Source organism: Nocardia sp. NBC_01327 (assembly GCF_035958815.1).
Lineage (GTDB): Bacteria > Actinomycetota > Actinomycetes > Mycobacteriales > Mycobacteriaceae > Nocardia.
The window spans coordinates 2,131,832-2,189,502 of sequence record NZ_CP108383.1; the positions used below are offsets into that span (position 1 = coordinate 2,131,832).

The window sequence follows — 57,671 nt, forward strand, 5'->3', positions numbered from 1 at the left end:
CGCGATCCAGCTGGCCTGGTTCGATCGGTGGCTCAAGAACGATCACAACGGCATCGACGAGACCAGGACGCCGCTGCACGCGATCGACCTGAACGGCAATGTCATCGAGAGTGCGACCTATCCGGTGCGTGAAGTGCCCACGCAGAACCTGTATCTCGGCGCGGACGGGCAATTGGTGTCCGACAGGCCGCAGGACGCCGACGGTTCGGATCGGCTGAACTTCAGCCCGTTCAATACCGGCACGATCTGCAATGCGTCGTTCTCGCGCAATTTCTCCGGCGTGTACCAGTTGCTGACCAGTCTGTTCGGCGCCGACGACCCCTGTGCGAAGTTCGCGCCGCAGGGGAGTCTGCCTCCGGTACTGGTGAATCCGTCGTACACGAGTGCTGCGTTCACCGAACCCACGGTGCTGGCGGGCCCGATCGGCGCGACCCTGTACGCCGTCTCCAATAAGCCCGCCGCGGCTTTCGAAGTCACCGTGCAGGACCTCGCTCCCGACGGCAGCGCCACCGCGCTGACCGACGGCGAACTGACCGGAGACTTCCGCGCACTCGACGAGGCGCGGACCTGGCGGGCCCCGGATGGGAGCGTGCAGGGGGCGTTCCATCCGGGCACCCGTGAGTCGATGCTGCCGGTGGTCCCCGGCCAGGTGACCGAATACAACGTCAAGGTGCGCCCCGCTTTTCACGTCTTCGAGCCCGGCCACCGGTTGCAGGTGACACTCGGCACCGGCGACTTCCCCACCCACATCTTCAATCCGAAGCAGTATCCGGATCTGCTCGGCGGTGTGTACGACGTGCAGCGCAACGGCGGGGCGGCATCGTTCCTGACGGTGCCGCTGGCGGGGGTCTCGCAGAGGAAGGGCTGAGTACGGGTTCAGCTTGCTGCCGTATTCTCGGCGGAAGCTCGCCACGCCGGGGTTGTCCTCCACCCGGCGTGGCGAATACCCGTGATCGTCACAGTCGAAATAGGTGCCTTGTCGAATCGTTGGACGGATCCGGTGCGCACGACCGTTGATGAAGCGCGGGTCGGCGTGCACGCGCGCATTCAGAAGTACCTGAACTCCGATTACGGCTCGGGGCCGGTGCCGCCCTCGCTCGAGCCGGGCCACGGACTGTGGCAGTCGGTGGCCGACGAGGTGCGGTGGTCGTTCACGGGCTCGCGGCACTGGCTCGAAGGTCTGGCCGCCAATATCGTGCTGTCGCTGCTGTATCTGCTGATTTCGCCACTGGCGGGCAGCACCACGCACCGGCACGGGATGGTTATTCTGGTCGGCACCTACTTCGCCACATTCATCCTGGCCGATGTCACCACGACCAATGTGCTCGGCGTCGATGCGCATCGAGTGCGGGTGAGCACCGAGCAGGGCACACCGCTGCGCCGGATTCTGCTGATCAAGAATCTGGCGCTGCTGGCCATCGTGGGCCTGCCGACCCTGGCCCTGACCGCGATCTTCACCATTGCCGACCAGCGGCCGAAATCGCTGGCGGTGACGCTGCCGGAGGTGGCGCTGCCGATTCTGGCGTGGCTCGGCATCGGCAATATCGTCTCGGTCCTGCTGGCGGTGCCGCCGCTGACCCTGGCGCAGCGCTGGCGGGAACGGTTCTCCTGGCGCACGGCCGGCTGGATTCTGCACCTGGCCCTGCCGTACGGCCTGTACTACCTGGTGGCCCCGATCGACGGGACCCAGCGCGAGGTGCTGTTCCACCTCGGGCATCACGTGAGTCCGTGGTTGCGCGCCGATCTGCACGCCCTGGTCGGGCTCGCGGTCTGGGTGCTCGGCACCGTGATCGCGCTGTACATCGTGCGCCGCCGCGGGTTGCGGGTGTACTGATTCCGATGCCGGCGGGCGGAGCTTCGGCCGCCCGCCGCACGGAATCAATGAGAGTTAGGTGTTGCGGCCTAGCCCGGTACCGGGGTGGTGGCCGGAGTCGACGGATTGGTGCGCGTGCGGGCCGCGGCGATATGGGTGGCGGTAATGGTGTCGCCGGAGACCTGCCCCTCGATCATGACCTGATCGCCGACCGCGAACTGCTGCTGGGTCTCGGGCTTCATCTTGTTGCCGAATACCGTTGTGGGGGTGATGGTGACGGTCTCGGTGCCCCCGTCGCGTTTGGTCACCGTCCAGGTGCTCGCGTTCTCGGTGGCGATGGCGCCGGCGATGCCGTCGCCGCGATGCGCGCCCGGCGTCTTGGTCGAGCTGGAGGACGAAGACGAGGACGGAGCGGGTGCGGCGCTATTGCTGCCGGACGAGCCGCAGGCGGTCAGGGTCACCGCGCCGATGAGCGCCAGGCCGACGCCGCCGGCGATGAGGGTCTTGCGGCGACCGGTACGCGGCTGGTTGACCGGTTCGGCCGGGCTCCCCGAGGGGGTCGAATTTGTCATGAGCGCAACGCTATCCAGCGCCGGTGGGAGGTTGCTGAACGCCGACTGCCAGCTTGCTCCGCACTCACCGTGAGAACCCTGGCAGGGTGCGTCCTACAACTCGTCCGTACTGATCAGTCCGTCACGAATGGCACGGGCGACCAGCGCGGCCTTCGTCGGCGCGGACCGCCCCACCGCGGCGTACTTGGCGCGAATGCGTTCGAGATAGGTGTTGACCGTCCCGGGGGTAATGAAAAGCTGTTGGGCGACAAGGGCTTTGGATTCGGTCTGGAACCAGGCCAGCAGTACTTCGCGTTCCCGCTGCGAGAGCCTGGGGCGGTCGTCGCCGTCGGTGCTCATGGCGCGGGCCATGGTCGGGCTCAGATACGGCCGCACCTCGGCGGCGGCGTGCAGGGCCGTGATGAGGTGTTCGCGCCCTTCGGTTTTCGACAGATAGGTGACGGCGCCCAGATCGAGGCAGTCCCGGACCAGATGCGGTTCGGTGTGCTGGGAGTAGACCACGACCCGGTGGCCGCGTTCGCAGATCGCCCCCAGCGCGCCGAGATCCGGTGCGCGCTGGTCGAATTGGAGATCGAGGACGACGGCGTCCAGATCGCCGCGATCGGGTCCGGTGGCCGCCAGAAAGGCCGCGGGCTGCGGATAATCGTCGGCCACGGCGATCGGCGGCTGCGCCGCGGCGCACCAGCCCCGCACGCCGTCGCAGATCAGCGGATGGTCGTCGATAATGGCGATCCGGATCACCGGGCGGCTCCTTCGGTGTCGAAACGGTGGTGCATTCGCGCCCAGAGCAATTCACCGGTGGTGACCAGCTGGGTGTCCACCGCGGTCGCGGACATGCCGCTGAGGCGGTGCAGTGTTTCCGGAGGGCAGTCGCCCAGCGTACTGACGGTGCAGCCGGCGGCATCGGCGGTCACCACCACCCGCGCGCGGGATCGGCTGGCATCCAGCATCATTCGGGTCGCGGCCACCAGGTGACCGCGGACCTCGTCGGGCAGCTCCCGATCTGCGGTCGCGGATTCGACGGTCACCGCCACTCCGCGCCGCTCGGCATCGTCGATACCGGACCGCAGATCCGCGAGCAGCGGATGACCGACACCGTCGCCCTGGGTGAACAATCGGCGCAGCCGGGCGTATTCGGTGCGGGCGGCGGCGCGCACGGCCGGATCGTCCGGCGCCAGCGTGCCGTCCGCGAGGCCGCGCAGCAGCGGTGTCAGCTCACTGAGCAACTGCTCGTAGCGGCGGCGGCATTCCAGTTCGGTCATGCGCGCGACCGCCTCGACACTGCGATCGCGCAGCCGCTCCCGATGCAGCCCGGCCGCCGATCGCGCCACCCGATCCAGGGTTGCGGCGAACCAGGCCACAAAAATCTGCAGAAAGAAGATGGCGGCGGTGTGATAGCCCAGCACGGTGGCGGTGCTCCACCCGGGAAGTCGCGCCAGCACCAGCCCGCACACCAGCACCCACCAGATGCTCAGCGCCGACAGTGAAATCAGCGGCCGCAACCGGAAGCCGAGCGCGACCACCGCCCAGCCGGAGGCGCCGATGGACCAGTTGGCGCCGGCCAGCACATCGCCCGCGGGCAGCAGCGCGGTAAGTGTCAGCGAACCCGCGACCGCGGCGGCCATGAGCGCCAGGGTGGTGCGCTCACGTCGCCGCGGCGAAAGGGCGGCCAGCGCGCACGCGACATTCACGGTGACCAGCAGGGCGTTGATCGCGGTGGGAGGGGTCCGCGCTGCCTCGGTCAGCACCGATTGCAGCAGCGTATCGGCGACGGCGATGCCGACGATGCCGTAGCCGAAGCTCCTGCCGAGCCGGTCGACACCCGCTGAGGCGGCCGGCTCGTCGAACGAATCATCCGCGGTATCACCGGGTTCGGTGCCGGGCCAGCTGAGCCTGATTTCGGTGCCCCGCCCGACCGCGCTGGTGACCTCGGCGTCGCCGCCCGTGGCGCGCAGTCGCGCGACGATCGAATTGCGGATGCCGTAGTGCTCGTTCCCGGGCCGATGGTCGAATCCGATGCCGTCGTCGGTGATGACGATGTGCCCCGGTTCCGCTGTGATGACAACGGCTTTCGCCCGGGCGTGCCGGTCGATATTGGTGAGCGCCTCCCGCGCGGCGGCGGTGACGGTCCAGGCCACGGTGCTCCCGGTAGGCAGGGGGCCGCTACATCGGAGCGTGACCGGTGTGGCGCATTCGGCGGTCAGCTTCCGCAGCAGTTCGGCGAGATCGACGCTGGAATCATCACCGGGCGTGGGTATTCCGGCCTCCAGGACGGTGAGGTCGCGCGCCGCCTGCCGCGCGATGCGCTCCGGATCGGCGGCCGCGCCCTGGCCGACCATCAGCAGGGTGGCGGCGGCGGTGTCGTGCATGACCGCCCACTGTTCGCGTTCGTAGCTGCGGCGGGCCGCGGCGACATCACTCGCGATGCGCGAATCGGCTGCGGCGGTGACGGTCTGGTCGTGCACGGTGGCGGCATGCAGCATCAGCCGGCGCTGCCCGATCGCGAGCAGCCACTCCACCAGCAGATAGGCGACCGCCAGATCGGTGAGGAAGCCGATCGGCGTCAGGCCGGGTGTGAAACGGTTGGCGTGGTAGAGCAGCAGCAGGATCAGCGCGGTCACCGCCGCCGATACCCGCACCCGCTCCGCCATGCCGACCGAGATCACCGTTGCTGCCACAACTTTCACGTCGATGAGGTTGTCGGTGGCCACACCGGAAGCCGCGACGCTGACCGTGCCGAGCAGATAGATCGACACCACCGCGACATCGGCCGCGGTCCACCAGGGTCCGATCCGACGGCCCCACAGTCGCGTCGCGGACCACACCGCCAGCAGCACCGTCACCGCGGTGCCCGGCGGCGTGCTCGGTGCTCCGCTCGCCAGGTGCACCACCGTGAGAAGCAGACAGCAGACGTGCCGGAACCGGATGGCGAGCCACATGGCCTCCTGCGCGACGCCTGCGCGGGTCGGATCGGCGTCGCGTAACACCCGGTCAAGGTACCGGACCGTCCGGGAACCAGCATGGCACGGCCGCTCGCCCGCCGCTGTCCGTCGAACGTCCGACAGACACGCCGCACCCGATGCGGAATCGTTCATGGTGCAGGAGGGTGCCGGTCCGGCCGGCACGCACACCGCAATCGCGGCCGTTGGCGGGCGGGGAGCCAACGGCCGCAGACATCCCCGGGACGTCAACAACGTAGGTCTACACTCGTTCGAGTCGGAGATTCCGATGGGGAACGGAGGACCTTCCGCATGGCTGACCGCGATAGTTCACGATCCGCTCGCGGCGAAAGTCCGATCACCCGCGCCGTGGTGCTGGCCGCCGCGCTCGAGATCGTCGATCGCGACGGGGTCGACGGCCTGTCCATGCGCCGGTTGGCCGAGGCGGTGGGCCGGGATCCGATGGTGATCTATCGGCATGTGCCGAACAAGGCCGCGGTGCTGGACGGTGTTGCCGAAATCGTATTCGCAGAGCTGACCGTCGATGCCACCGACGCCGACTGGGCCGCTCGACTACGCGTGGTCGCCCGCGACTTCCGCCAACTGGCGCTGGCTCATCCGCGGGTGGTTCCGGTGCTGGTGACCCGGCCGCTGGCCACGCCGCTGGGATTGCGGCCCAAGGCCGTGGTGCGCCCGCTCGAAGACATTCTGGAGTTGCTCACCAATGCCGGATTCTCCGGCGCGGAGGCGCTGCACATCTACCGTGCGCTCTTCGGCTTCCTCTACGGGCATGTGCTCAATGAATTGCAGGAGGTCGTGGAGCGCCCGGAGGAGACGGACGAGGTATTGCGGCTCGGCCTCTACCGGCTGCCGATCGAGGAGTTCCCGCTGGTGCGCGAACTGGCCCCGGTGCTGGCGGCATACGACGGTGAGGCCGAGCTCGAGCGCGGTCTCGATATCCTGCTGACCGGACTCAGCGCGACGCTGTCCGGTCCGAAGCGCTGAGCCCTGCGTCAGACGTGCCCAGCCCTGCGTCAGACGTGCTGGGCCGTGGGTCAGACGTGCTGGGCCGCGCGACGGCTCCGCCTTCGGAGTCCCAGCGGTGCTGTGCCGCAACGGTTTCGGCGTCGAGTGCGGGTCGCAGCGGGTGAGCTTGCGCTGCTTGGCGATTCGCCCTGGTGATCGGGTCCTGTGCCATGATCGATGCTCCTTCCTCGGATACTGACATGGTGGTGGTGAGGCCGGCGAGCAGAATGTCGAGCCCGCGTTCGAGCTCGGTCGCGCCGTCGTAGTTCGCCAGCTCCGAGGCGAGGCCGCGCAGGAGCGGGAACTCGCCGATGGGCAAGCGCTGCAGGCCCAATCGCAACAGGTCGGTGGTCTCCTCGGGGTGTTCCACGATTTCCTGGAGTTCGGTGAGGATGTGGCCGTGCAGGAAGCCGAACAGGGCGCGGTAGATGTGCAGGGCGTCCGCACTGCTGAAATCGGCGCCGGTGAGCAGTTCGAGGATGTGTTCCACCGGTCGCAGGGTGCCCAGCGGCCGTAGCGCGAACGGGGTCGCGAGGGGGTGGGTCACCAAGAGCGGCACCGTATTCGGGTGGGCGACGGCGAGCTTGCGGAAATCTCGTGCGATCCTGCGCAATTGGTGACGCCAGTCCGGATCGGTGGTGTCGACCGTCAGCTGTTCGAGTACGAGTTCGACGACCCCGTCCAGCAGTGCCGCCTTGTTCGCGGCGTGCCGGTAGAGCACCATCGGGTCCCGGTCGAGGGCCTGGCCGAGGCGTCGCATGGAGAGGCGGTCGATGCTGTCGCGGTCGATGATCTCCAGCGCGGCCGTCAGCATGACGATCCGGGTCAGCGGTGTGATCCCGGCCTTCTCGTGATCGGGGCGATCTGCCGCGGGGTCCGGGGGACCGGGCGGTCCGGCTCTGATCCGGTTCATCGTGAGCGCCCTCCCGGTCGGAGAAAAACTTCTGCCTACGGCGTAACTCTACGCTGTAGACACGCATTGTAGATTAGGGTTACGCTGGGGTGACGCTGGCATCGCCGCCGGATTGTCGATCCGTCCGAGGCGAGCTCAGGAATTCGAGGACATGACGAATGGCAATCACGCAGGTCGCTGTTTACGCGCATTTGAGCCCGGAGGATGTCGAGGCATTCGGGTTGGAGCTCGATGCGATTCGTCGTGATATCGAGGAGCGGCGCGGTACGAAAGACGCCGCCTACATCCGGCGCACGATCGGCTTTCAGCGCATTCTCGATGTGACGGCCCGTCTGGTCATCGCCTGCAGCAGCACCAAGCGCGGCTGGCTGCTGGGGACGACCGCCCTGGCGGCGGCCAAGAGCATCGAGAACATGGAGATCGGCCACAATGTGTGCCACGGCCAATGGGATTGGATGAACGATCCCGAAATACATTCCAGCACTTGGGAATGGGATATGGCCGGCGTCTCCGCGCAGTGGCGCTATTCGCACAACTATCGCCATCACGTGTTCACCAATGTCATCGGCATCGACGACGATATCGGTTTCGGCGTCATCCGGATCACCCGCGATCAGCAGTGGCATCCGCGGTCGCTGCTGCAACCGCTGCAAAACCTTTTGCTGGCAGCCACATTCGAGTGGGGCATCGCCCTGCACGGTCTGTACTCCGAACACGAGCGCGCGGCCGACGACATCGAGAAGTCCGCTCAGACAAAGGCTTTCCTCGGCAAGATCGTGCGGCAGGCCGGTAAGGACTATCTGCTCTTCCCGGTGCTGAGCGGCCGGCACTGGCGGCGCACCCTCACCGCCGATATCTCCGCCAATGTGCTGCGCAACCTGTGGGCCTATGTGGTCATCTTCTGCGGCCACTTCCCCGACGGCGCGGAGAAATTCACGCCCGAGGCGATCGAGGACGAGACCAAACCGGAGTGGTATCTGCGGCAGATGCTCGGCACCGCGAACTTCGACGCGGGCCCGGTGCTCGGCTTCATGAGCGGGCACCTTTCGCACCAGATCGAACACCACCTGTTCCCCGACCTGCCCAGCAATCGGTACCCCGAGATCGCCGTCCGGGTGCGAGCGCTGTGCGATAAATACGACCTCCCGTACACCACCGGCTCCCTGCCCCGGCAGTACCTGCTGACCCTCCGCACCATCCACAAGTTGGCACTGCCCGACTCCATGCTGCTCGCCACCTCCGACGACGCCCCCGAGACCTCCTCCGAACGCAAATTCGGCCCGCACCCCGCAACCGCCGTCGATGCGCCCACCGGCCGCCGCGGCCTGCGCACCGCGCTCGCCGAACGCGCCGGGCACCGGCGGATTCGCCGCGCGCGAGCAGCACAGGCGTAAACAGGCAATTCGCCTGGATCGGCCCTTCTGAACGCCCTTTCCGGCCTGACCGTCGAGCCTGGTCAAGGGGCGTAGCAGTGCGTCGCCGTGATCATCGGCTGGGTGCTGTCGTGACCGAGAACCGCCGGGCTAGCGCTCGAGCTTGGCGGCGAGGCGGGTTTTCACCGCGGGCCAGTCGGTGGCGGTGATGCTGAACAGGACCGAGTCGCGGATCCAGCCGTCGCGCATGACCATGTGGCTGCGGAGGATTCCCTCCTGGGTGGCTCCCAGGCGGGCGATTGCGGCCCGGGACGTGGTGTTGCGGAAGTCGGTGAGGAATTCGACGCGGTTGAGGGCTTCCGCTTCGAAGGCGCGGGTGAGCATCAGGAGCTTGGCTTCGGTGTTGACGGGTGTGCGCTGAAAGGATTCGGCGATGAAGGTGGCGCCGATTTCTGTGCGCCGGTGGGGGAGAACGATATTCATGAAACGGGTGGTTCCGGCGATCTTGCCGGAGGCGAGGTCGATGGTCGCGAATGGCAGCTGGGTTCCGGCTTCCCTTGCGGCCAGGGCATCTTCGATGAAACGGCCGACACCCTCGGGCTCCGGAACCAGCGTCACCGCCAGTTCCCACAGCCTGCCGTCGCTGAACGCCGCACACAGGCCGTCATGGTGTTCGGGGCCCAGCGGCTCGAGGCGGACGTGCGTGCCCTCCAGCACTGCCGGGCGCAGGCGGGCGGGGCTGTCGGTGGACGGTTCGCGGGTCGGCTGATGCTGCGGCATGGTCGTCATCATGCCGAGTCCGGGACCGTGCCACCCAAGGTGGGCGTGGTTCCGGTCGAGACCTGTTGGGCTGCTTGGGAGATGATGGATGCGTGTTGAGCATCTTCGATGAGGAATTCGCGCGGGACCCGTGGCCGGTGCTGCAGTCGCTGCGGGAGGGCGGCGGTGTGCATCGAGTGGCGACACCGGACGGGCCGCCCGCATGGCTGGTGACGCGCTACGCGGATGTGCGGGACGGATTGCTCGACGACCGGCTGTCCACGAATATGCGATACAGCCGGGGCGAGGACTATCGCGGGTTCGCGGTTCCGCCGCCGCTGGATGTCTTCCAGCGCAGCGAGCCGGAGGAATGGGGGCGACTGCGCAGCCGGGTGGTCGGTGAGCTGCGACTGGCCGGGGAATGGACCGAAAGGGCCGCACTGCTGGTCGGGAAGACCCTGGCCGAACTCGACGGTGTGACCGAATTCGATTTTGTCGAGCGCGTCGCGCTGCCGCTGCCCGCCGTGATTGTCGCGGAACTACTGGGGTTGCCCGATACCGAGCGGGATGCGTTGGCGGCGTGGGCGAATGCCACACTGCGCCCGGATTCCCTGCCGCGGGCCCGGGATACGCTGGCGGCAATGCAGCAGATCATCACCGCTGTCATCGCGCGCGGCCTGCGGGACGGCGAGGAGACGATGCTCGGCCGACTGGTGCGCGCCGAGATCGGCAGTGGGGGAGGGGATTCCGGGGATCTCGCCGGATTGCTGTTCTATCTGCTGTTCGTCTTCTACGAGGTGCTGATGGATGTGCTCGCCGGGGCGGTGCTCGTCCTCTCCGGCAGGCCCGGCCAGCTCGCGGAGATGATGTCGGCCCCCGATCGGTCCGGTCCGGTCGATGAATTGCTGCGCTTCCTGTCGCCGCAGGTGCTGGCGGGGCCGCGGTTCGCGGTCACCGATCTGCAGATCGGCGGTCAGCCGATCGAGGCGGGGCAGACGGTGCTGCTGTGCCTGGCGTCGGCGAATCACGATCCGGAGCGGTTCTCCGACCCGGCGGAATTGGAGGTGTGGCGCGCTCCCAATCCGCATGTGGCACTGGGTCATGGCGCGCACGCGTGTGTCGGCGCCGGATTGCTGCGGCCGGTGCTCGCGTCCGTGCTCGTGCAGATCTACACCCGGTGGCCGAAATTGCATGCGACCATTGATGATCGGGACGTGCCCTGGCGATCGGGCTTCCGCCATCGCGGGCCGCTCACACTGCCGGTGCGAGCGGAGGTGAGCTGATGAATGGGGCGAGCAGCTTTGGTCGCCCCATCCTGGACTTCGCACCTGAACGCTCTCGGATACCGCTGCCCTCCCCTTCGGAGGCAGCGATATCGGCGATCGATAACGAAGTAGGCACGAGTATATGATCGAGCTCACCTCGACTGTCAACTGCAGGAGACAAGATTAGAATGGTTGCCGCACAAGAGCATCCGTTCACCAGTGCTCTCAACAGTCTGATCGGCGGTATGCATCCGCCCGTGACCAGGGACGGCCGTGACGTGGAGATCACGCACCGGGCACTGGCCGAGGATATTCACAGCAGCACGGGCGTCGGTCTCTCGGCGAACTATCTGTGGAAGCTGCGGACCGGGCAGACGGTGAACCCATCGTTCGAAACGCTGGAGGCGCTGCGCCTGTACTTCGGCCTGGACAGTCTCGATCCGCTCACCAATCCCGAGCTCGCCGTGGCGCGCGGCCGCGAGTTGGCATTGGTCAACGCGCTCAAGGGAAAAGCCGAAGGCGCGGCGCTCGAACTGGTGCTGCGCGACGGGCTGGCCCACGGTACGGTGCGGGCCGACACCATCGCGGCCATGCTCGATGTGCTGCGGCGCATCGAGTCGGAGAACTACGGGGAAGACTTGTGAGCCATGCGGATCGCGGTCTGGGAGGGCTCGGAGAATGAGCATCCGATGATGGATCATCGCCGGCTGCGGCGTGAGCTGCGCGGGCTCGGACTGCCCGGCCGATTCACGGTGACCGAATTGGCGGAGACCCTGGCCCGGCGGCGCGGGCGGCCCCTGCGGCTGCGCCCGGAACCGTTCCCGGTGGCCGGACTCTCCGGAGGTCTGCTGGTGACGCGGGATATCGATTTCCTTGCCTACCAGAGCAATACCAGTGAACTGCACCAGGATCACATCGTCTGCCACGAGTTCGGGCATCTGCTGGCCGGGCACGAGCCGGTCACGGTGACCGGTCAGGATGCCCTGCGGCTGCTCGCGCCGAATATCGATCCCGCCGTGGTGCGCCGCATGCTGGGCCGCACCTGCTCCTCCGAGCGCGAGGAGCAGGAGGCCGAGCGCATCGCCGATCTGCTGATGGCACACCACATCACGCGCTGGACGCCGCGCGCGGAATGGGTACTGCCCGATAACGCGCCCGCCGATATTCGCAGTCTGCTCGATACCTTCGGTCCCGGAATCGACTGACGGCCGTGCAATTCGCCCTCGTCTACGGAAGTGTCGGAGCGCTGGCCGCCGGGGTTTGCCTCTGGCGGCTCATACTGGCCGCCCGCAATCCGCAAGCCACGGCCCGCTGGGCCGTTGTTGTCGCCATCGCCTGTACGGCAGTAGGTTTCGAGGCTGCGGTGCCGCAAACCTACGAGTGGATCGGGCGGGTCAGCGGAATACCCAATCTGGCGACGCTGATCGTCTACTCGGCCATCACCACCGCGGTCATGGCGCAGATCGTCTGGACGACGTATCTGATCGTGCCCGAAGCATCCGCCGACACCAGCCCACATATCAACAGCCGCAACGTGATACTGGTGAATCTGGCAGTGGTCGCGACGATGGCCGTGCTGTTCTTCGCGGCGCCGGTTCACGGCGAAAGCCACGCGACGGACTTCGACTATCACTATGCGACCACACCGATGGTCGATGCGTTCCTCTGCCTCTACCTGTGCGCGTACACCCTCGCGCTGCTGCGCATCATCATGCTGTGCCGCAGCTGGCTACCTGATGTGCGGGAGCAGCCATGGCTGCGCCGGGGACTGCGCCTGCTGGCCGTGGGCTCCGTCATCGCGGTCGGGTACAGCATCGGCAAAACCCTCGCGCTGGTGGCCGCATGGGCGGGAATCTCGGCCCGCCGCTTGAATATCGACATCGCCCCCGCCTTCGCCAGTATCGGCGCGGCCATCATGCTGTTCGGCTACCTGTGCCCGTCGCTGCTACCGCAGGCGATGGCCGGCATCCAGCGCACCCGCGCCTATCCCCGGCTGTATCCGCTCTGGTCGGCACTGTGCGCGGCCGCTCCCGAAGTCACGCGCGTGGTGCCGAATACCCGTGGAATCTCCCGCGATCGGCTGTACCGCCGGGTCATCGAGATCCGCGATGCCCTCCTGCTCCTGCAGCCGTATCTGAGCCCCGAAATCACCGCTCGGGCAGAGCAAGTCGCCGACGAGCTGAATATCCCCGCCGGCGAGCGAGCGGCGGCAGTAGAGGCCGCCCGCATCGCGCATGCCCTGCGCGCCTATCTGAGCGAGTCAGCTCCGATAGACGCCGGCGAGACCTTCCGCCGCCCCGACCGCCCCACCTTCATGGGCGAAATCGCCTGGCTGGTAGCAGTTTCCACCGCATATCACCGCTCACCGATCGTGGTCGCGATCCGAACCAGCGAAACCAGCACCTGACGGAATCGCCCTTTGCCGCTATCCTTTCCGATGCGGGCGTGGTGTTCGATATCCCCTTCATCGAACACCACGCCCGTCCAAACGCATTGACCTGCTGCGGATTCCGTGTAATTAGCGGGGCAGCACTCGGTAGTCAGAGGGGCAGTGCGGTCTCGCGCAATGTCCATGCGCCGCCGCGCTGGTGCAGGGTGGTGGCGCTCAGTGGCGGGATATCGATGCGCCAGAAGGATGTTGCGGGCGCGGACAGTGCGATCAGGATCGTGGCACGTATGACAGCGGGGTGCGTGACCGCGAGAATGCGCTGTGGGTCTTGGGCGAGGGTGTCCATCCACGTGCGGACGCGCTCGATGAGGGCGGTGATCGATTCGCCGTCGTGTGAGCGGTGATCCGGATCGGTCAGCCAGCCCATCAGCTGTTCGGGGGCGATATCGCCCATGCCGGAACCGGTCCAGGCGCCGCAATCCAGGTCGCGCAGTGCGGGTTCGGGGCCGGCGGTCAGGCCCAGCTGTGCGGCGGTCTGGGCCGTGCGGGCCTCCGGGCCGGCCTGGATCAGGTCGGCCCGGAGGGTGCTGTGATCAGCTTTCTGCACGGAGCGCAGGCCCAGCTCGCTGAGGGGTTCGTCAGCGGCGAATCGCGCCGCTGCCATGGCCTCGGTCATGGCGTGCGAGATCAGCGTGAGCCGGGTGACCGCGCTCATGCCGGGGAAGCCGCCGCGACGATCGGTGCGGGACTGGTCTGGCGGCCGAACAGGCGCGGCGCCAGGGTGGCGAATCCGACTCCGATGACCGTCCACAGAATCAGCTGGGCGGCAAAGGAATAGAACCGGAACAGGAACAGGTCGTCGGCCGGGAATCCGGGGTAGACGATCTTGCCGGACGGATCGGTCAGCGGCTGCGGCGTCTCGGTTGTGAAATCACCGAACTCGGACTTGTTGGCCGAGAGATGACCCAGCGACGGCAGCAGTGCGATCACGATGCCGACCACCACCGCGAAGGCCACGCCGGCCACGATCGTCGCGTTCCAGTTGCCCAGTCGCGCTTGCAGTCTGCGACCCAGCCAGATCGCGCCCAGCAGCAGAATGCCGGTGATCACGATCATTGCCACGTACAGACCCGTGCGCTCCTTGATGGTGTCCGGATGCCCGATCGACGGCGGATTGGCCGGGTACTTCAGGAACGGGACACCGTAGAACACCAGGAACATGCCACCGGCCACCACCAGCGCGAGATTGCGCGGGGTGAGCTTGCCGACCCGGCCGACGCATACGCAGTACGCGGTCGCGAACAGCGCGCCCATGGCGATGCCGAACAGGATCATGCCGAAGCCGATACCGACATTGGACTGGATGCCCCGGCTGAAGATCTCCGGGCCCATATCGGCCATCGGTTTGCCCGCGGCCTTGTCCAAGGCCATCTGGGCGTCGTCGCGGCCGGACTCGTAATCGATGGCGCGGCTGATGACCGGTTCAGCCAGGATGCGGGCGAACAGGAACGCCAGAAGACCTCCGAGCGCCCCTACGAGCAGGCCCCGGAAGATGATTCGCTTTTCCATTGTGTCGACTCTCTTCCCTGATTAATGGCAGGGGAAGCCGAGGAAATGCCGAGCGTCGTGCACGAACTCGTGCACATGCATATCGCTGCCGAAGATCGAGACAGCGCCCTGATCGATGCCGATGAAGTAGTAGGCGAGCAGCGCCAGCAAAGTGGTGCCCGCCAGCCACATGGCCGTCGTGGGGAGCGAAAGTGTTTCCACCCCGGATTGGGGGACGTAAGACGTAGCCATGAAACTCTCCTGAACCTTGCGGGGATGTACGCGTCCCCGGTCGTTGGTATTGCACGGCTCTTCGAGTGTCTGACTCGCACGTCCGGAAAGGGAAGTGCTCACAGTGGCGCGACCGTCCTGGGTTTGCACCAGGTTCCTCGAATCATCGCTCACATCACCATACGAAACCCCTGATGCGCTGGTCAATCGGGGTGCCAACAGATGAGATCGCGCCATCGCGCGGCGGCCGCGGGATCAGCCCGCCGCGGTGGGCACGTACGGGATGTTGAGGGAACTGTTGTCGTCCACCCGAATCGGTCGGCCCAGCTGCGGGAATGCCCGCTGTGCGCAGTCGGTGCGCTCGCAGACCTTGCAGCCCGCACCGATCGGCACCGCGCTGCGCGGGTCGTCGATCGGCAGGCTGTGCGAGTAGACGAGCTTGTGCGCGTATGCCAGATCGCAACCGAGTCCGATGGCGAAGTCGCGCTTCGGCGAGAGGAAGCCGGGCGTGTTCTCGTCGGTGGTGCGGGCCAGCCACAGGTAGTTGCGGCCGTCGGGCATGCGGGCGATCTGCCTGCGAATGCGCCCCGGCGTGGAGAACGCCTCGTGCACCACCCACAGCGGGCAGCTGCCGCCGACCCGGGAGAAGTGGAAAGCGGTGGCGGACTGCCGTTTCGAGATATTCCCGGCCCGATCGGTGCGGACGAAGAAGAACGGCACCCCGCGCTTCCCGGGTCGCTGCAGGCTCGAGAGCCGATGACACACCGTTTCGAAGCCGACCTCGAACTTGGCGGCCAGCAGTTCGATGTCGTAGCGCAAAGTCTCTGCCGCATCCCAGAATTGGGTGTACGGAAGGATGAGCGCACCGGCGAAGTAATTGGCCAGGCCGATGCGCAGCAGGCTGCGGGAGCGATCCGGCATGGTCTCGGCCTCGTCGATGAGATCGGCAATGGCCGGGCCCTGTGTGAGAAAGGCCAGCTGGGTGGCCAATTGGAAGGCGCGCTGACCCGGCGTGAGCCGGCGGGCCAGGGTCAGGACGCGGGCCTGCGGATCGTAGAGGCGCTTCGGGCCCGGATGGTCCGGGTCGTCGGTACGGATCACCACCGCGATGCCGTGCTGCTCGCGCAGCAGCAGGGTCAATTGCAGATCGAGTCCGCCGAGGGTGAGCCCGCTGCGGGAGAACAGTTCTTCGGCGGCGGCATCGAGCGCGGGCACATGATTGCGGCGATCGTAGAAGTAGTCGCGCACATCTTCGTAGGGCATGGCGACGGTGGGATCGCCTGGGACACCGTCGATTCCGGCCGATACCCGTTCGAGTTGCTCCGTCGCGCCGCGCAGCCGCCGATGCAGTCCCACCAGCATGCGCCCAGCAGCCGGGATGCGCGCCACCAGATCGTCGATCTCGGCGGTGGTGATTCCGGCGCCCTCGGCGTCTTCGGCGAAGACGTCCTGTAGGTCCGCGATCAGCCGGGCATCGGTATCGGCGGCGAAGAAACCCATATCGAGATCGAAACTTGAATTGAGCCGCAGCAGCACCGGCACCGTCAGCGGTCGCTGGTCGTGCTCGAGCTGATTGATGTAACTGACCGAAAGCCCGAGCAGCTTGGCCATCGCCGATTGCGAGAGCCCCCGCTGTTCCCGCAGCGTGCGCAACCTCCCGCCCGCGTACATCTTCTGCATGGTCGAAATCTAGCACTTCATACTTTTACAACTTTTACAAATTCACCGATTGCCTTCCACAAAAATAGGCATTTGCGGGGTATATCCCTCAATTCTCATGCTGTGTAGCGTGCGAAAAGTACCCGGTGAAATCGATGTCTGGAGGTCCTCGGCAGTGAAGAATCATCTCGTTCGCACGCACCGTTCCGCGGAGCAGTTCCCCCGCGAAGAACATCTCGCCTGGCGTATCGCGGAGGTTGCCGCGGATCCGGTGGCGGTCGCCGCGGAAACGCAGGAGATGATCATCAACCGGATCATCGACAATGCGGCCGTCGCCGCCGCCTCGGTGACCCGGCGGCCGGTGGCCAATGCTCGCGCCCAGGCGCTTTCGCATCCGTACCTGCCCGGCTCGACCGTCTTCGGCGCCGGCGGCTCGTACTCACCGGAGTGGGCCGCGTGGGCCAATGGAGTCGCGGTGCGCGAGTTGGACTTCCACGACACCTTCCTGGCCGCGGAGTACTCGCATCCCGGCGACAATATTCCGCCGATCCTGGCCGTCGCCCAGCACGCCGGCCGCACCGGCGCGGATCTGATTCGCGGCCTTGCCACCGGTTACGAGATCCAGATCGATCTGGTGCGCGCAATCTGCCTGCACGAGCACAAGATCGACCACGTCGCCCACCTCGGCCCCTCGGCCGCCGCGGGCATCGGCACCCTGCTCGGCCTCGAGACCGAGACCATCTATCAGGCCGTCGGCCAGGCGCTGCACACCACCACCGCGACCCGGCAGTCCCGCAAGGGCGAGATCTCCAGCTGGAAGGCGTACGCCCCCGCCTTCGCCGGGAAGATGGCCGTCGAAGCCGTGGACCGCGCGCTGCGCGGCGAGGGTGCGCCGTCGCCGATCTGGGAGGGCGAGGACGGCGTCATCGCCTGGCTGCTCGGCGGACCGAAGGCGGAGTACTCGGTGCCGCTGCCCGGACCGGGTGAGGCCAAGCGCGGCATTCTGGACTCCTACACCAAGGAGCATTCGGCCGAGTACCAGAGCCAGGCGCCCATCGACCTGGCCCGCCGCATGCGCGATCGGATCGGCGACCTCGACCAGATCGCCTCGATCGTGCTGCACACCAGCCATCACACCCACTATGTGATCGGCACCGGTTCGGGCGATCCGCAGAAGTTCGATCCCCAGGCCTCGCGCGAAACTCTGGACCACTCGGTCATGTACATCTTCGCGGTCGCCCTGCAGGACGGCGCCTGGCACCACGAGCGCTCGTACGCGCCGGAGCGGGCCCAGCGCCCCGACACGATCGAGCTGTGGAACAAGATCTCCACCGCCGAGGACCCGGAGTGGACCCGGCGCTACCACTCCACCGACCCGAACGAGAAGGCCTTCGGCGCGCGCGCCGAGATCACGCTCAAGAGCGGTGAGGTCATCACCGACGAGCTGGCCGTCGCGGATGCGCATCCGCTGGGCGCGCGGCCGTTCGCCCGCGAGCAGTACATCGCGAAATTCCGCACGCTCGCCGAGGGCGTGATCGAGCCTGCCGAGCAGGACCGCTTCCTCGAGGTAGCGCAGCGCACCGCCGAACTCTCCGCCGCCGAACTGTCCGGACTGACCTTCACGGTCTCCGAAGACGTGCTCGCCCGCGCCCCGAAGCTGCCGAAGGGACTCTTCTGATGACAGGTCTGCTCGCGGCGGCCACCTCGGCCGCGGACAAGCGCGCGGCGTTCCGCGCGGGACTCGCCTCCGATCGGATCCAGCGTTACCCGGGTGCGTTCAATCCGTTGGTGGCCAAGCTGATTCAGGAGATCGGCTTCGAAGGCGTGTACGTCTCCGGTGCGGTGCTCTCCGCTGAATTGGGGCTGCCCGATATCGGACTCACCACGCTGACCGAGGTGGCGGGGCGCGGTCAGCAGATCGCTCGTATCACCGATCTCCCGGTGCTCATCGATGCCGATACCGGCTTCGGCGAACCCATGAGCGCGGCGCGCACCGTGACCGTCCTGGAGGACGCCGGCATTGCCGGATGCCACCTGGAGGACCAGGTCAACCCGAAGCGCTGCGGACATCTCGACGGCAAAGCCGTTGTCCCGACCGCGGAAATGGTGCGACGGCTGCGTGCGGCGGTCTCCGCCCGGCGCGATCCGAACTTCATCGTCTGCGCCCGCACCGATGCCGCCGGAATCGAGGGCATCGACGCGGCCATCGAGCGGGCCAGGGCATACGCCGACGCGGGTGCGGACCTGATCTTCACCGAGGCGCTCACCGAGGCCGCCGACTTCGAGAAGTTCCGGGCCGCGGTCTCAACTCCGTTGCTGGCCAATATGACCGAGTTCGGCAAGTCCGAACTGCTGTCGGCGAGCACGCTGGAGTCGATCGGTTACAACGCGGTGATCTACCCGGTCTCCACACTGCGACTGGCCATGTACGCCGCCGAGACCGGGTTGCGCGAAATCTTCCAGACCGGCACGCAGGCCAAGCTTCTCGATCGTATGCAGCATCGCAGCCGGCTGTACGAGCTGCTGGAGTACGAGCGCTACAACGAATTCGATTCCGACATATTCAATTTCGCTCTCGAAAGGGATCAGTGATGACGGATACCGCGGTACCGGCCATCTACAAGGGGCTCGCGGGTGTGGTCGTGGATACCACCGCCATCTCGAAGGTGGTGCCCGAGACCAACTCTCTGACCTATCGCGGTTATGCGGTGCAGGATCTGGCCGCCAACTGCACCTTCGAGCAGGTGGCATTCCTGCTCTGGTCCGGAGAACTGCCCTCCGTCGCCGAGCTGGAGCGTTTCACCCAGCAGGAGCGGGCGCTGCGGCGCGCCGACCGGTCGCTGCTGTCGCTGGTGACCAAGCTGCCCGAGAACTGCCATCCCATGGATGTGGTCCGGACGGCGATCAGCTACCTCGGTGCGGAGGATCCGCAGGAGGACGACAACTCCCCGAAGGCTAACCGCGCCAAGGCCCTTCGCATGCTGGCCGTGCTGCCGACCATCGTGGCCGCCGACCATCGCCGTCGCCACGGCCTGGACCCGATCGCCCCGCATTCGCACCTCGGATACGCGGAGAACTTCCTGAATATGTGCTTCGGGAAGGTCCCCGCTCCGGAGCTGGTCAAGGCGTTCGAGGTCTCGCTGATCCTCTACGCCGAGCACAGCTTCAATGCCTCGACCTTCGCCGCGCGGGTGGTCACCTCCACGCTGTCGGATATCTACAGCGCGGTCACCGCGGCGATAGGCGCGCTCAAGGGCGCGCTGCACGGCGGCGCCAATGAGGCCGTCATGCACGACATGCTCGAGATCGACGATCCCGCGCTGGCCGAGCAGTGGCTGCGAAACAAGCTGGCGCACAGGGAAAAGGTGATGGGCTTCGGCCACCGGGTCTACAAGAACGGTGACTCGCGAGTGCCCACCATGAAGAAGGCTTTCGTGGATATCGCCGCCGCCACCGAGGGACAGAAGTGGGTGCGCATGTACGAGAACCTCGAGCGCACCATGAACGAGGCCACCGGGATCAAACCCAATCTCGACTTCCCGACCGGCCCCGCGTACTACCTGCTCGGCTTCGATATCGAGATGTTCACCCCGATCTTCGTCATGAGCCGCATCACCGGCTGGACCGCCCACATCATCGAGCAGGGTGAATCCAATGCCCTGATCCGGCCGCTGAGCGAATACGTCGGCGTGCCACAGCGTTCCATCGTCGCCTGACCGCCCCCCATCCGAATACGACGAGGTTGACCGACGAATGTTCTCCAAGATCCTGGTAGCCAATCGCGGCGAGATCGCCATCCGTGCCTTCCGGGCCGCCTTCGAGCTCGGTGCGGGCACCGTCGCGGTCTTCCCGCACGAGGACCGCAATTCCCCGCATCGGCTCAAGGCGGATGAGTCCTATCAGATCGGCGAGGTCGGCCATCCCGTTCGCGCCTACCTGTCGGTCGGCGAAATCATTGCCGCCGCACAGCGTTCCGGTGCGGATGCGGTGTATCCGGGATACGGGTTCCTGTCGGAGAATCCGGAGCTGGCGGCGGCCTGTGCCGCAGCCGGAATCACCTTCGTCGGTCCTTCCGCTCAGGTGCTGGAGCTGACCGGTAACAAGGCGAGTGCCATTGCCGCGGCAAGAGCGGCGGGGTTGCCGGTATTGGCCTCCAGCGCACCGTCTTCGGATGTAGAGGAACTGCTGACGGCAGCCGAGAGCATGCATTTTCCGGTGTTCGTGAAGGCTGTGGCCGGTGGTGGCGGGCGCGGTATGCGCCGGGTCGCGGACAAGGCGCAGTTGCGTGAGGCCATCGAAGCCGCTGCGCGGGAGGCGGAGTCGGCGTTCGGTGATGCGACGGTGTTCCTGGAGCAGGCGGTGATCAATCCTCGTCATATCGAGGTGCAGATTCTTGCTGATCAGCGGGGCAATGTGATTCATCTGTTCGAGCGGGATTGTTCGTTGCAGCGGCGGCATCAGAAGGTGATCGAGATGGCGCCCGCGCCGAATCTGGATCCTGCACTGCGGGAGCGGATTTGCGCGGATGCGGTGGCATTCGCGAAGGAGATCAACTATTCCTGCGCGGGGACGGTGGAGTTCCTGCTGGATGAGCGTGGCAATCACGTATTCATCGAGATGAATCCGCGTATTCAGGTGGAGCACACGGTGACCGAGGAGATCACCGATGTGGATCTGGTGCAGTCGCAGATGCGGATCGCGGCGGGGGAGACGCTGGAAGATCTTGGGTTGAGCCAGGATTCGATCGTCATCCGTGGTGCGGCGTTGCAGTGCCGTATCACCACCGAGGATCCGGCCAACGGCTTCCGCCCGGACACCGGTCGTATCACCGGTTACCGCAGTCCCGGCGGCGCGGGTGTGCGCCTCGACGGCGGTACCAATGTTGGTGCCGAGGTCGGTGCGTACTTCGATTCTATGCTGGTGAAGCTCACCTGCCGCGGCCGCGACTTCCAGACCGCCATGGCCCGCGCCCGGCGGTCGGTGGCCGAATTCCGCATTCGCGGTTTGGCCACCAATATCGGTTTCCTGCAAGCGGTTCTCGATGATCCGGACTTCCGGGCCGGACGCGTCACCACCTCGTTCATCGATGAGCGGCCCGGGTTGCTCACCCAGCGGACGTCGGCCGATCGCGCTTCCAAGATTCTCGAATTCCTGGCCGATGTGACCGTGAACAAGCCGCACGGCGTGCGGCCGACCAAGGTCTATCCGCACGACAAACTGCCCGCCATCGACACCACCGTGCCGCCGCCGGCCGGATCGCGGCAGCGACTGCTCGAACTCGGTCCCGAAGGTTTCGCCCGGGCGCTGCGGGCGCAGCCCGGTGTGGCGGTCACCGACACCACCTTCCGTGACGCGCACCAGTCCCTGCTGGCCACCCGCGTGCGGACGAGCGGACTTCTCGCCGTGGCGGGGCATGTCGCGCGTTTGACGCCGGAGCTGCTGTCTATCGAATGCTGGGGTGGCGCAACCTATGACGTGGCGTTGCGGTTCCTGTACGAGGATCCGTGGGAGCGGTTGGCCGTACTGCGTGAAGCCGTGCCGAACATCAACTTGCAGATGCTGCTGCGCGGTCGTAATACCGTCGGCTATACGCCCTACCCCGAAAAGGTCACGCGCGCTTTCGTTTCGGAGGCAACAGCGACCGGCATCGATATCTTCCGAATCTTCGACGCTCTCAACAATGTCGATCAGATGCGTCCCGCTATCGACGCTGTCCGCGAAACCGGCACGGCTGTAGCGGAAGTCGCTCTCAGCTATACCGGAGACCTGTCGGATCCCGGCGAAGACCTCTACACCCTCGACTACTACCTCGAGCTCGCCGAGCAGATCGTCGAGGCCGGAGCGCACATCATCGGCATCAAGGACATGGCGGGCCTGCTGCGCGCGCCCGCCGCTGCCACACTGGTCACGGCGCTGCGGCGGGAGTTCGACCTGCCGGTGCATGTGCACACCCACGACACCCCGGGCGGGCAGCTCGCCACCTACCTCGCCGCCTGGCAGGCCGGTGCCGACGCTGTCGACGGTGCGAGTGCGCCGATGGCCGGTACCACCAGTCAGCCCGCGCTGTCGGCAATTGTTGCCGCAGCGGCGAATTCACCGCACGATACCGGGCTGAGCCTGCAGAACGTGTGTGACCTGGAGCCGTACTGGGAGTCGCTGCGCAAGGTGTACAGGCCGTTCGAATCCGGGCTGCCGGGACCGACGGGACGCGTGTACACCCATGAGATTCCCGGTGGGCAGTTGTCGAATCTGCGGCAGCAGGCGATTGCGCTGGGTCTGGGTGATCAGTTCGAGGAGGTCGAGGCCAAATATGCTGCGGCCGATCGTCTTCTGGGTCGTCTGGTCAAGGTGACCCCGTCCTCGAAGGTCGTCGGCGACCTGGCCCTGGCGCTCGTCGGCTCCGGTGTTGATGTCGAGGATTTCGCTTCCGATCCGGGTCGTTACGACATTCCGGATTCGGTGATCGGTTTCCTGCGTGGTGAACTCGGCACTCCGGCCGGTGGCTGGCCCGAACCGTTCCGCACCCGTGCGCTTGCCGGTCGTGGTCCGGCCAAGCCGGAAACCCAGCTCACCGCCACCGACGAAGTAGGCCTCTCGGGCAGTTCAGCACAGCGCCGATCCACGCTGAACCGCCTGCTGTTCCCCGGCCCCACCACGGAATTCCTCTCGCACCGCGAGAAATTCGGCGATATCTCGGCCCTCTCGGCGAACCAGTTCTTCTACGGCCTCCGCTACGACGAGGAACACCGTGTGCAGTTGGAGCCCGGTGTAGTGCTGCTGATCGAGCTCGAAGCCATTTCCGAACCGGACGAGCGCGGTATGCGCACGGTCGTCTGCCTGCTCAACGGTCAGCTGCGGCAGGTCTCGGTCCGCGATCGCTCCATTGCCGGCGCGGTCCCGGCCGCCGAGAAGGCCGATAAGACCGATCCCGCCCATATCGCGGCTCCCTTCGCGGGAGTGGTCACTCTGGCTGTCTCCGAGGGCGACTCGGTCCGCGCGGGCGACACCGTCGGCACTATCGAGGCCATGAAAATGGAGGCCGCCATCACCGCTCCCCGCGGCGGTGTCGTCGTGCGGGTCGCGATCGGTGCGGTCCAGCAGGTCGACGGCAGCGACCTACTGGTGGTGGTCGCCGCGGGATGAGAACTGGACAAGAAATCTGCTCGCCGCACGGACATACTGTGGCGTGGGAATTTTCAAGCCCAGGTGCCCGGTAGGGGAGCTGGAGCGGCTCTGGGTCGAAGAGATGATGAGCTGGTGTGCAGCTCAATTCGGCCCTAGAACACTGCGAACGCCGGTAATCCTGCCGACGCCCGACTTCTTCCCCGGCTCCTACACCGGGACCGAGCAGGAGATCCGCTCGCTGGTCGGCAATGTGAGCCGATATATGGGCGTGGGCCGGGATCGCATTGTGGTGGAGCTGCATTCGGACGCCGATGTCCTGCCGGACAACCTCGCGTTTCTGGCGGGGTCCACACACGGCGAGGCCGGCCACTACCGCCTGGAACACGGCCGCGCGGTGGTATCCATCGATATGGCGCATATGCGCTCACCGGTCACACTCGTGGCCACCGTCGCACATGAACTGGCCCACGAACGCCTACTCGGCGAGCGCCGCATCGACCGCTCCCGCCACGACAACGAGCAGCTCACCGACCTGGCAACGGTCTACCTGGGCCTCGGCGTATTCAATGCCAACGCGGCCTTCCAATTCTCCCAGACCCGCCGCGGCTGGCACTCCCAGCGCCTCGGCTACCTCTCCCAGCCCATGTTCGGCTACGCCCTGGCCTGCTGGACCACCATGCGCGGCGACCCGAAACCCCGCTGGGCCAACCACCTGGACCTCAACCCCCGCGTCTACATGAAACAGAGCCTCAAATACCTGAAGGCAAACCCCGAAGCCCTGCCCGACCGTCCCGTGCCCAGTTCCGAATCCTGAGCTGCGGCCGCATCGATCACCTGGAAAACACTGACGGCGTAGCGAAATCGCTACGCCGTCAGCTATCAGGCTGGGGTCAGAGGCTGACGCCGAAATCGGTGGCGATGCCGGCCAGGCCGGAGGCGTAGCCCTGACCGGTGGCGCGGAACTTCCACTCGGCGCCATTGCGGTAGAGCTCGCCGAAGACCATGGCGGTTTCGGTGGAGGCGTCCTCGGACAGGTCGTAGCGGGCCAGTTCGGTGCCGTTGGCGCGGTCGACCACGCGGATGTAGGCATTGCGGACCTGGCCGAAACTCTGTGCGCGGGTGTCGGCCTCGTAGATCGACACCGGGAACACGATGCTGTCGATGGTCGGCGGGGTGTTGGCGAGATCGACATTGATGACCTCGTCATCGCCTTCGCCCTCACCGGTCTTGTTGTCGCCGGTGTGCTCGATGGTGCCCTCCGGCGACTTCAGGTTGTTGAAGAAGACGAAGTGCCCGTTCGAGACGACCTTCTTCTCCGGGTTCAGCGCGATGGCGCTGGCATCCAGATCGAAGTCGGTCCCGGTGGTGGTCCGCAGATCCCAGCCCAGGCCGACGGCCACCGCGGTGAGGTTCGGGGCCTGCTTCGTCAGCGATACGTTGCCGCCCTTGGTCAGACTGACACCCATTGTGCTTCTCCCATCGATTATTACGGCGACCTGCCTCCGAGTCGCCATTGCACGGAGTTCGACCCCGCACCGCGTTCAACGTCGTTGTGCACGGGATGGTTCCGGCTCGGGTGCGCCGGGCGCGGCTCGCAGTGACCGGGGGTCGTGTTCCGTATCACTTCGGAATAGCCTGGCTATGGTCCAACGTTAGCTTGGTTGCCGCATCAACCAATGGTGCGTGATGGCGTCAGCACTGACACTCGGCCTATTCGAAGGAGTTTCGATGTCCACTGAAATCAAGACCCTGACCCCCGGCACCTGGGTGATCGATCCCGCCCACTCGACCCTGGGCTTTTCGGTACGACACCTCATGGTCAGCAAGGTCCGCGGCCGCTTCACCGATTTCTCCGGCAAGCTCGTCGTGAACGAGGACGGGACCGCGTCGGCCGAGGCCGAGATTCGCGTCGACTCCGTGACCACCGATAACGACCAGCGGGATGCGCACCTGCGCACCGCGGACTTCTTCCATGCCGAGCAGTACCCGGTGGCGACCTTCAAGTCCACGGGTTTCCGGGTCGACGGTGACGACTTCGTGGTCGACGGTGATTTCACGATCCGCGGCACTACCAAGCCGGTGTCGCTGAAGGTCGAATTCCTCGGTGTGAACCCGGGTATGGGCCACGGCCCGGTCGCCGGCTTCGAGGCCGAGACGGTCGTGAGCCGCCGCGACTTCGGCATCGACATCGATATGCCGCTGCCCGACGGCGGCGGTGTGGTGGTCGGCGACAAGATCACCCTGAGCCTGGAGGTCGAGGTCGGCCTGCAGTCCTGAGGTACATGCTGTTACGCGGCGGAAACCGGAGCGCCACAGCGGAGCTCGAATATCTTTCGAATGATCGAAAATATTTCCGATGTCACTCCGGTCACCGCTGATCTGGTCCTCGTCTGCATCGATGTGCAGCAGGACTTCGCACCGGCGCGGGGCGGGGATGGTGGTGAGGCGCCGGAGATCACCGCCCTCCGAGCGCTGATCGACACCGCCCGCGCGTACCGCGTCCCGGTCGTCTTCATCCGCGAGCTGCACCATCCCAGCCACACCGACCTCGGCCGCGAAGTGGACGGGGTGGAAGACCTGCACACCGTCGAGGGCACGCCCGGCGCCGACTACGTCCCCGGATTCGGCCCGCTCCCCGCCGAATACGAGGTCCGCAAACGCCGCTACTCGGCATTCTTCGGCACCGACCTCGACATCATCCTGCGCGGATACCAGGCCCGCACCCTCATCCTGACCGGCGGCCTCACCGACGTCTGCGTGCACTACACGGCAGTCGACGCCCACCAGCACGACTATCACTTCCGAGTGGTTCAGGACGCGGTCTACGGCTCTTCCGCCCCGGCTCACGCAGCCGCGCTCGAGGCCATGGCCTACCTGCAGCGCGATGGAGTCATCACCGCCGGCGAGGCGGCGGGGCTCCTCGAAAAGGGTGCGCTTCGGAGCTAAGCCACGGGCTTCAGTCCAGTGGGGACTATCAGTCCCAGTTCTGCTGCGCGCGCACCGATCTGGAACCGGGTGGTGACATCGAGGCGCTGCATGATGTCCGCGACGTGGCGGCGGTAGGTGCGGAGCGAGACCGCGAGCTGTCGTGCCGCCACCTCGTCGGTGAGGCCGTCGTTGAGGGCGCCCAGCACTGCCAGGGCGGTGTCGTCGAAATGCTGGCGGTCGGGGCAGTAGTAGCTCAGCATCGCGGCCGATTCCCAGGTGAGCAGGGTGAACTGGTGGATCGCACGGATTACGTTCGGCTCCCGGATCAAGAATATGTAAGGGCTTGTGGCGCCGGCGCCGCTCCACAGCACCGCGATCTCACGGTCGACGATGAGCGCGTTGTGGAAGGTACTGTTCGTCACCCTGGCCGTGGCTCCGATCGTGACGTCTGCGGGCACCTCGCCTCGCGTCGCCAGGAACTCTGGCGAATAGAGCAGTCGCACTTGTCTTCCGGTCGCGACAAGGTCGTGCATGACAACCTGTGCGGGCAGATAGTCCGACTGCGGATTGATCGGGTTCGACACCGCGAGCAGTACCTCCGTGCGGACCCGCTGCAGCAGCCGCGGCATCGCGTCGTTGCTCCAGTTCTCACCGGGAACGAGGCGGACTATACCGCCGGTCGGCGTCCTGAATTCAGCTGACTCGGGGACGCTGAGAGCTGACAATTGTTGTGATTCCTGCTTGTTCATGGCACGGCCTCGGTATTGTTCTGAGGTGCTGGAATGAACCAAGGCTGCTCTGGCTTGCTAATCACCCGCCCAAGCGATGTTACTGGCAGTTCCTGCGGGTCGCAAATCTTCTCCGGTGAACTCCTGTTCGCGCAGTTGAAGGTGCAACGTACGGGTGCGCCCGCACGCGTGCCACAGTCGGCCGGTTCGGTCAAGCGCTGCGATCTGTTTGGCAAAAGGCTGCCAACAGGGGCTTTGGCGAGGTCAGCGCGTTGGTAGTTTCTCGTTGTCACTGAATCGGTGCCCAAAAGATTGCTATTTCTGCACACAAGGCATCGAAATCCAACCTCCGTACATCGACGCATGAGGCCTCGGCGCATGCCGATGCAGGAAAGCGGAATGAGGTTCGCAATGAATACCAACGACAATTACACATCGACAATCGAACTACCGGATTCTTCGAATGTCGTGGTCAATATATTTCCTTCCAAGAATGCGGCCGGTGCGCCCGTTATCGTGGTCTGGCCCGGGATCGCCGCTCGGGGGACTTCGTATTTCACACTCGCGACGGAACTGAGCCGCCGCGGCTTCACCGTGGTGGTCGGTGAACTGCACGGTCAGGGCGAATCATCTCCGCCGCCCGAAAGGTCCAGCCGTTACGGCATGCACGATCAGATCATCTACGACTACCACCTCGTCACCGAATACGCGCGGGGTCTCGATCCCGCTGCGCCCGTGTACGTGCTGGCGCACAGCTTCGGTGGTCAATTGGCGGCCTGCCACGTGGCACGTGATCCGCGTATCAACGGACTGATTCTCGTCGCGTCCGGTCTCGCACCCGTGGACGAGTTGCGTGCCTCGACGTGGCGGTGGTTGCTGGCCCGGGCGATGGTGGGTTTCGTGGCGCGCACCGGATTGGTGCCGCCCACCAAAATGCTCGGCCGGCCGACGCGCGGCATGGCAAAGGATATCGCCCGCGTGGTGAGGACCGGGAAGTTCGAGCTGCACGGTGCCGAGTTCGACTACGAAGCGGCGATGGGGCACAGCGAGGTCCCGGTGCTCGCCGTCAACTTCTCCGGTGATCGCCGGATTTCCGGCCGGCAGACCGACCTGCTGGTGAACAAGTTCGGACGTGCCCCGGTGCGGCGCATCGTCATCGATGAGGGACTGGGGCACACGTCCTGGCTGAAGGCGCCGGAACCGATTGCGGCAGTGGCCTCCGCCTTCATCGCCGAATCGGCTGGCAGTCCAGAAGCGTCCGTAGAGGCCGTGGCATGAGCGGCCGAGAACTCGACAATTCGATCGCTGTGCGGAGTGAGGCGGCAATGACCGACGTGAATACCTGCCCGGTGGACCACACACAGTTTGCGGCTCTGGCCGGGGCCGGCGAATCGGCCCCCATCCCCGGAACCCACGATCGCTACGGCGTGGCCACGGCTGTGAATACCAAGAGGAACGGGTTGCTCCATGTCGTAGAGCAATTGTGGCGAGAACACGGGGATATTTCCGAGCTGCAGGTCGGTTCGCGTCGGATCGTCGTGCTCGCGCATCCCGACCACGTGCGGATGGTGACACTCGAGCAGATGGACAAGTACACCAAGGGTGCGAGTTATGATCCGGTGCGCAAATACTGGATGGGTGACGGCGTCGCGACAAGCGTTGGTGCGCAATGGAAATCGCAGCGACAGGTACTGGCGCCCTTCTTCACGCCGAAGTCGGTGCGCGAATACGTACCGCTGTTCTTCGACGATGTGAGGTGGTTCAGCGCTCGGTGGACCCCGGATTCGATGGGCAGTGAACCGGTCGACATGGTGCCGGAGATGGCGACGCTGACCGCCTCCATTCTGCTCAAGACGCTCTTCAGCACGGCGGGCCGGGACGTGATCGCCCAGCTGAAAGGCGCTGTGGAGACCATGATCCGGTACACCTCCGGGCGCAATACCGATCGATTCAAAGCGCCCGAGTGGTTCCCGACAGCGGGCCGCCGGGACTACGACGAGGCGCGCAAGCGCGTGGATGACTTCATTCTTGGAGTCATCGCCGAGCGTCGGCGGATGCCGGTGGAGGAACGGCCCGCCGACCTGCTCACCAAGATGATCGTCAACGAGGACAAACTTGGCCCGGCGGATCAGGTCGACCAGCTGTTGCGTGATCAGTGTGTGACGATGTTTATCGCCGGATACGAAACAACCGCGCGCACACTGGCTTTCGTGTGGTATCTGCTGGCCAACAACCCCGAGGTCGCCGTCAAACTCCGCGCCGAGGTGGACGCTCTGCCGGAGGACTTCACGGTGGAGGATCTCGATCGCGCGCCGTATTCGCTCGGCGTGATCAAGGAGAGTTTGCGCCTGCACCCGCCGGCGCCGATCTACCTGCGTGATGTCGTGGAGCCGGTTCGGATCGGCCCGCATGTCGCGCCCGCGGGCTCCATCGTCGTGCTTGCGCCGTATCTGACGCACCGGCATCCCGAATTCTGGACGGACCCTGACAAATTCGATCCGGAGCGCTGGGCCGGTGGTGCCGAGCGCGGCATGCATCCCTTCGCATTCCATCCCTTCTCGGCCGGCCCTCGGGTATGTATCGGCAGGAGTTTCGCCTACCTCGAATCGCAGATCCTGCTGGTGACCCTGGCGCGGTTGTTCGCCCCGGAGCGGGTCCCCGGATATGCGCCGAAATGGCGGATGCGCGGAGTGCTCGGGCCGGAGGGCGGCATGCCGATGATTATCAGGCGGCGGGCGAAGTGACCGAAATCGACTATGGGAGCACCGCATTCATGAAGGGCGATGCCGCCGCGGAAAAGTTCGTCGTCTCGGTTCCCCAGGAGCAGCTCGACGACCTCAGGGCCCGGCTCGTCGCGACCCGCTGGCCGACAGATATCGAGGAGGGTGAGTCCTACTACGGCACCAGTGTCGAGTACATGAAGGAGCTGGTCGGCTACTGGATCGACGAGTTCGATTGGCGCGCAGCCGAAGCCGGCATCAATGCGTTCGAGAACTATCGGGTGGACGTAGCCGGAGTTCCGATCCACTACATCCGGGAGGCGGGGAGGGGCCCGGCCCCGATCCCGCTGATCCTGTCACACGGGTGGCCATGGAGCTTCCGTGAATGGACCAGGGTCATCAAACCGCTGGCCGACCCGGCCTCCTACGGGGGCGATCCCGGCGACGCGTTCGACGTGATCGTGCCCTCGCTGCCCGGCTTCGGTTTCTCGACGCCGATCGGCCGGCCGGATATGAACTTCTGGCAGATGGCCGAACTCTGGCACACGCTGATGACCGAGCATTTCGGTTTTCGGAAGTATGCGGCCGGTGGTGCGGACTACGGGGCACTGGTGACCGCGCAGCTCGGCCACGCGCGTGCTTCGGAGTTGCACGGAATCTGGCTCGGACATCCGGTGCACCTGGATGTCTTCCAGGGTGAACGGCCGTGGGACGGAACCGGTGGTTTCATGGTTCCGCCGGGTGCGCCGGACGAGATACGGGACGGCATCCTGGCGTTTCAGGATCGCTACGCCTCGCACGTCGCCGTTCATATGCTGGATGGGCAGAACCTCTCCTATGGTTTGGCGGACTCCCCGGTCGGCATGCTGGCCTGGATCCTGCGGCGCTGGACCAAGTGGAGCGATTCCGGTGGTGATGTCGAGAGCGTCTTCCCTCGGGACCATTTGCTCGCCAACGCCACCATGTGGTGGGTGAGCAATACGATCACCACCTCGATCCGTTCCTACGCGAACGCCAACCGCTACCCCTGGACGCCATCCCACGACCGCACGCCGATCATCGAGGCCCCAACGGGTTTCACGTTTCTCGGTTTCGAGAACCCGCCGGGCGTCACCACCGAGAACCGCGTCCGAAGCTTCCTCGACGACTCGCGTCACAAGGGCTGGTACAACCCGGTCTATCTGAACGCCCACGACCGGGGCGGCCACTTCACTCCCTGGGAAAACCCCGGCGCCGTAATCGAGGACATTCGAGCTACGTTCCGCGCACTGCGATAAATGGGTCAGCGTCGACCCACGCCGTATGGCGAACGCCGACCGGCGGTGGCAAGCGCTACCGCCGGTCGTGTCGTGCCGGGGGAGGGAACTGCAGGAATCAGAGGTGAAGTGGCGCAACGCAAGAGGTGTTGCCCGAAGGATGCTGGGTGTTCGAGGGAGGTTCGAACACGATCTCGCGGGCCGGGGTGACAGGGGTGACGCGAAATCGTGTTCGTGTGGTGCGCGAGGCGGGACTTGAACCCGCACGTCCGTGGACACCAGAACCTAAATCTGGCGCGTATGCCAATTTCGCCACTCGCGCTAACGGTACGACCGTCCAAACTTTACCGGGCGAAACGAGGATCGCGAAGCATCGGGTGGGTGTGGCGTACTGGTCGGTAACCCTACCTGGGATTATAACGATTCGATAAAGGGCAATATGAGGAAGCCTCACATTTCCTACACCGATGTAACCACCCTCACCAGCGACTTCAAACATGAGGGAGGTTCATGTTTCCAGTCGTTCTGGTACGGGCGTGCAGAAATACTCGAGGGTAGGTGCTTTGGCGGTAACCAAACATGAGGAGATCCTCATGATTTTGTGAAATCCTCGCCATCTACCAGGGCCAGTTGGCCGGAGGAACACCTGCGCACCGTGAGCGCGGCCCAGTCCTGTGGGGACGGGGACGCCAGGAGAAGGAAGTCGAAGTCTTGACGATCAACGAGAGCACCGGAACCGGGTCGAAGGCCGAACTGGCGAAGAAGAACCGGGATAGTGGAGTCAGGTCGTCGCTGCTGGACCGGTTGCTGGGGGGTGCGCCCTATGCGCTGGCGTTCGGCGGGCAGGGTGCCCAGTGGCTCACCGAGCTCGAGGAGATCGGCCGGGACAGTGCGCTCGAGCCCGAACTGACCGCGCTGGTCAATGAGGCCGCGGACAAGCTCGCGCCGGTTGCCGCGCAGCTGCTCGTGGTGCGCCCGGTCGGGTTCGACCCCATCGGCTGGATGCTCGAGGAAGAACTCGCCGACCCGGAAGAGGGGGAGGTGTCGGCGGCGCCCTCCGCGCAGGTGTTGCGTTCCGCCGCGGTCTCCATGCCGGGTGTGTTCCTCACTCAGGTGGCCGCGCTGCGGGCGCTGCGCCTGCAGGGCCTGGATATCGTCGAGCACGCTCCGGCCGCCGTCGTCGGACACTCGCAGGGGCGTATTGCCGCCACGGCCGCCGAAGCCCACGGGCAGCGCGATGCCGAGTTGCTGGCCATCGCCCAGTTGATCGGCGCCGCAGCCGGACTGGTGGCGCGTCGTCGCGGGCTGATGCCGCTCGGTGAGCGCTCGCCCATGGTCGCGGTCTCGAATGTCGATCCCGAGCAGTTGCAGGCCGTCGTCGACGAGGTCTCGCGCGGCGTGGACGCCGACAAGGCCGCGGTGCTCTCCATTCGCAACGGCCGCCGGCGCGCGGTGCTCAGCGGCCCGGTGGCGCAGCTGGATCGGGTGCGGCAGCGCAGCACCGAGATCCACGAGGAGCAGTCGAAGGAGCGCGACGCCAAGAGGCGTGGCGGTTCGGTCTTCGCGCCCGTGTTCGAGGACATTCCGGTCGAGGTCGCCTTCCACCACCCGGCGCTCGCCGACACCGTGGAAATGGTGCGCGGCTGGGCCGCGCAGTGTGGTCTCGACGCCGAGCTCGCCGCCGCACTCGCTCAGGAAGTACTGGTCGATCCGATCGACTGGGTCGCCATCATCGACAACACCGTTTCTGTTGGCGCGCAGTGGATTCTGGACCTCGGCCCCGGTGATCTGCTCACCCGCCTCACCTCCGGCTCGCTGAAGGGCACCGGCGTCGGCGTCCTGGCCGCCTCCACCCGTCCGGGCCAGCGCAGTCTCTTCACTCCCGGCGCGGCCCCCGAGGTCGCCCCGGCGTGGGCGGAGTTCGCACCCAAGCCGGTGCGCCTGCCCAACGGCCGCGTGGTGGTCGAGACCGCCTTCACCAAGCTCACCGGTCGCTCGCCGATCCTGCTCGCCGGTATGACCCCCACCACCGTCGACGCGAAAATCGTTGCGGCCGCGGCCAATGCGGGCCACTGGGCCGAGCTGGCCGGTGGCGGTCAGGTCACCGAGCAGATCTTCGCCGACCGCGTGCAGGAGCTCGAGACGCTGCTGCATCCGGGTCGCACCGTGCAGTTCAACTCGCTGTTCCTGGACCCGTACCTGTGGAAGCTGCAGCTGGGCGGTAAGCGCCTGGTGCAGAAGGCCCGCACCGCCGGCGCCCCGTTCGACGGCGTCATCGTCACCGCCGGCATTCCGGAGCTGGACGAGGCCGTCGCCCTCATCGAGGAGCTGACCGAGGTCGGCATCACCCATGTGGCCTTCAAGCCCGGCACCGTCGCTCAGATCCGCGCCGTGCTCCGAATCGCGGATGCCGCACCGGATTACGCGGTCATCATGCATATCGAGGGCGGCCGCGCCGGTGGCCACCACTCCTGGGAAGACCTCGACGACCTGCTGCTCGAGACCTACGCCGAACTGCGCACCCGCGCGAATGTGATCGTCTGCGTCGGCGGCGGCATCGGCACCCCCGAGCGCGCCACCGAATACCTCACCGGCACTTGGTCGCAGGGTTACGGCTACCCGGTCATGCCGCTGGACGGCGTCCTGGTCGGCACCGCAGCCATGGCGACCCTCGAGGCCACCACCACCCCCGAGGTCAAGCAGCTGCTCGTCGACACCCCCGGCACCCCGGACTGGGTCGCCGCGGGCACCGCGACCGGCGGAATGGCTTCCGGCCGCAGCCAATTGGGCGCGGACATCCACGAGATCGACAATGCCGCCTCGCGCACCGGCCGCCTGCTCGACGAGGTCGCCGGCGATGCCGATGCGGTCGCCGAGCGCCGCGCCGAGATCATCGAGGCCCTCAACGGCACCGCCAAGCCTTACTTCGGCGATATCGCCGCCATGACCTACCTGGAGTGGCTCGAGCGCTACGTCGAGCTGGCCGTCGGCCTGGATCGCCGTAAGGATTTCGACTGCGGCGGCGACTTCGCCTCCGCCATCGCCGATGCCACCGCCTCGGTCTGGCTGGACATCACCTGGCGCAGCCGGTTCGCGGAGATGGTGCGCCGCACCGAATCCCGCCTCAACCCGGCCGACCGCGGTGAGATCGAAACCCTCTTCGCCGACGATGCCGATTTCGAGACCCCGGTCAAGGCCATCTGCACGCTGAAGGAGCAGTACCCGGCCGCCGCCGCGACCGTGCTGCACCCGGCCGACGTCCCGTTCTTCATCTCGCTCTGCAAGACCCCCGGCAAGCCGGTCAATTTCGTGCCCGTCGTGGACGGCGATGTGCGCCGCTGGTGGCGCTCGGATTCGCTGTGGCAGGCGCATGATCCGCGCTACACCGCCGATCAGGTGTGCGTCATTCCGGGCACCGTCGCCGTCGCCGGTATCACCCGCGTGGACGAGCCGGTCGGTGAACTGCTGGACCGTTTCGAGCAGGACACCGCGTACTCCCTGGTGCGCGAGGGTGTCGTCCCGGTCGCGGTCGACGGCCGCCGCCGCGCCGATGTCACCGCCGGCGCCATCGATATCGTGCTCGCCGCACCGGATGTGCAGTGGTCCGGCCGCACCACCGTCAACCCGATCCACCGCCTCGGCGATCTGCACGAGTGGGCCGTCGACGAGCAGGGCGCGAGCCATGCGCCGACCGGCGCCACGCTGCGTCCCGCCACCGGACCCGAATCCGATAGCGCCTACGTGGAATTGACGGTCCCGCTGCTCGGCCGCGATGCTGTGAACATCCGCATCTCCGTGCCGGTCACCGTGTACAACGGTGGCGCGCCGGTCATTACCGAGGACGATGCCCAGACCGCCATGTCGGCGCTGCTGGCAGTCGCCGCCGGGCAGGCCCTGCCCGAGGTCAAGACCGTCGAGGGCACCAAGGTCGCGCACTTCAATGTGGCGTGGAGCCCGGACCTGATCGCCGATCACGCCGGGGTCACCGGCTCCGGTATGCCGGAGAGCCTCAGCACCCTCGGCCGCACCGTTCCCGATGTGCTCGTGGGCGCCTGCTGGCCCGCCGTCTTCGCGGTGCTCGGCGCGACCCGCACCGCCGATGACAAGAGCGTTATCGAGGGCATGCTCGACCTGGTCCACCTGGACCACCAGATTCAGCTCAACGGCCAGTTGCCTTCCGCCGCAAGCGTGCTCGCGGTGCGGGCCGAGGCCGGCGAGACCGTCGACACCGATATGGGCCGCGTCGTCGAGGTGCGCGTGCGCATCTCGGGCATGCTCGACAAGCCGGAGACCGGCATGTCCATGCCGACCGTCGCCACCCTGACCGAGCGCTTCGCCATTCGCGGCCGCATCGGCGGCAACGAGCTGACCGATCCGCCGCGCGCCGGTGGCGTGCTGTCCGGCCAGGCGAGCGAAACCCCGCGTCGCCGCCGCCGCGATGTCACCCTCACCGCCCCGCGCGCCATGGCCGCCTTCGCGCAGGTCTCCGGCGATCACAACCCGATCCACACCAGCGAGGCCGCCGCCAAGCTGGCCGGACTGGGCAGCCCGATCGTGCACGGCATGTGGCTCTCGGCCGCTGCGCAGCACGCGGTTTCGGCCATCGACCTCAGCGATAAGGTGCCGCCGCGCACCCTCACCTCCTGGACCACCCGCTTCCTCGGCATGGTGCGCCCCGGCGCGCAGATCGATGTGCGCGTGGAGCGGATCGCCGTGGATCAGGGCAGCGAGATCATCGAGGTCTCCTGCCGCATCGAGGGCGATCTGGTCATGACCGCCACCGGTAAGGTCGCCGCGCCCAAGACCGTGTACGCCTTCCCTGGGCAGGGAATCCAGACCAAGGGCATGGGTCTGGACGCGCGCACTCGCTCCAAGGCCGCCAAGGAGATCTGGGACGCCGCCGACAAGCACACCCGCGACGCGCTCGGCTTCTCGATTCTCGCTGTGGTGCGCGACAATCCGACCTACCTCAAGGCTCGGGGCGTCGAATACCGGCACCCGCAGGGCGTGCTGCACCTGACCCAGTTCACCCAGGTCGCCATGGCCACCCTCGGCGTCGCGCAGGTCGCGGAGCTGCGCGAGGCGGGCGCCTTCATCGAGGGCGCCATGATGGTCGGGCACTCGGTCGGTGAGTACAACGCGCTCTCGGCCGTCGCCGGAGTGCTGCCGCTGCACGCCGTCCTCGAGGTGGTGTTCCAGCGCGGTTCGGCCATGCACGAGTTGGTCCCGCGTAATGCGCAGGGGCTCAGCGACTATCGTCTCGCCGCCATCCGCCCGTCGCAGATCGGTGTGGCCGATCACGAGGTCGTCGACTTCGTGAACCGCATCGGCACGGCCTCGGGTGAATTCCTGGAGGTGGTGAACCTCAACCTGCGCGGTTCGCAGTACGCCATCGCGGGCACCGTCGCCGGACTCGACGCCCTCGAGGTCGAAATCGAGCGTCTGCGTGCGGAAACCGGTGGCAAGCGCGCGTTCGTCGTCATCCCGGGCATCGATGTGCCGTTCCACTCCACCGTGCTGCGCGCCGGTGTGCCGGAGTTCCGGATCAAGCTGGAGGGCCTGCTGCCCGCCGACCTGCACCCGGAACTCCTTGTCGGACGCTACATTCCGAACCTGGTGCCGCGGCCGTTCAACCTGGAGCGCGAATTCATCCAGGAGATCGCCGATTACGTGCCGTCCGAGCCGCTGGCGGAGGTGCTCGCCGATTGGGACGAGTGGGCCGCCAAGCCGGTCGAGCTGTGCCGCGTGGTGCTCGTGGAGCTGCTGGCCTGGCAGTTCGCCAGCCCGGTGCGCTGGATCGAGACCCAGGATCTGCTGTTCACCGATACCGAGCACGGTGGCCTGGGTGTGGAGCGGTTCGTCGAGGTCGGCCTGGCCGCCACGCCGACCGTCGCCAACCTGGCCTCCAATACGCTGAAGCTGCCCGCCTTCTCGAACGCCACGGTCGAGGTGCTCAATATCGAGCGTGAAGCCGCGATCGTGTACGCCACCGATACCGATCCGGCGCATGTGGACGAGCCGGAGGAGACCCCGGTCGAAACCGCCGCTGCCACAGCGGCTCCGGCCGCGGCTCCGGTCTCCACCGGTGGCCCGCGCCCCGACGACATCGCGTTCGTCGCGGCCGACGCCACCCGCGTGCTCATCGCGCTGTGGACCAAGCTGCGCCTGGACCAGATCGGCCCGGTGGACACCATCGAGGGCCTGTGCGACGGCGTCTCCTCGCGGCGTAATCAGCTGCTCGTCGACCTCGGTGCGGAGCTGTCGCTCGGCGCCATCGACGGTGCGGCCGATGCCGATATGGGCGCGCTGTCGAACACCGTCGACCGCCTGGCCCGCACCTACAAGCCGTTCGGCTCGGTGCTGTCCGATGCCATCGGCGATCACCTGCGCAAGGTCTTCGGCCCGTCCGGTAAGCGGCCCGCCGCGATCGCCGAACGCGTCAAGAAGGTCTGGGAGCTCGGCGACGGCTGGGCCAGCCATGTCACCGCCGAGGTGTCCCTCGGCACCCGCGAAGGCGCCAGTGTGCGCGGCGGGGATATGGGCGGACTCGTCACCGGTGGCCTGAACGACGGTGCCGCCGTGGACAATGCCATCGATACCGCCGTGCAGGCCGTGGCCGCACGCCGCGGCATCGCGGTCTCCATGCCGTCCGCCGGTGGCGGCGGGGGAGCGACCGTCGATGCCGCCGCCCTGGGCGAATTCACCGAGCAGATCACCGGCCGCGACGGCGTACTCGCCACCGCCGCCCGCGTGGTTCTCGAGCAGCTCGGCCTGGCCGAGCAGCTGTCCGCGCCGGAAGCCTCCGACGACACCCTCGTCGATCTGGTCTCCGCGGAACTGGGCACGGACTGGCCGCGTCTGGTCGCGCCCGCGTTCGACGCCCGCAAGGCGCTGCTCATCGACGACCGGTGGGCAAGTGCCCGTGAGGATCTGGCCCGCCTGTGGCTGGGCGACGATACGCACGCCGCCGAGCTCGCCGTCACCGGTTTCGCCGGCGCCGGGGAAGCCGTTGCGGTGCAGGCGAATTGGTGGCGCGACCGCGCCAAGAGCGAAGCCCGCTCGGTGCTGGCCGGTGTGTACGGCCGTATTGCCGAGGCCGCGCTGGCCGAGGCGGATCCGGGTGTCTGGTCCGATGACATCGCCGTAATCACCGGTGCGAGCAAGGGTTCCATCGCGGCGGCCGCCGCCGGACGCCTACTGGGCGGTGGCGCGACGGTCATCGTCACCACCTCCAAGCTGGACGACAACCGGATCGGCTTCTACAAGAAGCTCTACCGCGAGAACGCCCGCAATGGCGCCGCCCTGTGGGTGGTCCCGGCGAATATGGCCTCCTACACCGATATCGACGCCCTGATGGACTGGGTCGGCAACGAGCAGGTCGACAATGCCGGTGGCGCGAAGATTCTCGTCAAGGAGGCGATGACTCCGACGCTGCTGCTGCCGTTCGCCGCCCCGCGCGTGGCCGGTGACCTGGCCGATGCCGGCGCCCGCGCCGAAATGGAGATGCGGGTTCTGCTCTGGTCGGTGGAGCGCCTCATCGGCGGTCTGTCCCAGCTGGGCGCGGACCACAATGTGGACGCGAAACTGCATGTGGTGCTGCCGGGTTCGCCCAACCGCGGCCTGTTCGGCGGAGACGGCGCGTACGGCGAGTCCAAGGCCGCCCTCGACGCCGTGGTCGCCAAGTGGCGCGCCGAGAAGTCCTGGGCCGACCGGGTCACCCTGGTGCACGCGCTCATCGGCTGGGTGCGCGGCACCGGGCTCATGGGCCATAACGATCCGCTGGTCGCCGCCGTCGAGAAGGCCGGGGTGCACACCTGGTCCACCGAGCAGATGGCCGATGAGCTGCTCAAGTGGTGCACGTCGCGGGCTCGCGTCGTCACCGCCGGCGGCCCGCAGCAGATCGATCTGACCGGTGGCCTGGCGCGCGCCAAGCTGGATCTGTCCGCGCTGGCCAAGGAGAGCTTGGAAGGCGCTGCGGCGGAAGAGGATATCGAGGAAGGCCCGGTCACCATCGCGGCACTCCCGGCCCCGCCCACCCTGAGCTCCAAGCTGCCGGTCCCCGAATGGGGTTCGGTGACAGCCGATCTCGACGATATGGTCGTCATCGTCGGCGCGGGCGAGCTCGGCCCCTACGGTTCGGCGCGCACCCGCTTCGAGATGGAGGTCTCCGACCAGCTCTCCGCCGCGGGCGTACTGGAGCTGGCGTGGACCACCGGTCTGGTCACCTGGGAGAACGAGCCCAAGGCCGGCTGGTACGACACCGAATCCGGTGACTACGTCGACGAATCCGAGCTGGCCGAGCGCTACCACGACACCGTGGTCGAGCGCTGCGGCGTCCGCCGGTACGCCGACGACGGCGCCATGGTCGACAACACCGCACCGCTGCTCACCTCGGTCTTCCTGGACAAGGACCTGTCCTTCGTGGTGAACAGCGAGGCCGAGGCCCGCAGTTTCTACGCCGCCAACCCGGAGCAGACCGTCATCACGCCGGTCGAGGGCACCGGCGACTGGCAGGTGACACGCAAGGCGGGCACCGAGATTCGGGTGCCGCGCAAGGCGAAGCTGTCCCGGGTGGTCGGTGGACAGATCCCCACCGGCTGGGACCCCACCCGGTTCGGCATCTCCGCCGATATGGCCGGTTCGGTCGACCGGGTCGCGCTGTGGAACATCGTCTGCACCGTGGACGCGTTCCTCGGCTCGGGTTTCAGCCCGGCCGAGCTCATGCAGTGGGTGCACCCGTCGCTGGTGGCGAACACCCAGGGCACCGGTATGGGCGGCATGTCGTCCATGCGGTCGCTGTACATCGACAATCTGCTCGGTGAGTCGCGGGCCAACGACATCCTGCAGGAGGCGCTGCCGAACGTCGCTCTGGCGCACGTGGTTCAGAGCTATGTGGGCAGCTACGGCGGCATGATCCACCCGGTCGCCGCCTGCGCCACCGCCGCGGTCTCCGTCGAGGAGGGCGTGGACAAGATCAAGCTCGGCAAGGCCGATCTGGTCGTCGCCGGCGGTTACGACGATCTCGGCATCGAAGGCATTGTCGGCTTCGGTGATATGTCCGCCACCGCCGATTCGGCCGTCATGTCCGCCAAGGGCATCAGCGACCGCTACTTCTCCCGGGCCAACGATCGCCGCCGCGGCGGCTTCGTCGAATCCATGGGCGGCGGAACGGTGCTGCTGGCTCGCGGCAGCGTCGCGCTGGAAATGGGCCTGCCGGTGCTCGGTGTGGTCGCGTACGCCCAGTCCTTCGCGGACGGCGTGCACACCTCCATCCCGGCCCCCGGCCTGGGTGCGCTCGGTGCGGGTCGCGGCGGCGCGGAGTCCAAGCTGGCCAAGGAACTTCGCAAGCTGGGTGTGGCGGCGGACGAGGTCGCGGTGATCTCCAAGCACGACACCTCCACGGCCGCAAACGATCCCAATGAGTCCGAGCTGCACGAGCGGCTGGCGACTGCCATCGGCCGCTCGGAAGGCGCACCGCTGTTCGTGATTTCGCAGAAGACCCTCACCGGTCATGCGAAGGGCGGCGCGGCGGCCTTCCAGATGATCGGCCTGTGCCAGGTGCTGGAGCAGGGCGTCATCCCGCCCAACCGCAGCCTCGACTGCGTGGACGAGAAGATGCAGGCGTACCCGCACCTGGTATGGGTCCGCGAGGCCATGGACCTGGGCGAGCGCTTCCCGCTCAAGGCCGGTCTGGTCACCTCGCTCGGCTTCGGGCACGTCTCCGGCCTGGTGGCGATCGTGCACCCGCAGGCGTTCATCGCGGCCCTGGATCCGGACAAGCGCGAGGCGTACCAGCGTCGGGCCGAGGAGCGTCAGCTCAACGGCCGGCAGCGCCTCACCGAGGCCATGTGCGGCGGCGCCCCGCTGTACGAGCGCCCGGCGGATCGCCGCCTCGGCGGCGACGGCACCCCCGCCAAGAAGTCGCGCCAGCTGGAAGCCGACATGCTGCTCTCGGCCCAGGCCCGACTGGGTACGGACGCAACGTATGTCGCGGTTCCGCCCGGACCGGCGTGCCGGTAACAATCGACAGATTTGCGCCGCACCACCTGCGGCGCAACTGAACTCATGACCGGTGGAGCCTGTGAATGCGTAGGCTCCACCGCAGTTGATTGGGCGCTCATGACTGTCTCCCATCAATTGATCGTTGTGAGGTCGGGAAGTGCGTTGGAATGGTCCGGACAATTCGGATTGTGTGAAAACCACTGTTTCGGAACGGATTTCGTCTTCCAATCGACAAATTGTAGTGATAGCGTTCGAATATGCGTTCGAATGCACAGGCTCGCGCCGCCGTCGTCACCGAACGCGTGGTGGCACGGCAATTCGCGTTCACCACTCGCGCATATATGGCGGTCGATGAGGTGAGTGGGGAATCGGTCGGGCTCGACGAGGTCGACACACGAACCGGTTGGCTGCTGAGCCTGATCGCCTGTGCGGGAGCCGAACTGGTGGCCCGGCTGTGGCAGCCGGGGACCTTCGATGTGCTTGCCGCCGGTCGTGACCTACAAGGTCGCAAGTTGCCTGCGCAAGGGCATGTGGCCGCGGCCCGATTGGGGTGGACGCCCTGTTACCCGGACGGGATATATGTGCCGTCGCGGGTGACCCGGGTGGTGACCGCACAGGTCACCAGTACCCTGCGGACCCTCGCCTACCGCGACACTGCGATCGGCGTGCTCTGTTCCCGATTCGACTCGGACACAGGCCGGTTGGCGCCAGCCACCGGCTCCGAGGTCTGTGTGCCGTCGGGCTTCGCGCGGGGAGTGTGCCGTCAGCTCGCCGCCCGCTCCCGCCGCAGCGAAGGTACGCAAGCAACGTGGTTGCGGATCACCGACCTGCAGGGTCCACCACAGATCGCTGCATTGGCCCGACTTTCCGCTGCTGATCGGCAGCTCGCTCAGCTCACTGTGGCAGGCGGCGAGTTGGTGTTGACGGTGAAGTTGCCGACCTGCCCAGCCCCGGCCGGGCGGGCGCAGTGGCGGTGGGTGCGGTTGACCGCCGCGATCCCGGAGCACCTGCATGGGCGGCCGGTCACCGATTGGCATCTGCCGAGCCTGGTCTTGGACCGTGGGGGTGTGCTGTGGCGGTGTGCGGGGACCGAAATGGTGCCCGCAGCCGACCCGGCCGCGGGGACTGTCGCGGTAGGAGTCGATTGGTCCCCGTCCGCCCTCGGTGTCGCCGCCCTCGTGGCCGAAGGGCCAAACGGGTTGTCCTCGGACTTCCATGGTTGGACATACGATGACCGGGGGCTTGGGGTGAAACTGGCGCGCCTGCAAACCGAAGGCCAAATGCTGCATCGCAAGTCAGCGCGACTGAGGCAGCTCGCCCTCTCGGCTTCGCCCGAGGTCTGTGACAGGCTCGAGTCGAAGATCGCGGTGCTCGAGGCGCACCGCGGTGCGGTGGGTGCCAAAAGGCGGAAAATCAACCGGGAGTTGGCGTTCCACTTCGCCTCCCAAGTCACCGCTTATTCCGTCGCGGCGGGCGCGCAACTCATTGCGGTGGAGGACCTCACTACCCTCGAAACCCGTTCACATGGGCGGGTCAACAACAACCGAGCCGCGCAGTCCGCCCGCCGCCAAGCTGTCGTTGCCCTCGCGCACACCGCCGCCGGGGTTGGCATTGCAGTGGTTTCCGTGCCTGCGAGGGGATCGTCCGCGTGGTGTCCGGGCTGCGACGAACCGCTCTCGCGCCCGGGCGGTTACCACAGTGCCTGGTGCGTGCGCTGCGAGGTCGGGGGTAATCGTGATCATATGGCGGGTATCAACTTGGCCAAACGTGTGTTGCTGGGTAAAACCAATGTGACTCGCCGGCGTGGGCAGATGCCGACGATCCGGGTGACCGAGCACGCACCGGTGCGGCGGTGTCGGGATAAAGCAAGCCCGACACCGCGTCAGCCGCGGCACCGCAGGGTGCGCTGTAGTTCACCCGCCATGACCGAACGGGTGGGGGTGAATTCGAATCAGTCTGTTCCTGCATCACAAGCGTCGATGTGGGACACGGTCAAACCTGTAGCGCCGCAAGGCGTTGCCGGTAGCCGTGACACACGTACATCTGTACTGTCTGCGACCGCAGTGGCAGACAGTATGAGATCTACGTAGACGCTCCGCTGGTATGTTGCCCCCAATCGACTGCATCGAGAGAAAGAATCGAGGAGTCTCGAACAGTGACGATCCTTGGTATCGGACTGGACTTGGTATGCATTTCCGAGTTCGCCGAACAGCTGGAACGTCCCGGATCCACCATGATCCGGGAGACCTTCACCGCCGGTGAGCGGCGCTATTGCCAAAGCAAAGGCACCGACCCGGCCCGCAGTTACGCCGCCCGGTGGGCCGCTAAGGAGGCCGTCATCAAGGCGTGGGCTTCCTCGCGCTTCGCCCGCAGCCCGCAGATCGGCGACAATCCGTATCCGCTCATCGAGGTCGTCAATGACGCCTGGGGGCGCCCCAGCATCAAATTGCACGGACTCACAGCGGAATTCCTGCCCCGGGTACGGGTGCACCTGTCGCTGACGCACGACGGCGATACGGCGGCCGCCATGGTGGTGCTGGAGGATCCGGGCGAACTGGCCGACCTCATCCAGGGCTGAACGGCGGGGCGGGTCAGAATTTGTCGGGCTCGAGCGGCAGGCGCTGCCCGCCCGTCCGTGATTCCTTCTCGGCGATCAGCAGATACGCGACCATGAGTCGCTTGAGCTCGGCGACCGCGTCCTCGTGGCTGAGGCCGTCCTGGACCGAGAAATTCAGCATCGAATAGACGACGTGCACCAGCACCTGCGCCATCATCGAACGACGGCCGCGCGGGGTGCGGGGCATGAGCGAGCGCAACATCTGCGCTACCGCCTCGGCGAATTCCTTCTCGTGAATCGCGCCGGTGGCCCGCGTCGAGGGTGTCGACTGCATGGCCAGCCACACCTCGCGCCGGGACGGATCGGTCATCCACAGTTCGGCGAGGTGATCGACCAGCGCGTTCATATGCCGCAGCCAGTCCATGGACGGGATCTCGCCGTGGAAGTCGGCCAGCTCCTGTGAAACCGCAACCAGGTCTTGGCGATTGAGCTCGCAGACGATGACGTACTTGTTGGCGAAGAATTGGTAGAGGGTGCCGATCGGCACTTCCGCGCGGGCCGCGACCTCTTCGCAGGTGAACGATTCGAAGCCGACCTCGACCAGCAGTTCGCGGGAGGACTGCAGCAGCGCGTCGAACTTGCGCTTGCTCCGCTCCTGCGTCGGCCGGCGGCGCGGCATCAGCTCCTGCGGATCATCCTGCAACTCCAACGCAGGGTCCGGTCGCCGCGTCGACCTGGTTCCCGTGCGTGCTTCCACGTTCAACAGCCTAGAGGTAGCGACACTCCGATGACACGCTGCGGTAGTTCGTGTGTCCCTATGTCGCGGCGGATTTCTACCCATCCGCGCCGGGAATGGTGACGAACCTTCATCGCAGCTGCTTCTCAGCTGCATGTCTCAGGGCTGATTTCACCATCGGGTCGTTTGACCTGTCGGGGTTCATTTCACTGAAAGCACGACGACGTTGGAAGGCTGATCTGTGGTTGCTCCTGCTGTTGTTCGTTCCGCGGTGACCATCGGCGTTGCCACCGAGCGCGGTACCGTGCGCGCCGTGGCACTCGCCGATGACGGTGACAAGTTGCCAGAACGCGTGGTCATGGAACGCGTCGAGAAGATCACCGGTGAGACGAAGGCCGATCTGGCCGCCGCGGTCGAACTGGTGCTGGAGGAGATCGCGGGCAAGCTCGGCCCGGATCGGGAGATCCTGGGTGCGGCCGTCGCCTACCGCGATGCCGCCGAGCGCCGGGCCATCGTCACCCGCCTGGCCGCGGGGCCGTGGCGGGAGGCCTCACTGGTCTCCGCGAAGGCCGCGCACCTGTCCGTGGCGCGCGCCATGACGTGGGTGGACGAATTCGACGATCTCGCCATCTGCGAGGTGGTGCCGGGTTCGCAGGCGTTCTCGCTCATCGATTCCGGGCGCAACCGGGTGCTCGCGGCGGTGTCGCTCACCGGCGGCGGTACCACGGAGGAGGCCATGCGGGCCGCCGTGACGGCCGCCTGGGATCAGTTCGACGCGGCCGGTGTGAAGCCGGACGCGGTGGTGCTGATCGGTTCCGCCGCAAGCGAACCCGCGGTCAAGGCGGCGCTGGAGGCCGGTTTCGGGGCGCCCGTCATTCCGTGCTCCGTCGCCGCGGCCGCACCGGCCGTCGGCGCGGCGCTGTCCGCCATGCCGGAGGCCGAGTACGCGGGCGAGGCCGCCGAGCGCATTCGCCGCGCCCGGGGCACCGCCGCACTTTTCGCCGCGGCCAGCGTGCTCGCGGGTGGTCTCGTCGCGGGCGGAGTGTATGCGGCGAGCGGTAATTCGAAGTCGGTGCCCGAACCGATGCTGACCGATTCCCGGGTGTCCGCGGACGCGCGCACCGGTGGCAGTGACCATCCGATCGTGCAACCCGGTGTCGAAACCGGAGCGGCGGGCACTCCCGCGGACGGTCAGCCGGGTGCTCCGGCCGCACCGTCCGATGCGAGCGCGCCGGTCTCGGAACAGCCCGCCCCGGAGAACCCGCCCGCGCCGGATGTCATCACCATCGACCCGGCGGCCATGAACTGGGGTCCGACGAATCCCGATGCAGGGCACTGGCGTCCGTCCAAGCCGCTGGTGAAGTCGCAGCCGGAGCCGGAGACGGGCCTGTATCAGGACTCCATTCTCCCCGCGCCGACGCACGCGGCCGCGCTCACCGATACCGGCCTCTTCTCGGGCGAGACCGCACCGCCCGCGCTGAACACGCCGGAGTTCGCCAAGTGGTGGGACAACCACTGGAACATGATGCTGCAGTGGGCAGCAGCGCAGATGCTGCCGCGCGGCGTCTAGAACTGGGTCCCTGTCAGGGGAACCGGGTCTCGGCAGTGCGGCTGTGTCGAGGTGGAAGAGTCCCGGCCCGGGTTGGGGGTCGGGACTCTTCCTGTTGCGCGGCGGCTATACCGACAGGTCGCGGCGCAGCTTGGCGACGTGTCCGGTGGCGCGCACGTTGTACTGCGCCACCTCGATCTTGCCGTTCTCGTCCACCAGGAAGGTGGAGCGGATCACTCCGGTGACGGTTTTGCCGTACATGGTCTTCTCACCGAACGCTCCGTACGCGAGCAGTACGGACTTATCCGGATCCGAGAGCAGCGGGAAGGTCAGACCTTCGGCATCCCGGAACTTGGCCAGCTTGGCGGGCTTATCGGGGGAGATGCCGAGGACTTCGAGCCCGGCCTCGTTCAATTCGGCCAGGCTGTCGCGGAAGTCGCAGGCCTGTTTGGTACAGCCGGGCGTGCTCGCGGCCGGGTAGAAATACACGATCACCTTGCGGCCGCGGTAGTCGGCCAGCGACACCTCCTTGCCGTCCGCATCGGGAAGAGTGAACGCGGGCGCGATATCGCCGGGACTGAGTCGGGGGTTCTCGGTCATGCCGACACCGTAGTAGACCGGTCCGGCGCGATGTGAGCGATACACTCCACAGCAGGTCGGCTCGTACCCGGGCGCGCTGAGCGATCCCTGGCGACCGACGCGCGAGCGACCTCGAGACGACAGTGCCGCTGAGCGCGGCTTGCAGACAGGAGTGTGACGTGGCCAGAGATACCGAGGCGATCGAGCGGGAGATCGAGGCCGCACGGAGCCGGCTCGCCAGCACCCTCGACGAACTGGCGGTGCGGGCCGATCCGCAGCGATTGGCCGACAACACCAAGCATGCGCTGATCGCGAAGGTGAATGAGCCGAAGATCAAATACAGCCTGATCGGCGCGGGTGCGCTGATCGTGACGCTGGTACTGGTCAAGATCTTCCGCTGAGCAGAACACAGGCTGAGTAGAACAAAAAACACCCGGTGCCCACTGTTGGCACCGGGTGTTTTTTGTCGAATAAGCAGGTGGTACCGGATCAGACTGTCGGGCAGGCCATTCCGGTGCCGTCGGGATCGAGGTTCGGACCGTAACCGGGCTCACCGCGGAAGAGCGGCGCGCGCCCGGCTGCCCGGGCCTCGTCGCAGTTGCGGAATTGGCCGCCTGCGGAACCGGTCTGGGCGAGATTGGCCGAACCGGTCGCGCCCGAGCCGGTGTCGATTACCGAGGAACCGGTACCGGACGACCCGGTCGGCACGGGCCCATCGGCGAGGGCAAGGGCGGCGGGGGCTGCAAGAGTCGTCAGTCCCGCGACGCTGGCGGTGACGAGAAGCCGGCGAACGTTCATGTATTCCTCAATGTCGGCGCAATGGGTTGGTGGCGGCCCGATTCGGCGCGGATGCCACCCTTGCCGCGGTGGTGCGGCACGGTGGCCGGTACGGGTCCGGCGTCTACAGTTCCGGCGGAACGTTGCATTGTCAACCGGTATGGCTATTCATCCAGGTAAATAGCCATGCGACAGACCGCCGACGGGATGTGTTCCGCTGGAACATGTCCCATTTGTCCTGTGGCAGACACTGTATCGTGACGCGGGGTCGTACATCCTGTGAGGACTCGCAGAGTTTCCTGCAGATCCACCGCGATCACATCGCCCGAACCCCTATTCGCCCAATCGCCTGCCGCGAAGATGTTCCGCCGGAACATGTCCCATGCGCCCCGCCTGAAAATCCTCGATGGCGTCGATGATTTCCTGTCGCGAGTTCATGACGAACGGACCGTGCTGCACCACCGGTTCCCGAATCGGCTGTCCGCCGAGCAGGAGCACCTCCATATCTCCGGTGCGCGTGTCCTGGTGTGCGTCGGCCGCGACCGTGAGGGCATCACCGCGGCCCAGCACCACCAGCTGTCCGGCGGTGACCGGGCGGCGCTCCACACCGACCGTGCCGCTGCCGGAGACCACGTAGACCATGGCGGTGAACTGTTGCGGCCACAGGGTTTCCAGCTGTCCGCCCGGACTGAGGGAGGCGTGGGCGTACGCGATCGGGGTGTGCGTGGAGCCGGGTCCCTCGAAGCCGCCGATATTTCCGGCGATGATGCGCAGCAGTGCCCCGCCGTCGTGCGAGCTGACGAGAGTGAGGTCACCGGCCTCCTAGCTGGGGCGAAGTGCCTGTAAGTGACCGGGCTCGCCTTTGGTGTCCATGTCAACCATGGGGGGATACTATGTATTCCATGACCCGCTGGCTGAGTGAACAGGAACAGGCGACCTGGCAGTCGTTCATTCGCATGCGGCAGCGGCTGGATGCGGCGCTGGCCACCGGTCTCGCCCAGGACGGCCTGTCGATGTCGGACTACGAAGTACTGGTGGCGCTTTCGGCCGCCGGCGGGCAATTGCGCGCCAAGGAGCTCGGTGCGGAGATCTGCTGGGACAAGAGCCGGCTCTCGAAGCACCTCTCACGCATGTCCACCCGCGGGCTCATCGACCGCTGCCAGGCCGTCGACGATGCTCGCGGCCGCGAAGTGCGCCTGACCGATGCGGGCCGCCGAGCGCTGGAAACCGCCGCACCCAACCACGTGGAACTGGTGCGGCGGCTCTTCATCGACGAGCTGACCGAGAGCGAGGCCGAGGCAGTGCGCTCACTGGCCGACAAGGTGGTTGTCGAAGTCGAACGCACCGACGTACCCGGAATCGGCTGAGAGCGATCCGCCATCGGCGATCGCTCTGGTGGGCCGATCGACGTGTCGGGGATCAGCCGGAGAAGCTCGGCAGCACAGAGCTCATCCCGCCGCCGCAGGAGTTGCCACCCCCACTCGCGGACACCTCGACGGTCAGGGTGGCTTGTGAGAGTTCGCTGATGTCGCCGGAAGTCCCTGTCAGCGTGTGGGTTCCGGCTGTTTTCGGGGTCCACGACACAGTGGGGAGGGTGAAGAGAGTGTCGAGAACCACGGACCCGATGCTGCTGTCGAGCGGCTGGCCGTTGTCGGCGAACGCGACTCGCCACGAGGAAGGCACGTGGGTGGCGGTGAGCTGGTAGGTGCAGCCGACCGTATGCTGCGAGCCGGACACCGAGAGCGAATACGGTGCGACGCCGATATCAGCGGTGGCCTGCGGCGCGCAAATTGTCAGCACGGCGGTCGCGGCCGCAAATCCGATGCTCCCCAGTCTGATTCGACGTCTGATCACTGTTTTGACTATCACTGCCACTCGCTTCTCTCGATCGCCCTCGATGTGGATGCCGTCTGCCTGTGTCGGCGCCGCATTAGTGAAACAATAATGCTTCACTTGTTTGAGGGGGTGGCTTTTCGAAACCGCCGCACCCGATCATGAGGAGATCGGTGCGGCGGCTGTTCATCGTTCGACGTTCGGATCAGCTTTCGGTCGTGGGCTTGTCGAACTGTGCGCGCTTCCAGTCGCCGAACGGTTCGTCGCGTTCGCGCACGGCATCGCGGAAACCGGTTGTGGCGGCGCGTAATTGGAAGGCGTATCCCTCGCGGGTGTGGCGGGAGATGCCGTCGAAGACGGTGCTGATCATGCCGGAGTTCGCCACGCCCTGGTTGAGCAGTGCGCTGTTGAGCGCCAGCTTCGCCATGATCAGCTGATTGATCGGCACCTGCGAAATGCGTTGCAGCAGATCCTCGGTGCGCTCGTCGAGCTGATCGGCGGGTGCGGATTCGATGGCCAGGCCCCACTCCTCGGCCTGTTTGCCGCTGAGACTGTCACCGGTGAACAGCAGCCGCTTGGCGCGCTGATCGCCGACACGATGCGCCCACATGCCCGCCGCCGGAATGCCCCAGGTGCGGGTGGGCGGGTAGCCGAAGCGGGCGTCGTCGGCGCAGATGATCTGGTCGGCGTACAGGGCGATATCGGTGCCGCCCGCAATGGCGAACCCGTGCACCTTGGCCACCGTGGGCTTATTGGCATACAGCAGGCTCGCGAAGCCGCGATTGAAGCGCGACATCATGGCGTAGTCGACCATCGGATCCCAAGTGCCCCAGGGATTGTGATTGCGCGCCTGCACCACCGGATCGAGCACGGTGCCCCCGGTGGGCTGAGCGCCCTCTGGAGGCGCGACTGTGCCTGCCTCATGATTATTCTCGGCGAAGATCGACAGGTCGTAGCCTCCGCAGAAGCCCTTACCGCGCCCGCTCAGCACGATCACGTGCACCCGGGGATCCAGGTCGGCGCGCTCGACGGCGGCCGCCAGCTCGATCGGGGTGTCCGAGGTGATGGCATTGCCCTGCTTCGGGCGATTGAAGGTGATGCGCGCGATACGGCCGGTCACCTCGTAAGTCAGTGTGCGGCCGGTGATTTCGCCCTCGGGCTGCGGGCGGCCGGTGAAGAGCGAGTCCTCGCCGCCGGTGAGGTCGTCGCGCCAGGCGGCGGGGCGGGTCCCGGCGTGCTGCTCGGAGGGTCCGGAGGGACTGCTGCCGGAGGGTGTGGCGGGGCGTTCGGATTCGGCTGACACCCAAGCAGTGAACCCCCGTTCATTTCTTGCTGTCAAGACCCGGCGGGGTAGAGCGGGGTAATTCAGGCGCCCCACGGCCGGATCGGCGGCTTCACCCAGAGGATCTTCTCGTCGGCATGCTCCCGCTGCGCCGCCGGATGCTCCGGATTCCGCGCCGCCCAGCCGTCCTTCTCGACGAGCAGTTCCGCCACGGCCTGCCACGTCTCATCGGTGCTGGGCGGATTGGTGTCGGCGGCCCGGGCCAGCTTGCGCCGCTGCGTCGGCGGCAGGGCCAGCAATTCCGGCCCGCTGATGCCGCGAGCCCAGATGAATGCCGCCAATCGTCGAGCCTTGTCCTCGCGGCTACGGCTCGCATGATCGGAGTGCGCGTAGTCGGCCATATCGCATCCCCGCAGGTAGTCCACTATGTCCAGCCGACCCTACCGCAGCGCGCGGTGCCGGCCGGCAGGTAGTTCGGCGGGCTCTGTGTCAGCTTTTCCGCCACCGGCGCGGGTGCTCGGCGGTTACCGTGAAACCCATGCCGGATGCCGCCGCGAGCGCCGACCAACTCGTCATCGATCGAGCCACTGCGCAGGACTGGACAACCGTCACCGCATGGGCCGCCGCGGAGGGCTGGAACCCCGGACTCCGTGATGCCGCGGCCTTTTTCGCACAGGATCCCGACGGCTTCCTCCTCGGCCGTTTGAACGGGGAACCCGCCACCGCCGTCTCGGTGGTCAACTACGGCGATGATTTCGCATTCCTGGGGTTCTATCTGGTGCGACCGGACCTGCGCGGTCGCGGGCTGGGAATCGCCACCTGGAATGCGGGCCTCGCGCACGCGGGCGGGCGCACCATCGGCCTGGACGGTGTCCCGGATCAGCAGGGCAACTATCGCCGCAGCGGATTCGAACTCGCTTACAACACAGCACGTTTCGTCGGCCTCCCCGATCTTCCGCCGCCGGACGGAACCGTGCGCGTCATGGGCGCCGCCGATACCGCTGCCGTGCACGACTACGACTCGGCCTGCCTCCCAGCCGATCGCCCCGAATTCCTGCGTTCCTGGCTCGGTAACCCGGGACATCAGACGGCCTTGCGCATAGTGGACGGGAATCTGGCGGGTTTCGGAACAGTCCGTCCCGCAAGGGATTCCCACCGCATCGGACCTCTGTTCGCGAACGATGCCGATACCGCCCGTCAGCTACTCGCGGCCTTGGCCGCGCAGGCCGATGGACCCGTGGCCGTAGATGCGCCGCTGCGCAACAACTCCGCCGTCCGTCTGTGCGAGGAAGCGGGCCTGAAGCCGAGTTTCGAGACGGCGCGCATGTATACCGGCCCGGTCCGATCTCACTGCCGGGACCGGGTTTTCGGCGTCACCACGCTGGAACTCGGCTGAGCTACAGCGGGCGAATGGATTCGGCCAGCTGCTCGGCGGCGGATTTGTCGACCGGCGCCTTGGCATCGCCGATCCAGCTGACCCACCAGCGCCGGGCCCCGGATTGGACTACGGCGGAATAGATCTCGGCTTCGGGGCTGGCGGCGGTGTCGAAGGCGATGCGGTAGAAGCATGATTCGCCGGCGACCTCGCGGCCCTCCAGGTCGAGGGTTTCGGTGTCCACCCGCTTGCCGGAGTCGGGGAAGAAGAACTCACCCATACCGGAGCCCAGTGCGCAGGCCGCCCGGGTGTCATCGGATTCGGCTGCGGCGAAGAGGGATTGGTCGAGCTTGCCGAGCAGGATCATCCCGTCGCCGCCACCGCTCCGCTGCAGGGCGACCTGACCGAAGACCAGATGATCGCCGTCGTTCTCCTGCGGCATCTGCTGCCAGCCGTCCGGGGTGACGAAACTCAGACCGGCCGCGGTGCTGACAGTGCGATCGGCCTCGTCATGGGAGCGGCGCAATTGCAGGAACGCCGAGTAGCCGATCCCCGCCAGTGATGCGACCAGGGCGGCGACGCAGAGCGCGATGACCCCGTGCGCTACGCGCGGCGATACGGCCGATTCGGAGCTCTCGGAAGCGTCGGGTCCGGGTAGCGAGGCGGTGGGTTCCGGCGGCCGCACCTGGTTCGGTTCCACCCCGCGACGCTAACAACAGCGCTGGTCAGAGGATTTGTAGCGGCCGATGCGGCGCGCCGGACGGGTTGATCACGATCGGGCTACCAGCCCGATGGGCGCACCCGGCCAGGTGTGACGACATGCGCGAGCATATTCCGCAGCTCGACAACCGCCGCCGGTCCCAGCGCCCGCGCCCAGTGCTCGGTGAACTGTGCCGCGGCGGCATCGGCGGCCCGCGTGCAGGCCCAGCCCCGCTCGGTGAGCGTGATCAAGCGCGCCCGCGCGTCGTGCGGATGCGGATTGCGTTCGGCATAGCCCCTTTTGACGAGCTCGTCGACCAACTGACTGGCCGCCTGCTTGGTCACCCCCAGATGCTCGGCGATCTCACCCACCGTCGCCCCGTCCGGCACCATCCGCACGAAGGCGAAGCCGTGCGTGGGCCGCACATCGGTGAACCCGGCCGCGACGACCCCCCGATCGACGGCATCGGTGACCTCGGCGGCGGCCGCGAGCAGCAGCATCGGCAAATCCTGGGCGGGTGCGGGCATGTGTGCATCTTGGCACTTGACAGGAAAGTCAACAAGCTTGACTATATAGACAAGCAACTTGACTAAAGGAAGTGTTGAACATGCCGGTTATCCGCACCGCAGACATCGAGTCCCACCAGATGCACGGCTCCACCTTCACCCCGCTGGTCCGCCCGGCCACCGGCAGCGCCGAACTCTGCGTCTGGCGCCTGGAAATCGCCCCCGGCATCCAGGGCGTAGCCCACCGAATCCACCGCGAAGAAGCCTTCGTCCTCCTCGAAGGCTCCCTCACCCTCACCATCCAGGGCGAGTCCACCACCCTCACTCCGGGTGACGCAGCCGTCGCCCCCGCCGGATCCACCATCCGCCTGGACAACCCGGCCGCCACCCCCGCCGTCGTCATGGTCACCGCAGCCGTCGGCTTCACCGGCGAACTCCCCGACGGCACAATCGTCAACCCGCCCTGGGTCAACTGACCGCCTACTGGGCGAGCGCGAAGCGAAGTGCGCCAATGGCTTCCAGGAGGACGGAGCTGCCGGTGCCGCCGAAGGCGGTGCCATAGATGATGCCGTGGATCAGGGACGGGTGGCGGCGGAGAGCTACTTGGACGCCGGACTGTTGGAGGCGGTGGGCGTAGTCCTCGCCTTCGTCGCGGAGGGGGTCGAAACCTGAGACCGCGACGTAGGTGGGCGGGAGGCCGGTGAAGGTAGGCGCAAGTAGCGGGGAGGCCCGGGGGTCGGTGGTGTGCACTGGGTTCGGCAGGTAGTTCTCGCGGAACCAATCCATGTGGGCCTCGGTCAGGACGTAGCCGTCGGAGAAGAGTGAATACGAGCGGCGTTTGCGGGAGACGTCCGTGATGGGGCAGAACAGGAGCTGGAAAGCGGGCGGAAGGCCTGCCGCGGTGGCCTGCTGGGAGACGACCGCCGCCAGATTGCCGCCCGCGCTCTCACCCGCGACGACGATGCGATCGGGCAGTGCGCCGAGCGATTCGGCGTTCTCGCGGGCGAAGCGGTACGCCGACATCGCGTCGTCGACGGCCGCGGGGAACGGATGCTCGGGGGCGAGCCGATAGCCGACCGAGAGCACCGGGAATCCGGAGCGGTCGGCCAGGAAGCGGCAGACATTGTCGCAGGCGTCGATGCTGCCCACGGTCCAGCCGCCACCGTGGAAGAACACGATGAGGGCGCCGCCGGTGGACAGCTCCAGCGGGGTGTACAGCCGGGCGGGGATCGGGCCGCCGTCCCCGTCGATCTCCAGATTCTCGACCCGGCGCTGCGGCAGTGCGCGGCCGAGCATGCGGCCGCCGAAGTTCATCGCCGATCTGGAGTAGCGAAGGGGGATGTCGCCCATGGGCTTTCGCGGCATCAGGCTGAACAATCCCATGGCCCGCCGCAGGCCGGGGTCGAGGGTCTGGCCGTCGATCACCACATCGAAGTTCCGGAAGTTCTGCGGCCGAAGGACTTTCAGTAGGTGGGAGGAACCGCGCAGCAGCGCCCTGGCGATCCGATCCACACCCGGCGCCGGGGCGCTGTGCTGTGTGGTCACCGGGCCAGGAACCCCTTGTCGACCGGAATCTGGGTGCCGGTGACAACCCGGGACCCGTCGCCCGCGAGCCACACCACCACATCCGAAATCTCTTCCGGCTCGACGAGGCCGTCGGCCTTGAGCAGGTTCGGGGTGTAGCTGTAGACGTAGGACGGGTACTGCTCGAACATCTTGTACATCGAGGTGTCATTGCCGAGCGGGGTATTGGTGCCGTAGGGGAGCAGCACATTCACCCGGATGCCGTATTCGCCGAGCTCGATGGCCAGCGATTTCGTCAGGCCCACCACGCCGAATTTGCTTGCGGCGTAATGGCCGCAGCCCGGGGGCGCCTTGACCCCGGCCGAGGAGCTGATGGTCATAATCGAGCCGCCGTTTCCGGCCTCGATCATGGCGGGCACCGTCGCCTTGATGGTGTTCCAGACGCCCGTCAGATTGATATCGACGGTCTCGGCGAACTGCTCCGCCGAGATCTCCCAGAGCCGGCCCCAGCTGCAGACGCCCGCATTGGCCACCACGATGTCGAGCCGCCCGAACTGGGCGATGGCCTCGGCCACCGCGCTCTGCTGACCTTCGAGGTCGCGAACATCGACCTGCTTGGTCAGGATATTGCCGCCCTCGGCCTTGACCAGCCGCGCGGTCTCCGCGAGATCCTCCGGCTCCGCCATCGAATACCCGCTGAACTCGGTATTCGTACAGGCGTCCACGGCAACGATATCCGCGCCGGCCCGGGCCAGACTCAGGACGTGCGAACGGCCCTGGCCGCGCGCCGCGCCGGTCACATAGGCGACCTTTCCGGTCAGGGTCTTCTCTTGCGGCGTAACGCCGGATGCTGCGACGGTCATGCACGTGCCTCGATTTCTTGTCGATCAGATGTGTCTTGTGCTGCGGGGGTGGACTGCGGTCCGCCACGGGCGAACTCGTAGTCGCTCAGTGGCGAACGCCTGCTGAACCACCAAGCGCCACTGATGGTTTGGGGTCGGTAGTAGACCGCGTCACCTTGCGAGTTGACGAAGTAGGTCCGGAGTCCCGGATTGCAGTCGACGGTGTAGGTGCGAATCAGCTTCTCGTTGCGGCGCATTCGGCCCACCCAGCGGTCGAATGCCGCGGGCCGCACCTGTGCCACGGTGGCTCTGCGCCGGGCGGCCTCGGAGATGATGCGGACGGCATGGCGTGCCGTCAGGTCGATGAAGGTGTGCCAGGCGACACCGACATACCCCTGCGGAGCGACCAGGGCCCACCGGTTCGGAAAGCCGGAGTGGGCGCTGCCGCCGTAGCTGCGTAATCCATTGCGCCGGTAGTCTTCTGCGAGATCCAGTCCGGATGCGCCCACAATCCGTCCGGTGCGGTACGCCTCCGGATCGGTGAACAATTCGTAGCCGGTGGCCATCACGATCAGGTCGTAGGGCCGTTCGACGCCGTCCGTGGTGCGCATGCCGTCGGTGGTGACGCGCTCGATGGGGTCGGTGATCAGCGATACCGACGGCAAGGCCAGCGCCGGGAAGAAGGTGCTGCTGAGAATCGGCCGCTTGGCGAGGATCCCGTAGCCGGGGACCAGCGCCGCACGGTCGACCGGATTCGCGACCTCTCGGCGCAGCAGCAGCCGATACACCGACCGCCAGATCTTGTCGTACTGCGGCAATACCGTGGCGAGCAGCGAACGCGGAAGTTTCGGCAGCACATTGCAAATGAGCTGTAGCGGCAAATCCATCAGTGCCAGCACCACGCCGTTGAGCGCCGCGACAACACCGGGCAGCGCCAGCACCTTCTGCACCCGCGCCGAGATCTCTGCGTCCGGCTTGGGCAGAATCCAGGCCGGTGTGCGCTGGTAGACGTCGACCGACTGCGCCTCGCCCGCGATCGCCGAAAGTATCTGCACCGAACTGGATCCGGTGCCGATCAGCGCCACTCGTTTTCCAGCGCAACTGTATTCGGGATCCCACGCATTGGGGCGCAGGATGGTGCCCGCGAACTCATCGGTCCCGGGTATCTGATCGCTGGACTTCGGATTGATGTACCCGCCCATCGCATTGATGACAAAGCGTGCCGTAACCGGCTGCTGCCCTGCGATATCGAGCACCCAGACCTGGTTGTGTTCATCCCAGACCTCGCGCTCCACGGCGGAGCCTCCGCGGAAGTGCGCGTACAGGCCGAGCCGCTGTGCGACCTCCCTGTTGTAGCGCTGAATCTCCGGACCGTCGGGAAACAGCCTGGACCAGTCCGGTTTTCGGGCGAACGGGAACTGGTAGAACAGCGTCGGAACATCGACGGCGAGGCCGGGATAGAAATTGTCCCGCCAGCTTCCGCCGAAATCATCGGCGCGCTCCAGTATGACGAAATTGGTGAGGCCGGCGCGCTGTAGATAGTGCGCGGCGGTTATTCCGCCCGGTCCGGCCCCGATGATGGCGACTTCGAAATAGTCACTTGCCATCCGTTGTACATCCTTCCACGTGATCAGCGCGGGGCAAGTCCATTGATCAAGAGATCGCCGGTGTGCCGCGCCATATCGTCCGCACTGTCGAAGCCGAGCACGACAGACGGGAGTATTTCCAAGCTGAGCAATACCCGGACGATCCAATCGCCGGCATGCATGGGATTCATTGCGCTGTCGACCTCGCCGCGTTCCTGTGCGGCTATGACGAGGGGGGCCCAGAAGCCGGCCCAGCGGTAGACGAGGTTTTCGCCGTAGTGCTCCAGGAGAATCGCGATGACGCTCTCGGTGCGCAGCGGGGGAGCGAGCACCTGCGGAGTATTCATGTGCTCGTAGATCATTGCGACCGCCGCGCCCACCTGATCACGCAGGGTGACCCGGGGTTCGACAATGGTCGCCAAGCCGTCGATGAATGCGTCGCAGATATACGCCAGGCCCGCATTGAGTGCGGTTTCCTTATCGCCGAAGCAGTTGTACACCGTTCCGCGGGATACCCCGGCGGCCTTGGCGACATCGGTCAGCCGGAATCCGCGGACACCGAATCGCTGAACACACTCC

General features: G+C 66.5%; 49 protein-coding genes, 1 tRNA gene, 1 pseudogene and 1 riboswitch (2 of these 52 running past the window's edge). Of the genes and pseudogenes, 26 read left to right on the forward strand and 25 right to left on the reverse strand.

Annotation, left to right across the window (positions count from 1 at the left end):
- Both OG326_RS09260 and OG326_RS09265 read left to right on the forward strand, forming a co-directional pair.
- Window positions 1-868 carry the 3' end of a CocE/NonD family hydrolase gene (locus tag OG326_RS09260; RefSeq protein ID WP_327144196.1) on the forward strand. It extends 1,202 nt beyond the left edge of the window, so 868 of the gene's 2,070 nt are visible here — the last part of the coding sequence; its start codon lies off the left edge, out of view; the stop codon is at window positions 866-868.
- Window positions 869-1,000: 132 nt separating this feature from the next.
- The gene (locus OG326_RS09265; RefSeq protein ID WP_327144197.1) at window positions 1,001-1,834 is read left to right on the forward strand and encodes a hypothetical protein; all 834 of its coding nucleotides are present in this window, start codon (window positions 1,001-1,003) and stop codon (window positions 1,832-1,834) included.
- Window positions 1,835-1,902: 68 nt separating this feature from the next.
- Here the strand turns inward: OG326_RS09265 and OG326_RS09270 are convergent, their stop codons facing one another.
- The 3 genes from OG326_RS09270 to OG326_RS09280 all read right to left on the reverse strand — a co-directional run bounded on the left by OG326_RS09270 (window position 1,903) and on the right by OG326_RS09280 (window position 5,372).
- Window positions 1,903-2,385 (reverse strand): DUF5666 domain-containing protein, encoded by a 483-nt coding sequence (locus OG326_RS09270; protein WP_327144198.1) that lies wholly within the window; start codon window positions 2,383-2,385, stop codon window positions 1,903-1,905.
- A 93-nt stretch (window positions 2,386-2,478) separates the two neighbouring features.
- Entirely contained in the window at window positions 2,479-3,126 is a 648-nt protein-coding gene (locus tag OG326_RS09275) for a response regulator transcription factor (protein ID WP_327144199.1), read from the reverse strand.
- Window positions 3,123-5,372, reverse strand: coding sequence for a sensor histidine kinase (locus OG326_RS09280; RefSeq protein ID WP_327144200.1), 2,250 nt, complete (start codon window positions 5,370-5,372; stop codon window positions 3,123-3,125). Before OG326_RS09280 ends, OG326_RS09275 begins: the two co-directional genes overlap by 4 nt.
- Before the next feature lie 264 nt (window positions 5,373-5,636).
- On the opposite strand from OG326_RS09280, the gene OG326_RS09285 reads away from it, so the two are divergent.
- Complete coding sequence (locus OG326_RS09285) at window positions 5,637-6,329, forward strand: TetR/AcrR family transcriptional regulator C-terminal domain-containing protein (RefSeq protein ID WP_327144201.1); 693 nt, start codon at window positions 5,637-5,639, stop codon at window positions 6,327-6,329.
- A 217-nt stretch (window positions 6,330-6,546) separates the two neighbouring features.
- Here OG326_RS09285 and OG326_RS09290 read toward each other — a convergent pair.
- Window positions 6,547-7,164 (reverse strand): annotated as a pseudogene (locus tag OG326_RS09290) (TetR/AcrR family transcriptional regulator C-terminal domain-containing protein); the annotation flags it as partial.
- Window positions 7,165-7,421: 257 nt separating this feature from the next.
- On the opposite strand from OG326_RS09290, the gene OG326_RS09295 reads away from it, so the two are divergent.
- Window positions 7,422-8,657 carry a fatty acid desaturase family protein gene (locus OG326_RS09295; protein ID WP_327144202.1) on the forward strand — a complete coding sequence of 412 codons (1,236 nt, stop codon included), beginning with the start codon at window positions 7,422-7,424 and terminating at the stop codon, window positions 8,655-8,657.
- Window positions 8,658-8,786: 129 nt separating this feature from the next.
- Here OG326_RS09295 and OG326_RS09300 read toward each other — a convergent pair whose 3' ends face one another.
- Window positions 8,787-9,416 (reverse strand): GNAT family N-acetyltransferase, encoded by a 630-nt coding sequence (locus tag OG326_RS09300; RefSeq protein WP_327144203.1) that lies wholly within the window; start codon window positions 9,414-9,416, stop codon window positions 8,787-8,789.
- A 95-nt stretch (window positions 9,417-9,511) separates the two neighbouring features.
- Between OG326_RS09300 and OG326_RS09305 the strand changes: the two genes are divergently transcribed.
- From OG326_RS09305 to OG326_RS09320, 4 genes are all read left to right on the forward strand, one after another.
- Window positions 9,512-10,678, forward strand: a complete 1,167-nt coding sequence (locus OG326_RS09305; RefSeq protein WP_327144204.1) for a cytochrome P450 — start codon at window positions 9,512-9,514, stop codon at window positions 10,676-10,678.
- A 170-nt stretch (window positions 10,679-10,848) separates the two neighbouring features.
- Complete coding sequence (locus tag OG326_RS09310) at window positions 10,849-11,304, forward strand: hypothetical protein (protein ID WP_327144205.1); 456 nt, start codon at window positions 10,849-10,851, stop codon at window positions 11,302-11,304.
- 3 nt (window positions 11,305-11,307) lie between these two features.
- Complete coding sequence (locus OG326_RS09315) at window positions 11,308-11,865, forward strand: hypothetical protein (RefSeq protein WP_327144206.1); 558 nt, start codon at window positions 11,308-11,310, stop codon at window positions 11,863-11,865.
- 5 nt (window positions 11,866-11,870) lie between these two features.
- On the forward strand, window positions 11,871-13,067 hold the full coding sequence (locus OG326_RS09320) for an MAB_1171c family putative transporter (protein ID WP_327144207.1): 1,197 nt from the start codon (window positions 11,871-11,873) through the stop codon (window positions 13,065-13,067).
- Window positions 13,068-13,200: 133 nt separating this feature from the next.
- On the opposite strand, the gene OG326_RS09325 is transcribed toward OG326_RS09320, so the two are convergent.
- The 4 genes from OG326_RS09325 to OG326_RS09340 all read right to left on the reverse strand — a co-directional run bounded on the left by OG326_RS09325 (window position 13,201) and on the right by OG326_RS09340 (window position 16,508).
- The gene (locus OG326_RS09325) at window positions 13,201-13,764 is read right to left on the reverse strand and encodes a histidine phosphatase family protein (protein ID WP_327144208.1); all 564 of its coding nucleotides are present in this window, start codon (window positions 13,762-13,764) and stop codon (window positions 13,201-13,203) included.
- The gene (locus OG326_RS09330; RefSeq protein ID WP_327144209.1) at window positions 13,761-14,618 is read right to left on the reverse strand and encodes a CbtA family protein; all 858 of its coding nucleotides are present in this window, start codon (window positions 14,616-14,618) and stop codon (window positions 13,761-13,763) included. Before OG326_RS09330 ends, OG326_RS09325 begins: the two co-directional genes overlap by 4 nt.
- A gap of 21 nt (window positions 14,619-14,639) precedes the next feature.
- Window positions 14,640-14,849, reverse strand: a complete 210-nt coding sequence (locus OG326_RS09335) for a CbtB domain-containing protein (protein WP_327144210.1) — start codon at window positions 14,847-14,849, stop codon at window positions 14,640-14,642.
- 38 nt (window positions 14,850-14,887) lie between these two features.
- Window positions 14,888-15,026: riboswitch (cobalamin riboswitch) on the reverse strand.
- Window positions 15,027-15,083: 57 nt separating this feature from the next.
- A complete protein-coding gene (locus OG326_RS09340; RefSeq protein WP_327144211.1) occupies window positions 15,084-16,508 on the reverse strand; it encodes a short-chain fatty acyl-CoA regulator family protein in 1,425 nt (474 codons plus the stop codon).
- A 154-nt stretch (window positions 16,509-16,662) separates the two neighbouring features.
- On the opposite strand from OG326_RS09340, the gene prpD reads away from it, so the two are divergent.
- Genes prpD through OG326_RS09365 form a run of 5 tightly spaced genes read left to right on the forward strand, consistent with a single transcriptional unit; the run spans window position 16,663 to window position 24,426 of the window.
- A complete protein-coding gene (gene prpD, locus OG326_RS09345) occupies window positions 16,663-18,165 on the forward strand; it encodes a 2-methylcitrate dehydratase PrpD (RefSeq protein ID WP_327144212.1) in 1,503 nt (500 codons plus the stop codon).
- Window positions 18,165-19,079 carry a methylisocitrate lyase gene (gene prpB, locus OG326_RS09350; protein WP_327144213.1) on the forward strand — a complete coding sequence of 305 codons (915 nt, stop codon included), beginning with the start codon at window positions 18,165-18,167 and terminating at the stop codon, window positions 19,077-19,079. Before prpD ends, prpB begins: the two co-directional genes overlap by 1 nt.
- On the forward strand, window positions 19,079-20,203 hold the full coding sequence (locus OG326_RS09355) for a bifunctional 2-methylcitrate synthase/citrate synthase (protein WP_327144214.1): 1,125 nt from the start codon (window positions 19,079-19,081) through the stop codon (window positions 20,201-20,203). Before prpB ends, OG326_RS09355 begins: the two co-directional genes overlap by 1 nt.
- A gap of 37 nt (window positions 20,204-20,240) precedes the next feature.
- The gene (locus OG326_RS09360; protein WP_327144215.1) at window positions 20,241-23,630 is read left to right on the forward strand and encodes a pyruvate carboxylase; all 3,390 of its coding nucleotides are present in this window, start codon (window positions 20,241-20,243) and stop codon (window positions 23,628-23,630) included.
- Window positions 23,631-23,673: 43 nt separating this feature from the next.
- Window positions 23,674-24,426, forward strand: coding sequence for a hypothetical protein (locus OG326_RS09365; RefSeq protein ID WP_327144216.1), 753 nt, complete (start codon window positions 23,674-23,676; stop codon window positions 24,424-24,426).
- A gap of 76 nt (window positions 24,427-24,502) precedes the next feature.
- Here the strand turns inward: OG326_RS09365 and OG326_RS09370 are convergent, their stop codons facing one another.
- Entirely contained in the window at window positions 24,503-25,078 is a 576-nt protein-coding gene (locus tag OG326_RS09370; protein WP_327144217.1) for a TerD family protein, read from the reverse strand.
- A 262-nt stretch (window positions 25,079-25,340) separates the two neighbouring features.
- Between OG326_RS09370 and OG326_RS09375 the strand changes: the two genes are divergently transcribed.
- Entirely contained in the window at window positions 25,341-25,889 is a 549-nt protein-coding gene (locus OG326_RS09375) for a YceI family protein (protein ID WP_327144218.1), read from the forward strand.
- Window positions 25,890-25,949: 60 nt separating this feature from the next.
- Window positions 25,950-26,558 carry an isochorismatase family cysteine hydrolase gene (locus OG326_RS09380; RefSeq protein WP_327144219.1) on the forward strand — a complete coding sequence of 203 codons (609 nt, stop codon included), beginning with the start codon at window positions 25,950-25,952 and terminating at the stop codon, window positions 26,556-26,558.
- Here OG326_RS09380 and OG326_RS09385 read toward each other — a convergent pair.
- Complete coding sequence (locus OG326_RS09385) at window positions 26,555-27,169, reverse strand: hypothetical protein (protein WP_327144220.1); 615 nt, start codon at window positions 27,167-27,169, stop codon at window positions 26,555-26,557. The genes OG326_RS09380 and OG326_RS09385 overlap by 4 nt on opposite strands.
- Window positions 27,170-27,679: 510 nt before the next feature.
- Here OG326_RS09385 and OG326_RS09390 point away from each other — a divergent pair.
- From OG326_RS09390 to OG326_RS09400, 3 genes are read left to right on the forward strand one after another with little or no spacing between them, the layout of a single operon-like run.
- Window positions 27,680-28,546: an alpha/beta fold hydrolase gene (locus OG326_RS09390; RefSeq protein ID WP_327144221.1), complete on the forward strand. Its 867-nt coding sequence runs from the start codon at window positions 27,680-27,682 to the stop codon at window positions 28,544-28,546.
- Window positions 28,547-28,593: 47 nt separating this feature from the next.
- On the forward strand, window positions 28,594-30,012 hold the full coding sequence (locus OG326_RS09395) for a cytochrome P450 (protein WP_327144222.1): 1,419 nt from the start codon (window positions 28,594-28,596) through the stop codon (window positions 30,010-30,012).
- Window positions 30,009-31,265 carry an epoxide hydrolase family protein gene (locus tag OG326_RS09400; RefSeq protein ID WP_327144223.1) on the forward strand — a complete coding sequence of 419 codons (1,257 nt, stop codon included), beginning with the start codon at window positions 30,009-30,011 and terminating at the stop codon, window positions 31,263-31,265. Before OG326_RS09395 ends, OG326_RS09400 begins: the two co-directional genes overlap by 4 nt.
- A gap of 216 nt (window positions 31,266-31,481) precedes the next feature.
- On the opposite strand, the gene OG326_RS09405 is transcribed toward OG326_RS09400, so the two are convergent.
- A tRNA-Leu gene (locus OG326_RS09405) sits at window positions 31,482-31,566 on the reverse strand.
- Between the two features lie 389 nt (window positions 31,567-31,955).
- Here OG326_RS09405 and OG326_RS09410 point away from each other — a divergent pair.
- The 3 genes from OG326_RS09410 to acpS all read left to right on the forward strand — a co-directional run bounded on the left by OG326_RS09410 (window position 31,956) and on the right by acpS (window position 43,824).
- Window positions 31,956-41,264: a polyketide synthase gene (locus tag OG326_RS09410; RefSeq protein ID WP_327144224.1), complete on the forward strand. Its 9,309-nt coding sequence runs from the start codon at window positions 31,956-31,958 to the stop codon at window positions 41,262-41,264.
- Window positions 41,265-41,587: 323 nt separating this feature from the next.
- Window positions 41,588-43,336: a zinc ribbon domain-containing protein gene (locus tag OG326_RS09415; protein WP_327144225.1), complete on the forward strand. Its 1,749-nt coding sequence runs from the start codon at window positions 41,588-41,590 to the stop codon at window positions 43,334-43,336.
- A 65-nt stretch (window positions 43,337-43,401) separates the two neighbouring features.
- A complete protein-coding gene (acpS, locus tag OG326_RS09420; RefSeq protein WP_327144226.1) occupies window positions 43,402-43,824 on the forward strand; it encodes a holo-ACP synthase AcpS in 423 nt (140 codons plus the stop codon).
- A gap of 13 nt (window positions 43,825-43,837) precedes the next feature.
- On the opposite strand, the gene OG326_RS09425 is transcribed toward acpS, so the two are convergent.
- Window positions 43,838-44,482 (reverse strand): TetR/AcrR family transcriptional regulator, encoded by a 645-nt coding sequence (locus OG326_RS09425; RefSeq protein WP_327146425.1) that lies wholly within the window; start codon window positions 44,480-44,482, stop codon window positions 43,838-43,840.
- A 328-nt stretch (window positions 44,483-44,810) separates the two neighbouring features.
- Between OG326_RS09425 and OG326_RS09430 the strand changes: the two genes are divergently transcribed.
- Entirely contained in the window at window positions 44,811-46,109 is a 1,299-nt protein-coding gene (locus OG326_RS09430; RefSeq protein WP_327144227.1) for a hypothetical protein, read from the forward strand.
- A gap of 105 nt (window positions 46,110-46,214) precedes the next feature.
- Here the strand turns inward: OG326_RS09430 and bcp are convergent, their stop codons facing one another.
- Window positions 46,215-46,688: a thioredoxin-dependent thiol peroxidase gene (bcp, locus tag OG326_RS09435; RefSeq protein ID WP_327144228.1), complete on the reverse strand. Its 474-nt coding sequence runs from the start codon at window positions 46,686-46,688 to the stop codon at window positions 46,215-46,217.
- Window positions 46,689-46,846: 158 nt separating this feature from the next.
- Here bcp and OG326_RS09440 point away from each other — a divergent pair, with 158 nt between their 5' ends.
- Window positions 46,847-47,068, forward strand: coding sequence for a DUF3618 domain-containing protein (locus OG326_RS09440; protein WP_297611557.1), 222 nt, complete (start codon window positions 46,847-46,849; stop codon window positions 47,066-47,068).
- An 88-nt stretch (window positions 47,069-47,156) separates the two neighbouring features.
- Here OG326_RS09440 and OG326_RS09445 read toward each other — a convergent pair whose 3' ends face one another.
- Together OG326_RS09445 and OG326_RS09450 are read right to left on the reverse strand one after the other, a co-directional pair.
- Complete coding sequence (locus OG326_RS09445; RefSeq protein ID WP_327144229.1) at window positions 47,157-47,465, reverse strand: excalibur calcium-binding domain-containing protein; 309 nt, start codon at window positions 47,463-47,465, stop codon at window positions 47,157-47,159.
- A 312-nt stretch (window positions 47,466-47,777) separates the two neighbouring features.
- Window positions 47,778-48,221, reverse strand: coding sequence for a pirin family protein (locus tag OG326_RS09450; RefSeq protein ID WP_327146426.1), 444 nt, complete (start codon window positions 48,219-48,221; stop codon window positions 47,778-47,780).
- Window positions 48,222-48,346: 125 nt separating this feature from the next.
- Here OG326_RS09450 and OG326_RS09455 point away from each other — a divergent pair, with 125 nt between their 5' ends.
- Window positions 48,347-48,811: a MarR family winged helix-turn-helix transcriptional regulator gene (locus OG326_RS09455; protein WP_327144230.1), complete on the forward strand. Its 465-nt coding sequence runs from the start codon at window positions 48,347-48,349 to the stop codon at window positions 48,809-48,811.
- 52 nt (window positions 48,812-48,863) lie between these two features.
- Here the strand turns inward: OG326_RS09455 and OG326_RS09460 are convergent, their stop codons facing one another.
- The 3 genes from OG326_RS09460 to OG326_RS09470 all read right to left on the reverse strand — a co-directional run bounded on the left by OG326_RS09460 (window position 48,864) and on the right by OG326_RS09470 (window position 50,960).
- The gene (locus OG326_RS09460; RefSeq protein WP_327144231.1) at window positions 48,864-49,298 is read right to left on the reverse strand and encodes a hypothetical protein; all 435 of its coding nucleotides are present in this window, start codon (window positions 49,296-49,298) and stop codon (window positions 48,864-48,866) included.
- 184 nt (window positions 49,299-49,482) lie between these two features.
- On the reverse strand, window positions 49,483-50,580 hold the full coding sequence (locus OG326_RS09465; RefSeq protein ID WP_327144232.1) for a crotonase/enoyl-CoA hydratase family protein: 1,098 nt from the start codon (window positions 50,578-50,580) through the stop codon (window positions 49,483-49,485).
- A 62-nt stretch (window positions 50,581-50,642) separates the two neighbouring features.
- Window positions 50,643-50,960, reverse strand: coding sequence for a hypothetical protein (locus tag OG326_RS09470; protein ID WP_327144233.1), 318 nt, complete (start codon window positions 50,958-50,960; stop codon window positions 50,643-50,645).
- Window positions 50,961-51,097: 137 nt separating this feature from the next.
- On the opposite strand from OG326_RS09470, the gene OG326_RS09475 reads away from it, so the two are divergent.
- On the forward strand, window positions 51,098-51,955 hold the full coding sequence (locus tag OG326_RS09475) for a GNAT family N-acetyltransferase (protein ID WP_327144235.1): 858 nt from the start codon (window positions 51,098-51,100) through the stop codon (window positions 51,953-51,955).
- 1 nt (window position 51,956) lies between these two features.
- Here the strand turns inward: OG326_RS09475 and OG326_RS09480 are convergent, their stop codons facing one another.
- Both OG326_RS09480 and OG326_RS09485 read right to left on the reverse strand, forming a co-directional pair.
- Window positions 51,957-52,634 (reverse strand): APA family fibronectin-binding glycoprotein, encoded by a 678-nt coding sequence (locus OG326_RS09480; RefSeq protein WP_327144236.1) that lies wholly within the window; start codon window positions 52,632-52,634, stop codon window positions 51,957-51,959.
- An 80-nt stretch (window positions 52,635-52,714) separates the two neighbouring features.
- Window positions 52,715-53,161, reverse strand: a complete 447-nt coding sequence (locus OG326_RS09485) for a MarR family winged helix-turn-helix transcriptional regulator (protein WP_327144237.1) — start codon at window positions 53,159-53,161, stop codon at window positions 52,715-52,717.
- Window positions 53,162-53,241: 80 nt separating this feature from the next.
- Here OG326_RS09485 and OG326_RS09490 point away from each other — a divergent pair, with 80 nt between their 5' ends.
- On the forward strand, window positions 53,242-53,616 hold the full coding sequence (locus OG326_RS09490) for a cupin domain-containing protein (RefSeq protein ID WP_327144238.1): 375 nt from the start codon (window positions 53,242-53,244) through the stop codon (window positions 53,614-53,616).
- Window positions 53,617-53,620: 4 nt separating this feature from the next.
- Here OG326_RS09490 and OG326_RS09495 read toward each other — a convergent pair whose 3' ends face one another.
- The 4 genes in view from OG326_RS09495 to OG326_RS09510 are tightly spaced (at most 23 nt apart) and all read right to left on the reverse strand, a layout consistent with a single transcriptional unit that may run on beyond the window.
- The gene (locus OG326_RS09495) at window positions 53,621-54,685 is read right to left on the reverse strand and encodes an alpha/beta hydrolase (RefSeq protein WP_327144239.1); all 1,065 of its coding nucleotides are present in this window, start codon (window positions 54,683-54,685) and stop codon (window positions 53,621-53,623) included.
- Window positions 54,682-55,527: a mycofactocin-coupled SDR family oxidoreductase gene (locus OG326_RS09500; RefSeq protein ID WP_327144240.1), complete on the reverse strand. Its 846-nt coding sequence runs from the start codon at window positions 55,525-55,527 to the stop codon at window positions 54,682-54,684. The genes OG326_RS09495 and OG326_RS09500 overlap by 4 nt, the downstream gene beginning before the upstream one ends.
- A complete protein-coding gene (locus OG326_RS09505; protein WP_327144241.1) occupies window positions 55,524-57,113 on the reverse strand; it encodes a flavin-containing monooxygenase in 1,590 nt (529 codons plus the stop codon). The genes OG326_RS09500 and OG326_RS09505 overlap by 4 nt, the downstream gene beginning before the upstream one ends.
- Before the next feature lie 23 nt (window positions 57,114-57,136).
- Window positions 57,137-57,671 carry the 3' portion of a TetR/AcrR family transcriptional regulator gene (locus OG326_RS09510; protein ID WP_327144242.1) on the reverse strand. The gene runs 65 nt beyond the window's last position, so 535 of the gene's 600 nt are visible here — the last part of the coding sequence; its start codon lies beyond the right edge, outside the window; its stop codon occupies window positions 57,137-57,139.

Bases quoted from the DNA above. Each gene is read 5' to 3' on its own strand.
- prpB (WP_327144213.1), top strand. From the start codon at position 18,165: ATGACAGGTCTGCTCGCGGCGGCCACCTCGGCCGCGGACAAGCGCGCG.
- OG326_RS09505 (WP_327144241.1), bottom strand. From the start codon at position 57,113: ATGGCAAGTGACTATTTCGAAGTCGCCATCATCGGGGCCGGACCGGGC.
- OG326_RS09310 (WP_327144205.1), top strand. From the start codon at position 10,849: ATGGTTGCCGCACAAGAGCATCCGTTCACCAGTGCTCTCAACAGTCTG.
- OG326_RS09335 (WP_327144210.1), bottom strand. From the start codon at position 14,849: ATGGCTACGTCTTACGTCCCCCAATCCGGGGTGGAAACACTTTCGCTC.
- OG326_RS09380 (WP_327144219.1), top strand. From the start codon at position 25,950: ATGATCGAAAATATTTCCGATGTCACTCCGGTCACCGCTGATCTGGTC.
- OG326_RS09485 (WP_327144237.1), bottom strand. From the start codon at position 53,161: ATGCCCGCACCCGCCCAGGATTTGCCGATGCTGCTGCTCGCGGCCGCC.
- OG326_RS09315 (WP_327144206.1), top strand. From the start codon at position 11,308: ATGCGGATCGCGGTCTGGGAGGGCTCGGAGAATGAGCATCCGATGATG.
- OG326_RS09340 (WP_327144211.1), bottom strand. From the start codon at position 16,508: ATGCAGAAGATGTACGCGGGCGGGAGGTTGCGCACGCTGCGGGAACAG.
- OG326_RS09325 (WP_327144208.1), bottom strand. From the start codon at position 13,764: ATGAGCGCGGTCACCCGGCTCACGCTGATCTCGCACGCCATGACCGAG.
- OG326_RS09500 (WP_327144240.1), bottom strand. From the start codon at position 55,527: ATGACCGTCGCAGCATCCGGCGTTACGCCGCAAGAGAAGACCCTGACC.
- OG326_RS09385 (WP_327144220.1), bottom strand. From the start codon at position 27,169: ATGCCGCGGCTGCTGCAGCGGGTCCGCACGGAGGTACTGCTCGCGGTG.
- OG326_RS09370 (WP_327144217.1), bottom strand. From the start codon at position 25,078: ATGGGTGTCAGTCTGACCAAGGGCGGCAACGTATCGCTGACGAAGCAG.
- OG326_RS09415 (WP_327144225.1), top strand. From the start codon at position 41,588: ATGGCGGTCGATGAGGTGAGTGGGGAATCGGTCGGGCTCGACGAGGTC.
- OG326_RS09295 (WP_327144202.1), top strand. From the start codon at position 7,422: ATGGCAATCACGCAGGTCGCTGTTTACGCGCATTTGAGCCCGGAGGAT.
- OG326_RS09300 (WP_327144203.1), bottom strand. From the start codon at position 9,416: ATGCCGCAGCATCAGCCGACCCGCGAACCGTCCACCGACAGCCCCGCC.
- bcp (WP_327144228.1), bottom strand. From the start codon at position 46,688: ATGACCGAGAACCCCCGACTCAGTCCCGGCGATATCGCGCCCGCGTTC.
- OG326_RS09355 (WP_327144214.1), top strand. From the start codon at position 19,079: ATGACGGATACCGCGGTACCGGCCATCTACAAGGGGCTCGCGGGTGTG.
- OG326_RS09425 (WP_327146425.1), bottom strand. From the start codon at position 44,482: ATGCCGCGCCGCCGGCCGACGCAGGAGCGGAGCAAGCGCAAGTTCGAC.
- OG326_RS09470 (WP_327144233.1), bottom strand. From the start codon at position 50,960: ATGGCCGACTACGCGCACTCCGATCATGCGAGCCGTAGCCGCGAGGAC.
- OG326_RS09390 (WP_327144221.1), top strand. From the start codon at position 27,680: ATGAATACCAACGACAATTACACATCGACAATCGAACTACCGGATTCT.
- OG326_RS09285 (WP_327144201.1), top strand. From the start codon at position 5,637: ATGGCTGACCGCGATAGTTCACGATCCGCTCGCGGCGAAAGTCCGATC.
- OG326_RS09445 (WP_327144229.1), bottom strand. From the start codon at position 47,465: ATGAACGTTCGCCGGCTTCTCGTCACCGCCAGCGTCGCGGGACTGACG.
- OG326_RS09395 (WP_327144222.1), top strand. From the start codon at position 28,594: ATGACCGACGTGAATACCTGCCCGGTGGACCACACACAGTTTGCGGCT.
- OG326_RS09360 (WP_327144215.1), top strand. From the start codon at position 20,241: ATGTTCTCCAAGATCCTGGTAGCCAATCGCGGCGAGATCGCCATCCGT.
- OG326_RS09490 (WP_327144238.1), top strand. From the start codon at position 53,242: ATGCCGGTTATCCGCACCGCAGACATCGAGTCCCACCAGATGCACGGC.
- OG326_RS09330 (WP_327144209.1), bottom strand. From the start codon at position 14,618: ATGGAAAAGCGAATCATCTTCCGGGGCCTGCTCGTAGGGGCGCTCGGA.
- OG326_RS09375 (WP_327144218.1), top strand. From the start codon at position 25,341: ATGTCCACTGAAATCAAGACCCTGACCCCCGGCACCTGGGTGATCGAT.
- OG326_RS09475 (WP_327144235.1), top strand. From the start codon at position 51,098: ATGCCGGATGCCGCCGCGAGCGCCGACCAACTCGTCATCGATCGAGCC.
- OG326_RS09455 (WP_327144230.1), top strand. From the start codon at position 48,347: ATGACCCGCTGGCTGAGTGAACAGGAACAGGCGACCTGGCAGTCGTTC.
- OG326_RS09270 (WP_327144198.1), bottom strand. From the start codon at position 2,385: ATGACAAATTCGACCCCCTCGGGGAGCCCGGCCGAACCGGTCAACCAG.